Source organism: Bradyrhizobium sp. SZCCHNGR1005 (genome assembly GCF_032489995.1).
Classification (GTDB): domain Bacteria; phylum Pseudomonadota; class Alphaproteobacteria; order Rhizobiales; family Xanthobacteraceae; genus Bradyrhizobium.
Window position 1 is genome coordinate 507,289 of the sequence record NZ_JAUEZC010000003.1, and the last position, 55,895, is coordinate 563,183.

Genomic DNA, 55,895 nt, shown 5'->3' on the forward strand with positions numbered 1-55,895 from the left:
ACGAACGGGACGTCGGCCTGCGGCCCGAGGAAATCGTCGCTCGCCCCCTGGTACATCACCGGGATCGTCTCGAAGTCGGGGATCGGCGGCTTGTTGAAGGCTACGTCCATCAGCCGTCCATGATTCAGGAAGGCCGAGCCGTCGCACCATTGCGGCGCGCGCGGCAGCGGTGCCAGACATCGCGCAGGATCGAACGGGAAGACATTTCCAGCCGATCCATCCTCGAGCCGATCGGCGAGACGGCGGAGCGGTGCCTCTGCTTCCTGCCAATGGCGGAGCGCAGTCAAGAGGTCCGGCGCGATCCCACTCGCGTCGATCGCACGCGCTTGATCGTTGGAGATAATGACCAGGCCACCATCGATGCTGCCGTTCTGATATGTCGCGAGCTTCATCAGCCGGCCTTGGTCGGGTTGGCTTCGGGACCGAACTTGCCGTCGACCAGAATGAACAGCATGCGGCAGGGCTTGTCGCTGCGATTGGCCCAGGCGTGGTTGGTGCCGCGCTGAATCACGACGTCGCCCGCCTTCAGATCAGCGGTACCCTTGTCGAGCACCAGCGTGATCTCGCCGGAGATGACGATGCCGTAGTCGATGGTCTCGGTCCGATGCATCAGCGGGTGCGGCGACTCCGTCGTCACCGTCGAGGCATGCGGATCACCGATCTGACTGAAGGCGGCTTTCATCCGGGTCGCACCGTTGTGGAGAAAATCCTCAGTATCCGGCGGAATGTCGACAAAACGGATACGGCTGCCATGGGCCGGCGGCGGCAGCCGGAGCTGCCCGACGGTCGGATCCGGACCATTGTCGATGAGTGCCGGCGTCGCCTGTGTGCTCCAGACCTCGTGGAAGAACGTGCCGGGGATCGCGGCCAGCTCGGTGACGGTCGGCAATCCGCCGTCCGATGAGATCACGGCGGCGCCCTGCTCATCATGGCCGGTGACAACGCGGCGAATCTGCGGAAGGGTCATGCGGGGAGTCTCCTGATCAGGCGATTTCGAGGGAAGCGGCAGCAGCCGGGCCGCGCGCGGCAAACACACGTGAGAACATCACGACCGCGACTGATGAGATGATGACGGTGCCGAGGCCGAGCGCCGGATAGCCGAACAGTTGCACCAGTGTCCCGCCGAGAATGGGACCGATAGCGGCACCGGTCATCAGCATGGCGGGCGTACCGGCGAGTGCCCGCGCAGTGGGATCGAGGCGCGACAGCAGCCCGAACGCAAAGGTGTGGGTGAAGATCATCACCGCGGCGAAGATCGCCGTCGGAATGGCATACGCCAGGAAGCCGGAGCCGAAGGTGATCGTCACCGCGATCAGCGCCTGGAACACCGGCCCTGCCGGCAGAACGTATCGGGCCGGCAATCGCTTCTCCAGAACCGCGGCCAGCGGCGCCGGCAGCAGATTGACGAAACCGAGCGCAATGAGAACGCCGGTGACCGCCTCCGGGCCGAAGCCACGATCGCTGCCTATGCGCTCGATGAAGCTGAACAGCATCGCCTGCGTCAGGGCCATGCAGCTGATGCCGGCAATCCCGAACCACACCGCGCGAGGGAGATGGCTGACATCGGCCATGAGATCCTCGTCACTGCGCACCATGCCCTTTGGAAAGGACAGCGCTGCCGCCAGCGCGGCAACCGCCATGACGCCGGCGAACACAAGGAACAGCGCGGATCCCCCGAACGTCGCCACGAGATTGGGTGTCACGCCGAGGAAGAGAATTGCGAAGACCCCGAGCGCCATGCCGACGATGGCGAACACACGGTGAGGGTTGGCGCTGCGTGCGATCGTGCCGTGGGTGAAGCTCAGGCCGCAAGCCGCCGTCGCACCGGCGAGGGCATGCAGGATCGCGAGCAGCGAAAATTCCGACGTACGGCTCGCTGCGAGGAACACGAGCGCGGCAACGGCAAAGCCCCCGACCGTGGCCAGACGAGCGTTCAACCGGTTGAAACGAGGTGCAAAGAACAGGCTGCTGAGGACGGCGCCCAGCAGGAACAACGTTGCCAGCATGCCGGCCTGCTGCGGGCTGAACCTGTAGCGCTCGATCAGCGCGCCGACCCAGACCGGCAGCGCTACGAGGTCGACCATCCCGGCGCAATGCGCGATCATCAGGGCTGTTCGCCCCCGCCATGTTTCCGTCGTCACCGTCACTTGTTCCTCCCCTTTTCTGCTGTTCTTGTCGTTCAGATCGGCTGCACCAGAGCCATCACCGACTCCCGCATGATCCGCGTGTGTTCGGTCTTGTCGCCATTCTCCATCTCGATCCGGCAAAGCTGTGCGGAGTTCTCGATCACCATGCGGCAGCGATCCCAGCGGCGCAGATGGAAGCGGTCGAACGCCTCCTGCAAGGCCGCCGCACGCGCGAGCTCTTCGGCCAGGACGATTCCGCTCTCGATGCCGATGCCCGCCCCGGAGGCGAGATGCGGCGTAGTCGCAGCGACGGTGTCGCCGATCAGAATGACCCGTCCGCGATTCCACGGCGCGGGCACGAGCAGATTCGCCAGCGGCCGGTAGTCGATCGCAGCCTCCGCGGCGAGCAGATTGGCGCGTTGTGCTGCGAGCACGGGATCGCTAAAGGGGGCCAGCAGATCCGCGAGCATCTGTGGCCATACCGCACGATCGACCTGAAGCTTTTCGGGCCGCGCTTCGGTCACGAACAAATACATATGGCTTGGTGAGACCGGATTGACGCCGGCCTTGACTGCGCCACCCAGCCACATGCGCGGCCGCACGATATCGAACGGCCGCGGCAGCACCGCGCGCCAAACGCCCTGCCCGATATATTGCGGCGGCCTAACCTCCGGAAACAGTAGCGCCCTGGTCTTCGAGTGAACGCCGTCGGCGGCCACGACGAGATCGTAGCGTCCGGTCGTGCCATCGCTGAAGGTGACCTCGACATTACTCTCGTGCTGGGCGATGTGGGTATAGGTGCATCCGACCCTGACGTTGACGCCGCTGAGTAGCGTCGCATCGGCGAGGATGCGCCCGAGCTCCGGCCGCATGATCCCGCCGCCGCCGGGCACGTCGGATCCTGCCACCTTGGGCGTAGGAATCTCGCCGATCCGATGACCTGACGGCGTAAACAGATCGACGCCATCAGACGTGTAGCCGCGCTTGGTGAACTCCGCGAACACGCCGATCGCCTCCAACGCGCGCAAGGTCGGCCCGCTGACGGTGATGCCCGCCCCTTCCGGACGCCAGTTGCGATCGATCTCGACGAGATCGACATCGATGCCAGCCTTGCGCATCTGGATCGACGCGGCCATGCCGGAAAAGCCGCCGCCGATCGTCAGCACCCTGCTCACCACTGCCATGGCGCCTTCTTCCCCTCTGCAGTCCGCCCTTGCAGGCGTGTTATGACTTCGCCAACAGCTCGCCGTCGGCATCGACGATGAGCCCAACCCGGGTCAGCCGCTCACCGCGACAGGGCCCCTGCACGCACAGCCCGGTGTCGGGCATGAATTCGGCACCGTGCGCATGACAGACGATGCGCGTGCCGTCGGCATTGAGATACGCATCCCTGCGCCAAGCCATCGGTGCGCCGTCGACATGCGGACAGGCATTGCGCCAGCCGTGAAGCTGTCCGCGGCATCGCACGACGAACAGGCTGTCCTGTCCCTCATCGTCCGGATCGAAGCCGCGCGACTGAGCTTCGCCGATCTCGTCCGAACGGCACAACCGCACCCACTCTGCCGATCCGGCTTCACGCGTAATCGCCATTCTCGGAAATTCCAGGGCCGGGGTACCATTTCTTGCGCATCTTCATCAGGAAGGTCTGCGAATTGTCGGCAGACGCCGTCGCCTCGCGCGGCTGCCAGCTCGCATCATGCTGGTCCATGTCGGCATCCATCTCGACGTGGCAGCCGAACGGACTGTTGAAGTACCAGAACCAGTTCGACCCCAGGATATGCCGGCCAGGGCCCCAGAACGCCTGATAGCCCTTCTCGACGAAGCGATAACCGTTGGTGATCATTTCCGAGGGGCCGCCGAAATGGAAGGTGAAGTGCTCGACCCCGTGCATCTGCGGAGGCGCCCCGATGAGGAAATGGGTGTGGTGGTCGAGCGAGCCGCCGGGCTGCAGGAACGGCCCGGTGCCGGTGAATCGGTCGGTGCAGCGGAAGCCGAGCCGGTTGACGTAGAAGGCCTCGGCCTTCACCACATCTGGCACGAAGTAGACGACATGGGACAGCGTGCGCGGGCGGATCACGCTACCCGGCGGCGGGACGCCGAGGCTGTTGACTGGCCGGAAGACCACGCCGCCGGGAGCATTCGAGATCTCACCCGGGAGGATGAAGGGCCGGCGCACCGTCCGCTGAAAGCCGATCACGAATCCCGCATCGTCGATCGATTCGATCGATCCATCCGCAAAACGACGGACCTCGCGATCACGCCGCAACTCGGCGGCAATCGCACCGAGCGTCGCATCGTCGGCGACGCCCATCACGGTCTTGCGCAGACGGCAGCCGGGAACGGGGCCCGGCGGCAGAGCCGGATCATCATGCCGCGCGATCACCACCGCCGTCCCGTCGATCGCCTCGAAGCGCCCGCCGCGGTCAGACACATCGACGGGCGTCAGCCCGTAATCGACCAGGAAGCGTGCTGCGCCGGCCACGTCATCGACACCGAATATCAGGCTGTCCAGTCCGACAATTCTCATCACTCTCCTCCCGCCTGCAGCTCAGGCGACATGCCCGTTCAACGTCTCCGCGACCCAGTCCGCGATGTAGTGGCCGGCATTGATGCTGTTGTCGAAGCTCGCATGCTGGGAGCCACCTTCGCGGTCGGTGAAGATCTTCAGCTCACGCTTGGGCGAATTGATCAGCTGCTCATAGGTCCGTTCGGCCCAATGTAGCGGGATCTGCGAGTCCTTCTCGCCATGGGTCACCAGGAAAGGCACCCTGATGCGGTCGAGTATGCCATTGAGATGGACCTGTTCGGCGATCCGCAGGAAGTCGTCCTGATCCTTTGCGCCCCACACCCAGCGCACATGCGCCCAATAATGCGGGACCGGGAAATTACCTTCCTTCTGCAGGCGCCTTTTCTGCACCTCGCGCCAATCATGATTGGCGCCCCACGCCACCCCGCAGGCGAAGCGCGGCTCGAAGGCCACGGCGCGGGGGCAGTAGTAGCCGCCGAGCGAGACTCCCTCGAGGCCGATCCGCTTCGGGTCGACATCGCTGCGGGTTTCCAGCCAGTCGACCACACGCGATGCCCAATGCTCGGTGTCGTAGCGTGCGGGAAGCCCCTGCAGCCGCAGCGCCTCACCCGATCCCGGCTGATCGATCACGAGAGACGACACGCCTCGGCGGGCAAGCCAGGCGGGGAGGCCGACGCGGTATTTCATCTCCTTGGTCGAATCCAGGCCGTTGACCTGCACCAGCAGCGGCACCGGTCCGTCGCGGCCTTCCGCGCGGACGAGAAGACCTGCAATGTGAGTACCCTCGTAGGGGATTTCGACGCGCTCGCAGTTCTCCCGCGCCAGCGCGATTCCCTTGGCAAAGACATCGAGGCACTTCTGGTAGAGCGCCAGCCGTCCCGGCGCATCGTGCGCCTGCAGACGCTCGCAGGTAATCAGATAGCTCGCCGCCCGCCCGTACTTCTCGCCAGCCGACAGTAGCCGGCCCCTCCCTTCGTCCTCGGCCGCCAGCTCGCAGAGCTTGTCCGCCATCCGCGCCCAGGTTTCGCGAAAAGCCTGCGTGCCGCTCGCGTCGGGCTGTCGTGCCGCCTCCTGCAGCGGCGCGCACATCTCCTCGATCTCGCCGATCCGGGCGCCCATCTCGATCGCGAGATCGACCGAGAGATTCCAGACATAATTGGTCGGAAAATATTTGAACATGGCTCCACTCGCGGCGCTGAGGCGTCACGCGCCTTTGGACGTTCTTCCCAAAATCTGGATTAGCCTCGTTTGACCATTTCGAAAAATTGATTATCAAGATCGTTCGCATTGATTGTCTGAATACATCCAGCGAGGCCGGCGATGCGCTTCAACAACAAGTTCGACCTCAATCTTCTGGTGGCGCTCGATCATCTCTTGCACCTACGCAGCGTCAGTGGCGCTGCCGCGCGGATGAACATGACGCAATCGGCAATGAGCAACGCCCTGCTGCGCCTGCGCACCTATTTCGACGACGAACTCCTGGTAAAGATCGGCCGCAAGATGGAGCTCACCCCCCGAGCCGAGGTGCTTAAGGACTCGATCAGAGACCTTCTGGTGCGGGTCGACTGGGCTATCGCCTCGTCCGCACAGTTCGATCCGGCTCAATCGGATCGCTGCTTCAAGATCCTGGCGTCGGACTACACGCTGGTTACGATGATCCCGCGCTTGATGGCACGCACCGAAGCGCTTGCGCCCGGAATCCGCTTCGATTTCATCCAGCAGGTCCAGCGTCCCGAGCGTGCGCTCGAGCGCGGCGATGTCGACCTTCTCATCATCCCGGAGGAATTCAGCTCGAAGCTGCATCCGTCGGAACTGATTTTCGAAGACGACTTCTGCGTCATCGCGTGGAGCAAGGGAAGGTATGGCAAGGGAAAGCTGTCACGCCAGGAGTTCGCCAGGGCGTCACACGTCGTGATGCGGCCGGCGGCTACGGCCCAATCGCTGGAGAGCTACTATCTGGAGCAGCGCAACATGAGCCGCAGCGAAGATGTTTCAGTCTATGCTTTCACCGCGATCCCGCATCTCATCGCCGGCACAAACCGGATTGCGACCGTGCACCGGCGGCTTGCGGTCGCCGCGCAGCGGAGCCTCCCCATCCGCATCATCGAGCTGCCGGTCTCATTGCCTGCCCTGCGGCAGCGCGTGCAATGGCACCGCTACCGCTCCAACGACGCAGGTCTCTTATGGCTGCGCGATCTGATGCGCGAAGTCGTCGCCGAGTTACCCTGATGGCAGTCGATCAGCAGCGGTCAAGAAGGAACGGCCGTGCGTTGCGCGACCGTTTCCGCCCAGAGGCGATGGATCAAGGCTGGCGACTCAGTGTTTGACCGGCCCGGCTCCGGGCGGCGGCGCCGGCACCCAGATGGGGAAAGCCAGATTGGCCCAGACCGTATCGCCGCGGCTGCCGTTCTCGACGTAGAACGTATGCTGGTAGTTGATGTTGATCTGATAGGGCCCCGCATTGTAGGTCAGCGACGGGCCTGCATTGATGGACCGGAGGCGATTTCCGTCCTGCACACCGGCGAAGTTGAACGCCTTCATGCCGTTGACCTTGTCGTCCTGGTACTGATGCGTATAGCCGCCGACCACTCCGAATTTCCAGGCGCCGATATTGTAGCCCGCTGCGAAGTCGACGACGAGCGCATCGCCGCTCCGGTACTGCTGGGTCAGTTGCGTAAAGGCGTTGACTGAGTCTGTGTTGGTGTTATTCAGCAGCAAACGCGGCGAAACGGCGACCTCTAATCCTTTCGGATCGGCATAGCGATAAGCCAGCACCGGCGAGATCGTGGTATAATTGGTGCCGACATTCAGCGGCTGCCGCGCCGAATAGGTGCCGATATTCGGCATGATGTCGAGGCCGAGGGTGAAGCTCTGCATAGGCGACACCCAGTTCAGGATGATCGGCGAAAAGGTCGGGTTGGCAAAGCCGTTGGCCTGGAACGATCCTCCCGGATTGGAGCTTTCGAGGTGAACATAGGGCACGACCAGCTGAGAATAGACGTGCGCGCCGAAGAAATCGCCGGGATAGCTGGCGAGAAACCGCATTGTCTCCGATACGGCAGAGAGCTTGAAGTTGATCGGCAGCTTGTTGCCCTGTCCGTCATACAAGCCGTTCGAACTGGTGTAGTTGGTCTGACTGATCGCAAACAGACCCGGAATCGGCGGAAATGCGGAGATGAACACCCCGGGCGAGCCCGCCGGGTAGTTCGTAGTCCCGTTCTCGGCGGCCCACGCGCCCCGGATCAGTCCGACCATTATCAATGCTACGGACACGGGCCGCATCAGTCCTGTTCTCATGGATCCCCCCTTTTTAGCGGCGCGTTCTTCTTCGAAACGAGCTTGCGCCCGTCGACCTTCGTCCTGGCGACGCGCCCGCGCCGTCCGATAGCGTCATTGATGAGCGATCGCGGAACATTCGTAAAATTGATCGTTTTGATCTTAGATATTGACCGCCTCGATGCCTCACTGAAGCGTACCGATCGGCGGAGGCACTGGAGCTAAGGCGAGACGTCAGCGATGAACGGCGAGGAGATCCGGCGCATCAGCACGATTGTGCTGTGGCCGCATGGGCCCATGAAGCCGGATGCTCTGCCGGACGCGTCGATCTTCAAAGCAAAGACACTCCCGCAGCATCGGCTTGGGGCAGTATCTATGTCTTGGTTGCGGGGACCTGCAACCAGCTCAAATCGCTGCTCGAAGCAGCGGGTCGAACGGCTTTGTTGAGTGCCGTTCCGAGCGGAGCAGTCTCAGCGACGTCCCCTATTGATTGGAAGCCGGCTAGAAGGTTGGACCTCCCAACATAACGGAGATAACTCTTCCACATCAGTGAGGCCGCCAGCCTACTCCCCGGCAAACGCACCATCGATGCCAAATGGACAATCCTGCATTTGGCAATCTCTCATCGGCGGATGGCAGCAAGGGTCCTCTACGCGCTAAACTCAGCACTTTGAAAACGCTGTTTTCCTATTGAAGGGCAGCCTAGCCCAGGAGCGGGCGTCTGGATCCCATTGCGGTTTGTGGGGCATCGGGGATCGTCTGGAAATGGCTGAATGCGAGGGCCGATGGCGTTAGTCTCTCCCGAAGACCGCAGGCTGAACTTACAGGGTCCTCCCAAGGATTTGTACCAGCTTGCAGGGTCCGTAAGGAGGTAGGGCCCTGTGCCACAACAGATCAGGAGTCGGATTGGCGGACCCAACCCCGATCACAGACTATTTCGTGCCGAGATTACCAGTTGTCGATGCTTGGACAGCACGACAGGCCGGCGTGCGTACACGAATCCGTCTCTGGACGGCAACTTCCGCCTTCATCTCACCACTGCCTGGCCGGGGTACTGCCGCAGCAGTGAGCATGCGACCGCTATAGCTCGAATAACTTCTTCTCGGTGCGATGGAGGCACGCACCCGGCCCTCCCGGGCCAATGAGATAATTGTCGCAGATCACGGCGAAAATCGCGTCGGTCTCATATCCTGGATGCACGGCCAAATTCATGCCGGCGGCGATCGCCATGGTCTCGTCGCGACGGATCAGCGGCCGTTCCACCATATCGTAGCCCTGGCTGTGGGCATAGAGCCTCACCTCGGGCGGAAGGCCGCGGGTGGTCATGTAGTCGTCGTGGGCCGCGGCAATAGACCGGGCCGATGTTCCCGGCTTGAGCAGCGACAACGTATGGTCTTGAGCCGCCTTGACCGCCGCGAAGCCATCGCGCAGCTCCGCGCTGGCCTTGCCCAGCACCAAGGTGCGCGCAATCTCGCAAAAGAAGCCGCCGGGCCCGTTGACCTCGATCAGCAGCGACAGATGATCGCCCTCGGCCAAGGTGCGGCCCTGGAAGTGCCGGCCCATGAAGGGCGAGCGAATGCCGATCTTGGCGGAGGCGCCCAGAAAGATGCCCTGCTCGCTGCCGAGCTGCTGGGCCTTCATCTGCGCGGCCGAGGTGATGTCGATATCACGCAGTCCGGGACGAATGACGCGGCAGACATGCGCGAACACCTCATCCTGCTGCGCCGCGGTGCGTCGGATCAAGCCCTGCTCCTCCTCGCTCTTGATCGCCTTGATCGCATCGATCTCCTCCGTGACGTCGACGATCTCGATATTGGCAAGCCCAGCGCGCAGCGCCTCGCTGAACCCGGCGAGAACCCCCCCGGCATTGGCGAGCCCGACCCGCCGCACATTCCGCGCCTGCAGATCCGCCACGGCCAAATCGGCGTCATAGCGCACCGTATAATCGATCGACGGAAATGACGGTGTCGTCAGGATGGTACCGACTCCGCGGTGGATCGGGTCTTCACCCTTGAGCGAACGCCGACCGTTGAAGACGCCCATTTCGATCACGGTCATGAGGTCGTCGGCATAGAACAAGACCGTCCGCGGATAGCCGTTGTTGGCCGGAATGTCGGTCAGCCACTTGACGTTTCCGCCGAGCCAATCATTGGTGGCCTGCACGATGACGACGTCGATGCCGTGCTGCTTCAACGCGGCCCGCATCGCGGCCCAGCGCCGAGAGAGTTCCGCATCGCTGATGCGGACCGGAATTCGTTCGTGCACGCTCATGCGGCAGCTCCAGCTCGACCTGATATGATCCGATTGCGCATCCGCGCATGATCGCCCGCCGCAAACGCCCTCACGTTCTCCATCACAAGCGGTAGCAGCTGCTCTTCATAGCAGTCGCTCATGCCGCCGAGATGCGGCGTGATCAGCACATTGTCCAGCTGCCAGAGGGCGCTGGTGGCAGGCAACGGCTCGCCATCGAAGACGTCAAGACCTGCCCCGGCGAATGTCCGCCGCTGCAGCCGGTCGATCAGCGCGGCCTCATCCACGACCGGCCCGCGCGCCAGATTGATCAGGAAGCCGTGGGATGGCAGCGCGTCCAGCACCGTCCCGTCGATCAGGTGCCGCGTCTCGGGCGTATAAGCTGCAAGCACGATCAGGAAATCGGCCTCCCGCGCGGTGCGCACCAGTTCGCCGCGGGGACGAACAGCGTCAAATCCACGTCCCTCGCCGCGCGCGTCGCTGATGCCGATCACGCGCACGCCGAATGCCTGGCAGCGCACCGCCAGATCCTCGCTGATCGCCCCGACCCCGACCAGCACGGCGGTCTTTCCGAGCAGGAGACGCTGCGGCCAACGCTCCCATGCTGCGCGATGCTGGTTGTCGACCATCCGCGGCAGTCCCCGCCCCAACGCGAGCATGTGCATGAACGCCATCTCCGACATCTGAGGCCCGTGGATGCCGCGCGCCGAGGTGACGAGGATGTGGTTCGGCAGGCCAAGCGCCAGCAATGGATCGACCCCGGTGGTGAAGGCTTGGATCCATTGCAGCCGCGGGGTGGCCGCAACGAGCCCAGGCGTGATCGACTGCGCGAGTCCCATCAGCACCCGGGCCGAGGCTGCGTGCGCGAGCACCGCCGATGCCGACCCTCCGGCATGGATGATGACCTCCGGACAAGTTTCGGCGAGGCGCGCCGCAAGCCGTGGCACGTCCTGCGTGATTACGACGATCTCGAGAGGACGATCAGCCATACAGGACCCTCGGCAGCCAGAGTGCGAGTTCGGGAAAGATCAGGAGCAGAGCAAGCAGCAGGAAAGGCGCAATCAGGAACGGCAGAATGCCGCGATAGATTGCGCCGAGGCTGATATCCGGCACCTGCGCCTGGATCACGAACAGGTTCATCCCAACCGGCGGATGGATCAGGCCGAGCTCGACCACGATCACCACGATGATCGAGAACCACACCGGGTCGTAGCCATATTGCGTGACCAGCGGCAGAAACACCGGCACCGTGATCAGAACCATGCCGATGCCTTCGAGGAAGCAGCCGATCACGACATAAGCGACTATGATGATGCCCATCACCGCAAGGCCGGGCAGATGCAGCGATTGGGCGATCGTGGCGAGCAGCTGTGGCAATTGCGTCTGAACGACGAAGCTCGCGAAATAGGTCGCGCCGATGATGATGGCGAACAGCAAGGCCGAGGTCGATACCGCGCCCTCGACCGCCTGAAACAGCTGGGCTGCCGACAGCCTGCGGCCGATCACGCCGAGCACGATCGCGCCGAACGCACCGAGCGCAGCGGCTTCGGTCGGACTGAAAATGCCGCCATAAATGCCGCCAATGGTCAGCGTGAACAGCAGCAGGAATTGCCAGGGCTGGCGTAGCGCGCCGAGACGCTCGCGCCAGCCGACGGGCTTGCCGAGCGGGGCGAGCTTTGGGTTCAGCTTCGCCGCAAGCAGCGCCAGCGCGACATAGGACACGGTGAGGATAATCGCCGGAAACAGCGCAGCCGCGAACAGCTTTGGCACCGACTGCTCGGCGATGGCGCCGTAGATCACCAGGATGATCGATGGCGGCACCAGAATGCCGATCGATCCCCCCGCCGCGATCGCACCGGCGGCAAGACCGTCATCGTAGCTCGCCTCGCGCATTTCCGGCAACGCAATGCGCGACATGGTGGCCGCGGTCGCAATCGATGAGCCGCAGACCGCACCGAAGCAGGCGGAGGCCCCGATCGCCGCGACCGCGAGACCGCCGCGCACGCCCGACAGCAGCAGGCGCGCGGCATTGAATAGATCCGCCGATAGCCGCGTGCTCGAAGCGACATCGCCCATCAGGATGAACAGCGGAATCACCGACAGTGCATAGGAATTGGCGACGTCGAACGGCGTCGTGCCGAGCGTCGTGAAAGCTGCGGCCCAGCCATTGATGACGGTGTTGCCGGTGAGGCCGACGATGAGCAGTGCCGCCCAGACCGGAACGCGCAGGAACAAAAGCGCAAACAGCGCGAGAACGCCGATCGCACCGATCCACTGGACACTCATGCCCCCTCCCCGCCTTCGGCATGAGAGATCCTGCGCGAGGCCGGTACTGGCCGCACCAAGGGTCCGAGCGCGCACAGCAGCGTGCCGATCAGGCCGACGATCGCAAAGATCCAGAGCACCCAGAGCTGCAGACCCAGCTCCAGCTTGCGATCACCGTAATCATAGGCCTGCAGGGCGGGCGCGATCATCGCCGCGGTGACAACGATGAGAAGCGCGAGCGAGATCACGTCGGAGAGGCGGACCAGCACGCGCTCGACGCGTGAGCTGACCAGGGAATCGACGATATCGATCACGATGTTCTTGCGCGCAAAGAAACTCGCCGACATCCCATGAAAGACGAAAACGACGAGGCACGCCTCGACGATGTCGTAGGCCCCGCGGATCGGGCGGTTGAAGAGAAAGCGCAAAGTCACGTCGACGCATGTGCTGAGCATCATGATGACGAGCGCGATCATTGCGAGCCGGACTTGAGCTGTTTTCAGACGGGCGGTGAAGGTTTCAAGTGGCGCGGCGGCCATGTTGATATCCTATCGCAGCACACCGCCGGGTTTTCGGCAGGCGTCAGGTGGCTTCCGCTTTAGGCGGTGTAGGCGTCGAGAAACGCTTTGCCCGGCTTGCCTGCCTTCTCGAGCTCGCCGAGGGCCTTGTTGCGCAGCGGCGCAAGAATCTCCTTCACGCGGGAGAGCTCAGCATCGGCGAATTGCGAGATCTGCACGCCCTTGCCGGCCATGTACGCACGACCGGCCTTTTCGCTGGCGTCGAAGGCAGCTCCGAAGCGCTCGGCCATCGCGGGCCCCGTGGTCTTGTCGATCAGCTGTTGCAGTTCGGCCGGCAGTGATTTGAACTTGTTTGGATTCATGGCCACCGCGAAGGTCGCGGTGCTGACACCCGGCTCCAGTGAATATTTGATCACGGTACCCAGATCAAAGCTTTGGCACGCTTCGTAGGGAAATGTCGCGGCATCAATGATGCCCTTGGAGAGGCTGTCTGCGGTTTCGGCCGGAGGCACGGCGAGCGGCGTTGCACCGAGCAGCGGAATGATCTGCGCGAACTGCTCGCCGGCATAGCGGACCCGCAAGCCCTTGAAATCTTCGAGCTTGGCAACGGGACGCTTGCTGGTGTGGACCATGAGCGGATTGGTCACCGCCATCCACAACACCTTCATGCCCTGATGTTCCGGATAGAGGTAGGTCGGCGCCAATTCTGTGAGCCTACGCGAGGTGACGGCGCTGTTGTTGCCTGCCTTCGGCGCCGAGTAAGGCAACGCCACCAGATCTGCCATTGGGAAACGGCCGGGCGTTGCGCCATGGAGACCGACCGCGATGTCCACGACGCCGTTGCGCACGAGATCGAATTGGCGGTTCACCGGACCGAGCTGGGAGGCCGGGAAGATGTTGAGCGTCAGCTGCCCTTGCGACTGCTCGGTGAGGCTCTCGCCCCATTTTGTCAGCTCGCGGTGAAACGTGTGATTGGGCGGCAGATAATGCGAGACTTTCAGACCGATCGGCTCGGCCCTGGCGGACCGTGAGCCGACCATCCCGACCGCAGCTCCCGAGATGGCCCCAAGCAGAGCCGACCGACGTGTGATCATGGCGTTTCCTCCTGCCCTCATGCGCCCGGAGCTTGTTCGCCCCCGGTCCTACAGCGTGGATGTCTCGAACGGACATCTTCTATCGCTGTATTGTTATTCGGTTCAGATGTACCGCATCATGGTTGCGCTCGCAAGAGCCCATTCGCCCCTCAGCGCGACAGAATGCCTTCAACCCTCCGCCGGAAGCCGAGCAGCTTTTCGGCAAAGGCGTCGCGGTTTTCCAGAAAGCGCTGCGTCGGCACTGGAATCGACACCGCGACCGGACGGCCGAAATGATCGATCACGGCCGTGCCGATCGCGCTGATGCCCGCACCATGCTCTTCGAGATCGTAGGCGAGATGAGTGCGGCGAATATCATTGAGCTCGTCGATCAGGCGCTTGCGGTTGGCGAGCGGGAAGTCGGGGTGCTCGGCCAGGCTCTTCTCGATTAGTTCCTCGCTTTCTTCCGGCGAGAAACAGGACAGCACGGCCTTGCCGTTCGCGGTGCAATGGAGCGGGAAACGCTCGCCGACTGCGGACAGCGCTGTTAGCCGGCGACGGCCAGGCACCTGATCGACGAACACCACCGACCCGCCCGACAGGACGGACAGATCGACGGTTTCGCCAACCTCTTCGCCCAAGGCGAGAAGGTGCGGACGAATAATTTCGCTGGAATTTGCACCGATTGAAGCCGCGATCCGCAACAGGCCCATGCCGATCCGAACCTGTCCGGGCCCGCTCGACGTGACGAAGTCCTCGGCCATCAGCGCCGCCACGATCCGCTGCACCGTCGAGCGGGCGAGCCCGACCGACTTCGCAATCTGGCCGAGGCTCAAGCCGTTCGGATGGCTCTCCAGCGTGCGCAGAATGCTGCCGGCGCGCGCCAGCACCTGGATGCCATTGCCGCCACGTTCATCAGACGGTGGCGGCGCGGAGGCTCTGGTTTTTAATGCCCGCGCTGCGGCTTTCGACATCAGTCTCTTATCCTCCGATTGGACCGATCATGCGATCGGAATCTGCTCGCTGACACTTTAGCGCAACGGCCAAAAACACGACGACGCCGCGCGCTCGGATCACACCGATGTCCCTGACTGGCCGACGCGCCGGTTGGCATGAGCCGTTGCGCGTCCGAATTTCGGTTGACCTTTTCCGTTATATGGTACATGTGTATCGCAATGTGGGGCAAGCAGGATTACTTGCTTCGAGGAAAAAGCAGTTCAAAGGGGAAGGATGCGCATGTCCATCAAGATTCGGGGCATCGATTTTCAGAGCAACACCGACAACGCCATGGGTCTGAGGTTCACCAACCTCTCCCATCGCTGGGGATTCCAGTGCCCGAACTGGCCCTATTTCGAAGACGTGAAGATCGAGCGCATCCACTACATGGCGAAGTCTGGCGTGCTGTCTCAGCGCATCACGACCTCGATGCATTCGACCACGCATATCGATGCACCGGCCCATGTGGTGCAGGGCACGCCCTTCATCGACGAAGTGCCGCTGCCGCATTTCTTCGGCTCGGGCCTCGTGGTGTCGCTGCCGAAGAAGAAGTGGGAATCCATCACCGCCGATGATCTGGAAAAGGCCTGCGGCCATGCGATCCGTCCGCACGACGTGCTGATCATCAACACCGGTTGGCATAAGGCTTACGAAGATGGCGATTACTTCGCCTACTGCCCGGGCTTGGTCCCGTCAGCGGCAGACTGGATGGTCGACAAGCAAGTGAAGGTGGTGGGCCACGACACCCAGGCCAACGACCATCCGCTCGCCACGGCCATCGGCCAGCATCGCAACGGCCCGCTGCTGCCGCATCTGCGGGAAGAATATCGCGCCTGGTCCGGCGGTCGCGACTGGACCGAGGACTTCCCGGAATGGGAGCCGGTCCATAACAAGCTCTTCAAGCACGGCATTCTCGGCATCGAGAATGTCGGCGGTGATCTCGACGAGGTCACCGGCAAGCGCTGCACCTTCGCGTTCTTCCCTTGGAATTGGGATCGCGGTGACGGCTGCATCATCCGCTTGGTTGCCATCACCGATCCAAACCAAGCTTACCGCATCGAGAAGGGCGAGGCGTTCTGATGCATGTGAAGCGCTTCCATGATGCCAAGCCCTATGACGCGCCCAACCACCGCGGCGTGGTTGGCCTGCGGCTGCAGGGGTTTGAGCCGGGCGGCCCGACCAACCAATGGGTCGGCCTCTCGCAATTCCTGCCAGGTGGCGGCGCCGGTCCGGATTCGACGCCGTTCGAGAAGGTCTATGTCGTCCTCGCCGGCGAGATGACGGTGATCGTAGACGGGAAGGAGACCGTGCTCAGTCCCTATGACAGCTGCACCATCGCGCCGAACGAGGTCCGCGAGATCGTCAATCGCCGCAATGATGTCTGCACCATGCTGGTCATCATCCCCTATCCGCCGGGTGTCACGCCATGAGCAAGAGCGCGAACTTCCTGAAAAATCCCCTGTCTCTGTTCGATATCGGCGGCAAGGTCGCGGTCGTGACCGGCGCCTCGGGTGCGTTTGGCGCGCTGGCTGTCCAGGTGCTGGCCGGAGCCGGTGCCAAGGTCGCTGCGGTCGCCGGCAATGCTGAAGCGCTGGACAAGACGGTCGCCGATGCGAGAGCGCTCGGCGCCGAGGCGCTGAGCATCCAAGCGCGCCCGCGCGATGAGAAGACCTGCGACGACATTGTTGCCAAGACGGTCGCTGCCTTCGGCGGCGTCGATATCCTCGTCGTCGCCTCCGGCAAGAACGACGTATCCAAAATCGTCGACATGGCGCCAGCGCGCTTCCTCGACGTGATGGATGCCAATGTGACGCAGTCCTGGCTGATGGCCAAGGCAGCCGGCAAGCAGATGCTGGCGCAGGGCCGCGGCGGCAAGATCGTGCTGATGTCCTCGGCGCGCGGCAAGCTCGGCCATCCCGCCGGCTATTCGGCCTATTGCGCCTCGAAATCCGCGATCGACGGCATCACTCGCGCACTCGGCTGCGAATGGGGCGATAGCGGCATCACCGTCAATGCGATCGCGCCAACGGTGTTCCGCTCGCCGCTGACGGCCTGGATGTTCGAGGACACCGAGCGGGCGCGCGACGTACGCAAAGGCTTTCTGGCCCGCGTTCCCAAGGGACGGCTCGGCGAGCCGCAGGATCTCGCAGGTCCCCTGCTGTTCCTGGTCTCGCGAGCCTCGGATTTCTACACCGGCCATACCCTCGACGCCGACGGCGGCTACACGGCGGGATAATCCCCGCCGCCGAACTCCTGACAGCTGGAGACAGGCATGTTGCAGCGGATTGCAGTGATCGGTGGCGGCACGATGGGGCGCGGCATCGCGGCCGCGTTCGCGCTGCGCGGCTTTCCGGTGAACTTGGTCGAACCCTCGGCCGCGCAGCGCGCCACCATCAGGTCTGAGGTCGAGGCCGGCTATGACCTCCTGGTGGACGAGGCATCTGTCGCAGCGGACGCGGCCACAGCCGCCATCGAGCGCATCACTCTATTCGAATCCTTGGCGCCAGCAGTCCAAGACCGCGACTTCATCGTCGAGGCCGCGCCCGAGAAGCTGGAGCTGAAGCAGGCGCTGTTGGCAGAGCTCGACAGTCTGGCGCCGGCTCACGCGATCTTCGCCACCAACACCTCGAGCCTGCCGCTCGCGCCAATGATTGCAGCTCTGCCGGGGGCGCGTCAGGCCCGCACGCTGGTGACGCATTGGTACAACCCGCCGCTGCTGATGCCGCTGGTCGAAATCTCCGCCTTCGGCAACATGCCGCCTGACCTGCTCGAAGAGGTCATAGCCCTGCATCGGCAGATCGACAAGCGCATCGCCAAGGTGGCGAAGGATGTGCCAGGCCTGATTGCCAATCGGATTCAGCAGGCGATCGCGCGCGAGGTGTTCTCCCTGATCGAGCAGGGCGTCGCCGACGCCGCCGACGTCGACACCGCGCTGAAATTCGGCCCGGCCTTCCGCTATGCCACCACCGGCCAGCTCGAGGTCGCCGATTTTGGCGGCCTCGATATCTGGCTCACCGTCGGCGACAATCTGCTCGCGGCGATGGACGCCTCGCGCCAGGCCAGCCCGTTGCTGCGGCAGAAGGTCGCCGAGGGCAAGCTCGGGATCAAGACGGGTGAAGGATTCTACGTCTACGACAAGGAGAACATCCCTGCGATCCGCCGCGCCTTTCTCGGGCGCCTGGTGAAACAGCTCAAGGCGTCAAGCGATTATTCGTGAGATTCTAGTCAACGATCAAGCCGTAACGCCGCTGGTGCACAAAGGAGAGGAAAAAGATTTATGGCCGACACCATCATCACCGTCGCTCCCACCGGCGCGTTTCCAACCAAGGAGCACAATCCAGCAATTCCACTCACGCCACGCGAAATTGCCGAGGACGTCTACGAATGCTGGCAGGCCGGCGCAGCAATCGCGCATTTGCATATGCGCGACGATGCCGGCAAGGGTACCATGGACAAAGGTCGATTTATCGAGACCGTCGGACGCATCCGCCAACGCTGCGACGTCGTGCTGAACCTCACCACGTCAGGCGACCTGAACGCGACAGATGAGACCCGCATGGCGCATCTGATCGAGCTGAAACCCGAGCTCGCTTCCTTCGACGCTGGCTCGATGAATTGGATGCATTCGACGCTGTTCATCAATCATCCGGCCTTCCTTGAGAGGCTTGCCGGAGTCATGAACGAGAACGACGTTATGCCGGAGATCGAGGTATTCGATCCGGGCATGCTCTACAACGCCATCCACTACATGAAGAAAAGCGTGTTGCGAGGACCCGGCTATTTCCAGTTCGTACTGGGCGCAGCCGGAGGTATCGCCGCTACGGTCGAAAACCTCGTGTTCCTCAAGAGCCTCTTGCCACGTCATGCGGAGTGGTCGGCTTTCGGCATCGGCGCTGGCCATCTGCCAATCTTGTTCGCCACCCTTTCGCTAGGGGGGCATATCAGGGTCGGTATGGAGGACAACGTACTCTATGCCAAGGGCCGCCTTGCCAAGAACAATGCTGAGTTTGTTGCCCGCGCTGCACGTCTCGTTCGCGAAGCAAACGGGAGCGTTGCAACCGCACCCAGCGCGCGGGAGATACTCAACCTTTCGGGACGACCATCTCACGCCGCGTAGCATGGTGTCTCGCGCTTGAGACGAAGACAATAAGCAAGATCAACGATAACTACATCGGGAGGAAACGGTGGAATTCGAGGACTGCAATCATCTGCTTGATCCCGGCTATCTTCCGTTCGAGTCGGGCTACAAGGATCTCGCCGCCGGCAAGAAGCTGGTCGCCGCCTTGACGCGGATGCCGGGCTGCCGCGCCAAGATGGTGCACTGGTGGTTCGGCTGGCTCGGCGGCATCGAGCAATACAAGCTCTGGCATCCGCGGGATCATGTCGCCAGTGCCTGGCTCAACCGAGTCGACGGCAACTATATCGGCGCCTCTCACGTCGTCAGCGAATATATGGTAGGTCCTACAGGGCCGCTTTATGATCTCGTCATCGACTTCCACCATCCGCACGAGATCTTCGACGCCGCACGCTATGACGCCTCCGGCGCAGTCGCAGTCTGCGCGCGCATCGGCGATCAGGACGCGCCGGTCCATGTCGGCCGGATGTGTCATTTCGTGCGGGATACCGATTATGGCTGCGAGATGCGCTCCCGCTTCTGGCTCGGCATTCTCGCCGACAAGAAGACGCGCGAGCCGGTGCCCGAACATATCGCCGTCGAAGGGCGCAAGCGCCAGCTCAACGACGATTTCACCCGACGCCTGCACCAGCACGCCACCGAGGAAATGGGTTACCTCGCCGAGATCTTGCCCGTCCTGTACCGGCGCTATACCGGCGACAACACGTTCTAAGGCGGCGCGGGGCGCTCCGGCTCAAGGAGCGCCCCCAAATAAGAGATGGGCCAAAACGGCCTCGCGCAGCAATTGGAGGAAACATGGCCACCCGCACGTCGCAGGCGCCGTTATCAAGACGGCTTCCCGTCCTCAAACGAATTCTGCCCATCACGCTGCTTTCGCTGGCCGCAGCTTGGTCCGCAACGCCAGCCAACGCAGCCGACGACATCGTCATCGGCGCGTCGATTCCGCTGAGCGGACCGCTGGCCGGGTTCGGCAGCTTCCAGAAATGGGGCTACAGCCGTGCGGTCGACGAGGTCAACAAGGCTGGCGGCATCACCATCGATGGCAAGAAGATGCCGGTCCGGCTCGTGCTGCGTGACGACAAGACCGATCCCAACGTCACCGCCGCCAATACCGAGAGCCTGCTGTCGCGCGATCAGGCGCGCGCCCTGCTCGGCTCCTGCACCCCGGCGCTGGTCAATGCCGGCGCGCTGGTCGCCGAACGCAAGAAGATCCCGCTGGTCACCGGCTGCAATCCGATCGAGGCATTCAAGTCGGTCCGTAAGTGGAATTACGTCTGGGACCTGTTCTTCCACGAGCCCGAACTCGCCGCGATCCCGTTCAAGGTGCTGGACGATCTCAAGCTCGAGACCAACAAGAAGGTCGCGATCTTCCATGACAACGGCCCGGACGGCCAGGTCGTTGGCGGCACGCTGTGGCCGCAGATGGCCAAGGACGCCGGCTATGACGTCGTGCAGAACGCGTCGTTCCCAGTCGATAACACCCAGTTCACTTCGGTTGTCGCCGAGGCGAAGGCGAAAGGCGCCGAGATCGTGCTGGTCGATGCCATCACCCCGCAAGCGGTCTCGATCCGCAAGCAGATTGCGTCCGCAGGCTTTGCACCCAAGCTGCTCGTCATCGAGAAGGGGGCCGAGCCGGTGCAGTTCGCCGAAGCGCTCGGCAAGCTTGCTGACGGTGTGCTGGTCGGCGGCTACTGGGATCCGAGCTTTCCCTATCCGGGCGCCAAGGATCTCGCGGCCGCGTTCGAAAGCGAGACCAAGCTGACCTTCAGCCAGCACATCGCCGACAGCTATGCTGCGGCGCAGATCCTGCTCGACGCGATCGCGGCGGCCGGCTCGCTCGATCCCGAGAAGATCAACGCTGCGGCCGCCAAGACCGACAAGACCTATGTGGTCGGGCCCATCAAGTTCGACGAGAACCACACCGCCAAGCTGCCGCTGGCGATGCTGCAATGGCAGGGCGGCAAGACGAGCATCGTCTGGCCGGCGGACCGCGCCACCGGCAAGATCCTGTTCCCGGTGCCTTGACCGCTGAGACAAGGCCGGCGCCGATCGCGCCGGCCGTCACCGATGTCATGCGGGCGAATGCGAATGCCTGGTCTCGATGTGATCGTCAATGCACTGATCTCGGGCCTGCTGCTCGGCGGCATGCTGGCGCTGACGGCGCTTGGCCTGTCGATCATCCTTGGCGTCATGCGTCTGGTGAACCTCGCGCATGGCGAATTTCTCGTGGCGGGCGCCTATGCCGGCCTCTTCCTGCTGCAGCGAACCGGCATCGATCCGCTGGCCGGATTAGCGCTGATCGGCCTCATTCTCGCGCTGATCGGCTATCCGATCTATCGCTTCCTGCTGGAGCCGCTGGCCGGCAAGGGATCGGAAGCGGCCATGATGACCATGTTCGGCCTCTCCATCATCCTGCAGAACCTGTTCGTGCTGCTGTTCAGCGCCGACACCCGCGCCATCGAGCGCGATTACGCCACGGTTCCGCTGACGCTCGGCCCGATCAGCGCGCCGCAGATCTACGTGATCGGCTTCGCCATCTCGGCCGCGCTGATCCTGGCGGTGCATCTGTTGATCGCACGCAGCCGGTTCGGCAGCGAGCTGCGCGCCAGCGCCGACCAGCCGCTTGCGGCTGCCATCATCGGCATCAATGTCAGCCGGGTCTATGCCTTGACCTTCTGCCTCGGCACCGCCTGCGCCGGAATCGGCGGCACGCTGATCGGGGTGGCGCTGTCTTTCACGCCGACCAGCGGCGCCACCTATCTGTTGACGGATTTCGCGGTGATCGTGCTCGGCGGACTCGGCAATGTGCTGGGAACGCTGGTCGGAGGCATCGTGCTCGGCGTGCTGCAGAGCGTCGGCGGGCTCACGCTCGGGGACGGCTATCGCGACCTGGTCGGCCTGGTGCTGTTCCTGGCGATGCTGCAGCTCAGGCCGCAGGGCTTCCTCGGGAGCCGCGCATGACCGTGCTGACCACACGCGCTCCCGAGCACAGCCTGCTGCTGCATCATCCGCTTGTCCGCCTCGCCCTCGCCGGCATCTTCTTCGCGGCGCTGATGGTCGCGCCTTCGATTCTGCCAACCTATTTTGTCGAGATCGGCTTCAAGCTGCTGCTCTATATCGTGCTGGCGGAAGCGTGGAATCTGCTTGCCGGCTATGGCGGGCTGGTGTCCTTGGGAAGCTCCTCCTTCTTCGGCCTTGGCGCCTATGTCACGGTCGGGCTGCTCAATTACGCCGATAGCGGCATCGCCTTGGCGCTGGCTGCCTCGGCGGTTGCGGCCATGGCACTCGCGCTTGTGATGTCGCGCGGTCTGTTTCGGCTGCGTGGACTCTATTTCACCGTCGGCACCTTGGCGCTTGCCGAAGCGCTGCGGCTGCTCGTCGTCAATGTGCCCTGGTTCGGCGGCGCTACCGGCCTGTTCGTCAGCGCCGATTTGCCCGATATCACAGCGTTGTTTCGCGACACCGCGCTGCTGCTTGTCCTCGCCTCGCTGGTTATGACCTTGGCAACCGGCTCTCGCTTCTCGGTACTGCTGCGGGCGGTGCGCGACGACGAGGACGCCGCAAGCCAGGTCGGCGTGCGTGCGTTCCGCGTCAAGCTCGCGGCGTTCACTGCGGCCAGCGCGCTCGTCGCAATTGCCGGGGGTCTTCAGGCGATCAAGCTCGGCGCCATCGAACCCTACGGCAGCTTCGGCCTGCAATGGTCGGTCGATCCGCTCGCGATCGTGATCATCGGCGGACTCGGCATGCGCTTCGGCGCCATCATCGGCGCAGTCTTCTTCGTCGCCATCGGCGAGCTGCTCGCCGACTACCCAGAGCTCCATGTCGCGATCACCGGAGTCATTCTCATCATTCTGATCCGCTTCGCGTCGCGCGGACTCTGCGGCCTCGTCGAAGCCGCGCTGCGGCGCGCCGGCCCCACCAGGGCTGCGAGCTCATGACCGTCGCCACCAATACGACTCCGCTGCTCGACGCCGTCGGTCTCGGCAAGCGCTATGGCGGCCTCGTCGCGATCGAAAGCCTGGATATCAGGCTCGAAAAGGGTCGCGTGCTCGGTGTGATCGGCCCGAATGGCGCCGGCAAGTCGACCCTGATCGGGCTGCTCGGCGGCGCCATTTCCGCGAGTGCAGGACGCATCGATTTCGAGGGCCGCGACATCACCGGTCTGCCCGCCTCCGAGCGAGCGCGGAGCGGCATCGGCCGCACCTACCAGATCCCCCGCCCCTTCCTCGACATGACCGTGGAGGAGAATCTCGCCGTCGGCCAATTCTCGCTGACCCCGTTCATCGCCACCTCGACGGCCGCGGCCGAACGGCGCGACATCCTCGACCGCTGTGGGCTCGGCGGTGCCGCCCACGTCAAGGCCCGCGATCTGCCGCTGCTCCGGCGCAAGCGCCTCGAAGTCGCCCGCGCGCTAGCGCTCAAACCAAAGCTGTTGCTGCTCGATGAGGTCGGTGCCGGCCTGATCGACAGCGAAGTCAGCGAGCTGATCGCCCTGATCCAGTCGCTGAACGACGGCGAGCGCTCGATCATCGTCATCGAACACGTGATCCGGATCGTGAAGGAGTGCTGCGACGATCTTATGGTCATCAACTTCGGCAAGCTCCTGGCGAGGGGGCCGACCACCGATGTGCTGGCGAGCGACGATGTCGCCGCGATCTATCTCGGCACCAGCCATGGCGCCGCCCCCAAGACCTCCTCTTCAGAGACGCCGCGCGCCAACGTCATTGCGTCGACGGCAGGCGCTGAGCCGCTGCTTGCACTCGATGGCGTGTACGCGGGCTATGGCCAGGCTCGGGTGATTCATGACCTCAGCCTGTCGGTGATGCCGGGTCAGGTCGTGGGCATTCTCGGCAGCAACGGCGCCGGCAAGACCACCCTCGCTCATGTGATCAGCCGCGCCTTGCCAATCACTGCCGGCCGGATCCGATTCGATGGCGAGGACATCACACGCTTGCCGCCGCATGCGGTGGCGGCGCGCGGCATCGCCCATTGCATGGAGGGGCGGCGCATCTTCGGCTCGTTGTCGGTCGAGGAAAATCTGCTGGTGGCTGCACGCCGCGCCGACACAGCAGAACGCAAGGCGCGTCTGGCGCGCGTCTACGCCCTGTTTCCGGTGCTCGCGGAGCGGCGTAACGCGCCGGGCACCTCGATGTCGGGCGGCCAGCAGCAGGCCTTGGCGATCGGTCGCGCGTTGATGGCCAAGCCGCGGCTCGTTATTCTCGACGAGATCAGCCTTGGTCTCGCGCCGGTCATGATGGACCGCCTGTATGCGGCGCTTGCCGAGCTCAAGCGCGAGGGGCTGTCCATGCTGGTCGTGGAGCAGGATATCGAGCGCGCGCTCGACCTTGCCGATGTCGCCCACATCATCAACAAGGGACGGATTACTCTGTCCGGCCCGCCGGCCGTCCTGCGTGCGGACGAGCGGCTGCGTCATCTTTATTTCGGGACCGAAGAATGAGCGGCCGGACAGCGTCGCAAGGAGCGTGACATGAAAAAGATTGCCGTCGAAGAAGCCTTCGTCACCGCCGAGATCGCCGCAGAATGGACGAAGGTGCTGGCGCGCTCAGACGTCGAACCAGGCTTTGCCAAGATGGGCGAAAGCATCCTGGCCGACACGCCCGGCAACGCGCTGCTGCATGGACGCCTGGTTGACATCGGCAAGGGCCGGATCGCGCATATGGACGAGGTCGGCGTCGACATGCAGGTGCTCTCCTTGACGTCCCCCGGCGTCCAGGTGTTCGCGCCCGATCTCGCCGTACGGCTCGCAGCCGACGCCAACGACGCGCTCGCCGAAGCAGTGCGCGCTGCACCGACGCGGCTGGCCGGACTGGGCGCCATCGCGCCGCAGGATCCCCCCGCGGCCGCGCGCGAGATCGAACGGATCAAGTCGCTCGGCCTGCGCGGCCTGATCGTCAACTCCCACACGTTCGGCGAATATCTTGACGCGCCCCGCTATGTCCCGATCTTCGAGGCGATGGAGGCGACCGGCCTGCCGATGTACTTGCATCCGCGCGAACCTGCACCCGGAATGGTTCAGCCGTTCCTCGATTACGGCCTTTATTTCGCCGGCTGGGGCTTTGCGGCGGAGACCGGCCTGCACGCCATGCGGCTGATCATGTCCGGCACCTTCGCTCGCCATCCGAAGCTCAAGATCATTCTCGGCCATATGGGCGAAGGCATCCCGTTCTGGCTGCAGCGCATCGACAATCGCTATCTCCTGCAGGTGAAGATCGGCGCCGTCGAAAAGCTGCCCCGGCTGCCGAGCGAGTACTTCCTGGACAACTTCGTGATCACAACGGCCGGGGTCACCTCCATGCCCGCGCTTCGGCTGTCGATCGACGTGCTCGGAGCTGAACGCATCCTGTTCGCTGCCGACTTTCCTTACGAGGATGATGCTGAGGCGCTCCGCTTCCTCGAAGGAGCTGCGCTCACGCAGCGCGAGCGCGAGCTGATCGCATACCAGAACGCCGAGCGCCTGTTCGCGCTCTCCTGAGCGGACCGGCCGCACATCTCGGCGGGCGGCCGACCTACGAATCCTCGTCAGCGGAGGGCCCATGCGGTGCCATAGACTGGACCTGAACCTGCTGCTGGTCCTCGACCTGCTGCTCAAGCTGAGGAACGTCAGCCGGGTCGCCGAGACACTCAACCTGACTCAGTCCACGATCAGCAGCGCGCTGGCGCGGTTACGCAGTCACTTCGATGACGACCTCCTGATTCAATCCGGCCGCGAGATGCTGGCGACCCCGTTCGCCGCGCAGATCGCGGACTCGGTCGATCAGTTCGTGGCGCGCGCCCGTACGATAGCGCTGGCGCGCGCCGAGTTTACGCCGGAAACCGCAGAGCACGACTTCGCGGTCGTCGCGTTGGATTACGTAGCCGGTATTCTCTTGTCCAATCTCATCAAGCGGGTCGCCCAGGCTGCGCCGGGTATTTCGATTTCCCAACTGCCGCTTCCGGACACGCGTGAGCGTGCGTCCGCCGCTGAATTCGATGTTTTCATCGGCTCCAACGTTCCCTTCCATGCCGCCGTCAACACCAGCGTGCTATGGGAGGAGCGGTTCGTTCCTGTTGTCTGGGCCGGCAATACGGCGGTGGTGGACCCCGTCTCGCTGAACGCGATTGCGGCCTTCACCCACGTTTCTGTTGCACTCGACGAGCGCTTGAGCGTCCGCATCGTCGATCAGTTCTTCCAGTCCGTGGGGATCCGGCGGACGAAAACGATCCGCCTGCAGAGTCTCCTGCTGGTGCCCGAGTTCATCGTCGGCACGCCGTATATGGCGATCCTGCCGTTGCGCCTGGTCCTGTCTCGCGCGCAAGGGCTGCCGCTTCGTATTCTGCAGACCGACTTCGAGCTCCCAACCATCACCGAAAGGCTGCAGTGGCCCGTGCATCTCGACAAGGATCCTGCCAATATGTGGCTGCGCGAGATGATCCAAACCTCGGCGGCCGACGTGGAGGCACGATGGCCCGTTTGCGCACCAGTCTGCCCACCCTTGTCCGGAGCGGCGCTGCGTGAATATCGCAGCGCCGCTTCGAAGCCAGCCACGTGAGCAATGAACTAGAACTTCACGGTGATACCGCTATAGACCGTCTTTTCCGTGCAGGAGTTCGTGCTTTGGCCGGTCGCGGCGACAGTGCACACGCCGGGCATGGCGTTGTGGTCGAGACCGAACTTGTTCTGCCAATACCGGTAGGCAACCCAGACATCCACCAGATGCGAATATTTGGGACCCATCATTGCCTTGCTGGCATCGAACGTCAGCCTGACAGGCTCGCTGTTGAACTCGACGGCGCTGGCCGTGCTGAACCGACCAGCGCCTGAGAGTGCCGGCAGGCCATTCGAATCCCCTTTGGTCCCATACCAGCCGGCGCGTCCGCTGATCGAGAAGAATTGCAGGGACGGCGGCAGGAAACCCAGGTCCATGTAGTAATTGGCTTCCACAGCCCATGTCGGGTGGTAGCTGACATTGCCGGTTGCGTTACAGCTGACGCCGGCAACCTGCCCGCCTGCAAAGGCGGTTCCGCACTGAGTAAACGCGTTGTGGTTGGAGAATTCCCAGGACACCAAGGGCGCGACGTTGAAATAGCCCTTATACGGCAAGTCAAACGCAAATTGGAGCCCGGCAACGGCCTCGCGCTTGGCCGGCGCGAGGAAGATGTTGTCAGTCTCGACGTCCGCGCCGATCTCGAAGGACACGTTGTGCAACGGTCCGACACTGAAGGCATTGGTGTTGAATATCTGATTCCAACCGAAGGTGCTTCGGAACAAGCCGTAGAACTCGGTCCCCCCCGCGCAATCTCCCGGCGTGAAATTGACCGTGACGCCAGCATTGATGCAGGGTGACGCCGGGTCATTGTGACCCGACTTGAGCATCATGATGTTCACGAAGTTGGTGCCGTAGGCCCATGCGTCGAAGTGCGTGAACGCGTAGACCTGCTTCGCGGTCGTGCCGTTGACCGTTCCGTTCGGGTTGACGCTGAACTGGCCGGGGGTTGTTCCGCTCGGCATCCATGAAAAGGTCGCTCGATTGTCTACGACGAAGAAGAACGGTTGATCCGGCGGCGGGTTTGCCTTGACAGCCAAGTCCGCAGCATTGGCAACCACACCCAGCTGAACGATGATGACAGACGCAAGCAAGTGGCAACGAAATGCCATATATCCTCCCCCATTTTTTGTTTTCGGCGGCTGTGATCCTCTTCGGGATCCTGGCCAACCGCGCTCTCTGAAGAGCTTGCATGAACATCGCGATCCTGGAGAGTTGGCGCTCTCCGAACAAACGAAATCGATCGATACGAGCTATTGTCGTTCTTGATAGCATCCCATCGATTGGCTCCCGCATGCGTTCCTTCAGCAGGTGACGCCGCGCAGAGACCACCGCTGCAACATCTCGCACGACCGATGGTCGCGACTGATAATTAGTCGGCGGAACGACGAACTATCGAGGACTTTTTGATGATATATGGACCAGCCTAAGTCAGGCTTGCCACGGCACTGAGCGCAACGATCTCGTCCTGCTCACCGGTCCCGCCGCTGGTGCCGATCGCCCCGATGATCTTGCCGTCTTCGACGATCGGGACGCCGCCCGGCACTGCGACGAGTCCCGGCGTGAGCGTCGTGATATAGACACGCCCTGCTTCCACCAGATCGAAGAACGCCTTTGTCGGGCGTCGAAATCGAGCCGCCGTACGCGCTTTCTCGATCGCGATCATCCATGACGCAAGGTGCGTGTCGTCCATTCGCTCGAGATAGACGAGGTCGCCATTTGGGTCGGTGATTGCGATCGAGAATGTCCAGCCGCGTCTCGTCGCCTCGTTGACGGCTGTTCCTGCCAGCTCCTTGGCGCGCGAAAGTGTGATCGGGACGCCGTAAGCCAGCGGGCGCGTCTGTTCGGACATGAAAATCGACCTGCTTTGTTTTGAACTCTCGAGTGCGCGTCACATCTTCCTTGTGCGGACTTCAGGCGGAAAGACGTGCAGACAGATCCGCTGACCGCGTCTCGACGCCGCTGGTCCGCAAGTGCACGCCGACGAAGCATGCAGCCGCTCCCCATGCCAGCATCGCCGCGGTGATACCGAGCGCCGGATAGCCGAAGCCGGTCACAACGCTGCCTCCGAGAAACGGCCCGATCGCGGTGCCGATCATCATCATCGCCGGCGTCAGCGCCGCCATGTGACCGCTGCGATCGAGCTTGGCGATCAGGCCGAACATGAAGACATGGGAAAATACGACAAGGAAGACCGGTGTCGAGGCTGCTATCGCATAGACGGCGAACAACGTGGCGTGGGTGATGATCAGTGATGCGCAGCCGTGCAGGAACATGCCACAAGCGGCCACGTGGGTTGGCGACAGACGTCCTTGAAGGAGCCCGGCGAGAGCGGGAGCGGAAAGATTGATAAAGGCTGCTATTGCAAGCATCGTCGCGACCGACGCGGCAGGAAACCCATCATAGGAGCCGACACGCTCGATAAAGCTGAAGATGGCCGACTGCGCGGAGGTCAGCAGCACAACGCCCAGGAAGGCCATCACGCGAGTATCGAGCGGGCTCCGCTCGGCTTCCCCAACCACAGCCAATGTCACACTCTCCAGCTTGTGCGGAAAGGCGATCGCGCTGAGAACCGAAGCCGCCAGCATCAAGGAGCCCAAGACGATAAAGACAGCGGCAACGCCGCTCTGGGTCATCAAATGAGGAACGACAGCGAAGAACGGGATGCCGAATGCACCCACGCCGACGTTGACCAGCGCAAAGAGCCGATGCGGATTGCGGCTGCGGCCGATCGTGCCGTGCACGCAAGAGAGCCCTGCCCCAGCGCCAAGCCCGGCAAGGAGGTGCAGAGGCGTAAACACCAGGAGCCCATCGAGTTGCGCCATTGCCAGGAAGCACCCGGCCGCGACAGCAAAGCCGAGACCCGCCACCAGCCTGCCGTCGACCCGATCGAAGCGCGGTCCCAAGATCAGATTACTGGCGAGAATGCCCGCGATATAGAGGGTGACAAGTAACCCCGCTTGTTGTGACGTAAAGCCATGCGACTGGACTAGACCGCCGACCCATAGCGGCAAAGCGACAAGATCCGCGAGCCCCGCCACATGTGATACCAGGAGGACGGCGCGACCTGGCCATGTCTCGCTTGTGGTTTTAATCATTTTCCTTCCCCGATCGTTTTTGTTCGCTTGTATCGAGCTTTTTGTTTTTACCGGACAGATCTCCGAAGAGGCAGATCGTCCATCGTACCCAGTTGCACAGCCCCCCTGCGCAAAACCACCGCGACCCGTGACGACCGGAATTCCCTATCCGCGTCGCACGACCAAGTCTTGCTGGCTGCTCCGCGTCAAACAAACATCCGCAGCATCTCAAGCGCCGTTTCGGGACGTGGGATCTTGAAGCTGACGTCCTTCCAGTCCGCGACCGCGGGACGATCGAGACATTCGCGCAGCCAACGCTGCATGGACGGCCAGGCTTCGATATCAATGCCGGCGAGCGGGAGAAGCGTCATGACCGATGCGACGTTCAGGTCGGCAACGGTGAAGTGCTCATTCACAAGATAAGCCTGCCTCTGCAGATGCGCGTTGAGAACGCCCCAGGGTCGTGCAAGCTTGCCGAGAGCGATTTCGACCTCGGCCTCACGTCGCGCACTCGCAGGCTCGAACAAAACTCGGTTGGCCGCAGCCAGCAGCAGCGGCTTCTCGATTTCGGTGATGACCCAGAAGCTCCATTGCGTCGCGAGTGCCTCCTCCTCCATCGTGCGAGGTGCGAGCGGTCCGCCATACTTGCGTGCGAGATAGAGATTGATCGCAAGCGACTCGCACAGTCGAAGGCCGTCGTCGTCCAGCGCGGGGACACGGCCATTGGGATTGATGGCGAGAAACTCCGGGGTGCGCGTGCTGCCATCCTGAAAATTGGTCGGCACATTCTCCCATTCCAACCCGAGTTCCCTGAGCATCCACGCGTTCCGGAGAGCCCGCGAATGCAACGATCCATAGAGCTTTATCACTGCTTGATTCCTCGATCGTGCTAGCATTCGCGCGATCGCATCACAGCGATCTCTCAAGTACCTTTTGGGCGACCCAGGTACCGTGAAAGCCCTCGTGCACACGGCACGGAAACTTCACGACGGCGACAGGCCCACGGCTCAGATGCAGAGCATCGAGGATCACCAGATCGGTCCGGTTCTCGGCTCTTCGACCGACCATCGACAGCAGCCATCCATCGCCCTCCTTGGCGTCGGCGCTCTTGGGGACGAAGTACGGCTCCTCCGGGGAGGAATCGGGACCAGCATAGTAGAAGTCCAGCTTTCCGGTCCCCTCGTCGAAGTGACCCAAACACGTGAAGGGCGGCCCCTTCGGGCCAAACGGCAGCATGGGTCCGAGCTTCGGATTGTTGGTTCCGAACCAGTAATGCCGGGCGCGGCTCATCGCGAAGCGGGGATCGATCACCGGCATCTCGCCAATGTGCTCGATGAACCGTGTAATCTCGACGCGGTCGGCTTCGCTCGCGAGATCGACGATCCAGCGCTCGCCGAATGGCGGCAACTCGTGAGCATTAGGGTTGTGCAGGTCCGGAAACTGGCTCAGCCAGCCGGACTCGGTCACGAAATGATCGAGAACCAGCCTGCTGCCATCTTCCCAGGCGTTGAAGCTGTGCGTCTGCATCGCCGGCTTCGGCGCGGTGAACCAGCGGATGGCGCTGACGCCCCGCTCACGCGGGATCACGCCGATATAGGTCTTTCGATGACTGTCCCAATGCCAATACGACTCGCCGCGCTGGACGCGCTCCCAATCGCACACCATCGGACAGATGACGAAAGCGATGTAGTTTCGCGAGACCAGGAAGTCATGCACCATCGAGCAGTATGGCGCCTTGAAGCGCTCGGTGCGAGTGAAGCAGCCTTCGCGATCAACCCTGTAGAGCTCGATTTCGTCGCTCGCCACACCTTCGCAATTGTAGGCGAACGCAATACATTCGCCAGTCAAGGGATCGAACTTCGGATGAGCCGTGAAAGTGCGGCTCTTCAGCTGGCCGGCGAAATTGCTCTCCCCGCGGGTTTCCAGGGTGAGCGGATCCAGCTCATACGGCCTGCCCGATTCCTTCAGGGCGTACAGCTTGCCGTGGTGCCACATCACGGATGTGTTCGCGGTGTTGGCGTCCTCGCCCGCAACTTCGGAGGAATCCGTGAACGGATTGCGGTAAGCCCCGAACAGCGCTCGCCTGGCCGCCCGCTCCAGCTCGAACTTGCGCGTGCGCACGTAGCGTGTGGTGAGATCGGCGTGCCCGCGCTCGAACCGCACCATGTGCACCATGCCATCGCCGTTGAGGAAAATGTCGCGGCCGTGCAGCGGCGGATAGGCATGATCCGCGCTATTGCGGTAATAGACGCCTTCGAGTTCGGGAGGAATGGCGCCGACGACTTCCAGATCGTGAACGCTGCCTTCGATCCGAACGGGCGCAGCATAGCCCTGAAAGACAATATCATCCGGAAACTGCAGGCCCTCCGCCAGCCGCACATGTTCGTTCATTTCGAGTTCCTTTCACAACGAGATCGGGACAACGCGGGAGGGATCATCGAAGCCGGCGTCCGATCATTCCATGATCGGGCCGGTCATCGACGTCGCGCACAGCTGGGCCGCCGCCCTGCAAACACGCCAGGAACGCTCTGCTTGATTTCCTGAAGTTTCATCCGCCTCACATGCGGGAGATAACCGCTGAAGACGGCAGCCGAGAGCCCATCCGAATTGTCAGTCGCGCGGGCCACGACGGCATCGACACCACCCAGGCGAAGCATCCCTCCATCGACCACTCTTATGTTTCTATTTTTCGAATACGTACTCTATGGATGGTCCCTCAAACCACAAAACGGATTGTATCGATGAGATGTATCGACATTCTCGATACTAACCCGTTCCGCAGAGTGGCGCCGGATCACAGATCCAGACCGTGTTCTTCGCTTTTCACGATCTTCAGTTTGACAGCCCGTCGTTTTCGAGAGTACTCTCAAAAACAACAAGCGTCGGACTTGGTTGACGGGACCAGATCCGACGCGGCGGTTTTGGGAGGAAAGCATGCTCAAGGCATCATTGATTATCGACGGCGCAGAGCGGCCCGGCGCGGCCGGGCAGTTCGAGAGGCGCAGCGCGATCAGCGGCGATCTGGTCACGGAAGCAGCCGCAGCGACGCCCGAGCAGGCCATTGAGGCCGTCGCGTCCTGCGCGGCGGCCTTCCCCGCCTGGGCTGCCACGGCACCAGCAGCAAAACGCGATATTCTCCTGAAGGCTGCAGCCCTGCTCGAAGCGCGCACTGACGAATTCAGGGACGTCATGATCGGCGAGACCGGAGCATCGAAGTCCTGGTACGTGTTCAACGCGAAACTTGCCGCCGGCATGTTGCGGGAAGCCGCCGGTCTCACCACCCAGGTGAAGGGAGAGATCATTCCGAGCAACAAGCCAGGAATGTTCTCGATGGCAGTACGACGTCCGGCCGGTGTGGTGTTGGCGATTGCGCCGTGGAATGCGCCGGTGATCCTGGCGGTCCGTGCGGTTTGCACGGCCATTGCTTGCGGCAACACGGTCGTTCTCAAGGCCTCCGAGCTCAGTCCCGGGACCCAGTTCAAGCTCGCACAGGTGATGCACGATGCGGGACTGCCTCCAGGCGTGCTCAATTTCATCACGCACAAGCCGCAGGATGCGGGAGCCGTCGCGGAGGCGATGATCGCGCATCCGGCCGTGCGCCGCGTCAACTTCACCGGTTCGACGCGAACCGGCAGGATTGTCGCCGAAACCTGCGCCCGCTATCTGAAACCGGCACTGCTCGAACTCGGCGGCAAAGCTCCGATTCTTGTGCTGAAAGATGCGGATATCGACGCCGCGGTCGCAGCGACTGCGTTCGGCGCCTACATGCACCAGGGCCAGATCTGCATGTCGACGGAGCGCGTGGTTGTCGATCACACCGTCGCCGACGAATTCGGCGACAGACTGGCGGCCAAGGCCAAAACTCTGGTCGCGGGCAATCCGTTAACCAGCGATGTCCCGCTCGGCGGATTGATTTCCGTCCAGTCCGTCCATCGCGTGCAGGCGCTGATCGCGGACGCAGTCGGAAAGGGGGCGAAGCTGCTCGCCGGTGGCGACGCGGACGGCGCGCTGATGAATGCGGCGCTGCTCGATCACGTCAGGCCCGGCATGGACATTTACTACGAGGAGTCCTTCGGACCGGTAACGACGATCGTGCGCGTCAATGACGTCGAGGACGCCATCCGCGTCGCCAACGACACCGAATATGGCCTTTCCTCTGCGATCTTCACCCGAGATGTCGGCCTCGCAATGGCGATCGCGCAGCGGCTCGATTTCGGCTGCTGCCATATCAACGGACCGACCGTCAATGACGAAGCGCAGATGCCGCTCGGCGGCATGAAGGCCAGCGGCTATGGCCGGTTCGGCGGCGCGCCGGGCATCCACGAGTTCACCGACGTGCAGTGGATCTCGGTCGAGGATCCCAACCAGCACTATCCGATCTGACCCTTGGCCGCGATCGCGAGGAACATCAAATGTCGAAGAGCTATGATATCGTGGTAGTCGGATCCGGCCACAACGGCCTGACGACCGCAGCCTATCTGGCCAAGGCAGACCTCAGCGTGCTCGTGCTGGAAAAGAACGACTGGCTCGGTGGCGGCGTGGTGACCAAGGAAATCCTGGCTCCCGGCTTCAAGTTCGATCTGCATTCGTCGTTGCACGTCAACATCCAGGCCAATCCTCTGATCAGGAATGACGAGCTGAAGCTGCAGTCCAAATATGGCTTGAAATATCTCTACCCTGATGCCGTCTATTCGACGATGTTCGAAGACGGCTCTTCGCTGATCACCTACAAGGATGTCGAGCGGACCTGCGAGAGCATTGCCAGGATCTCGCCCAGGGACGCCGATGCCTACCGCCGCTTCGCGGCGATGAGCATGAAGATCGTGCCGATGGTGACGCAGAGCCTGTTCACGCCCGCGCCGCAGCAAGGGCCCTTCTACGCCCTGCTCGACCAGAGTCTCGAAGGACAGGAGATCTTCCGCGCCCTGCAGATGAGCAAGCTCGACATCTGCCGCGAATGGTTCGAGAGCGACAAGCTGATCATTCATCTGCTCAAATTCGCCGCGGAGACGCTGACGGCGCCGGAGGAGATGGGCACCGGGTTCATCCTCTACACCATGCCCGGCATGGTCCATACCTATCCGATCGGCGTGCCGGTAGGCGGCAGCGGCGCGCTGGTCGATGCATTGGTCGCCTGCCTCGCGGATCACGGCGCAGAGTTTCGCACGGAAGCGCCAGTTGAAAAGGTGCTGGTGCAAAACGGCCGCGCCACCTGCGTCCGTTTGGCATCCGGCGAGGAGATCACAGCGCGCGTCGCCGTGATCGGTCAGATTCATCCCTGGCTGATCGGCGATATTATCGAGAAGGTGGCGCCGGACGTCGCCGCCCGCGCCAGGCGGGTCAAGACCGGCGCCTTCTCCATCATGCCCCAGCATCTCGCGCTCAACGAGCCGCCGAAATACAAGGCCGGCGCGGACGCAGGGCGCGTGATCTTGGCCAATTATGCGCCGCCCACGCTCGAGCGATTCCTGCGCGTCTTCGACAATTATCGTTACGGCGACATGTGGAACGAAGGATCGACCGACACCATCCTCGCCTCGCATATGCAGTGCCAGTTCGACGAAACCCAATGTCCCCCGGGCAAGGCCGCGATCACCGTCTATGGCTTCGGTCCGTTCGAGCTGCGGACCGGCGCGGCATCCTGGGATGAGCGCCAATGGGAAATCGGCGACTGGCTGCTTGAGCGTTACCGCGAATATGCGCCCAACGTCACCCGTGAGAACATCATCGGCCGCCGTTTCGATACACCATTGGAGGTGTCACGGCATTCGTCGATGTTCCAGAAAGGCGACGTGAGCGGGGCCGGCGAATATCTGCACCAGATCGGCGGCCACCGCCCCAATCCCGAGCTCGCGAAACTGAAGATACCGGGGATCGAGAACCTCTATCTCACGGGGACCGCGATCAATGTCTCGAGTGTCAGCGGTGCAGGCCGCGCGACCGCGATCAGGGCATGCCAGGATCTGAAGATCAACTTCGAGCGTCTGATCGGGTGAACTGATGCGGATCTTCACACCCGAAGGGACCGAGCTGATGACGATCACCAGCGTCGAAGCGACGAAGGATGGGATTGTCGTCGGCGGCACCATCATGGGTGCCATGCCGATGAAGGGCGTGCTTCGCGGCGACGAGCTGCGGGCCGGCTACAGGTTTCTGAGCTGGGCTCTTGTCATGAGAGGATTGCGTATGGTCTTCAGCGGAAAATGATCACCAGCCCGCACATGATCGCATCATTGCAGCTTCCGCGCACCGTGTTCGGTGCCGGCGCTCTATCCTGCCTTGACGAGGAGCTCGGTCGTTTCGGCATGCAGCGGCCGATGCTGGTGACCGACCAAGGGATCGTGACAGTCGGCGTGGTCGAACGCGTCAACGCCGTGCTCAAGCAGCGCACCGTCGCGGCAATCCTGAACGACGTCACCGAAAATCCGCTGTTCTCGGACGCCGACCGGGGTGCGGCGCTCTACCGGACAAGCAACTGCGACGGTGTGATTGCGCTCGGCGGCGGCTCGGTGATCGACACTGCAAAATATATCGCGCTGCTCGCCACCAACCCTGGCACCGTCAGCGCCTATGCCGGCAATCCCGCGGCGAAGCCTCGACGATGCGCCCCGCTTGCGGTCATTCCAACCACAGCCGGCACCGGAAGCGAGGCGTCGCCGGATGCTGGCATCCACCCGGATGCCGCGACCGCCTCGACGGGAATGAGCTCACCCGCCATCGTGCCGCATCTTGCAGTGCTCGATCCGGAGCTGACATTGACGTTGCCATCCCGGCTCACCGCGGCCACCGGTATCGACGCGATCTCGCACTGTGTGGAAGGCTATCTTTCCAGCCGAATGTCGCCCTTTGCCGACGCGCTCGCATTGGACGGCATCCAACGAGCAATGGCGGCCATCCGAGATGCGACCCAGCGCGGAGACGATGTTCGCGCGCGATCGGAGATGATGGCTGCTGCCTATGCGGGCGGCGTGGCCATCGGCATGGGCCTGGGGCCGGCCCATGCCATCGCGATCACCTGCGGCGACCAGGGCTTCCATCATGGCCTGTTGAGCGGCATCGGCCTGGTCTGCTCGTTGGATTTGGTCAGCCGTCACGCCCCCAATCGGGCCGCGGCCATTGCGCAGGCGCTGGGACTGTCCCCCGGCGCGTCGCTTTCCGCGGCAATCGCGGACCTGATGCGGGCGCTGAACCTGCCGGCGACCTTGGTCGAGCTTGGCTACAGGGCGGTCGACGTCTCAGCTCTGGGCTCGCGCGCACATGCGAGCCCGTTCAACCTGACCGCACGCTACCACCCGTCTGCGGCGGAATATACGGAGATGATTCAGCGCTCATTCGATGGGGTGATCGGTGTGTGACGTCCGCCTGATTATGCTATCGTACGCCGAATGAGCACGCATCCGACCCGCACGAAAAAAACCCGTCACTTCCAGGACGCAAGTCAGGACGACACCAAGCGCCTGCGGACGCGGGCGTTGATATTGGATACGGCGATTGCTGTCCTGGCCAAGAAGGGACTCGAGCGAACTTCGATTCTGGAAGTGGCAGAACAGGCTGGGCTTTCCAACGGAAGCTTCTATTACCATTTTCGCAACAAGGCGGAGCTGATCGAGGCAGTCGCCGGTGCTGTCGCCGCCGCACTGGTGCGCGAGGTCGACGAGGCCATTGCCGGGGTCGAACAGGGCACGGAACGTGTGGCGCTCGCAACGATGCTGTTCATCGAACGTGGCCTTCAGGATCCCACATGGGGGCGCCTGATCGTCAACGCGCTTGCGGAGCTCGGAGAGTTTCGCGAGCAGATCTTTTCCGGCATTCGCAAGGATGTCCGGATTGGAATCAAGCAGGGCTATTTCAAGACCGCCGACTCCCCTGCCCTCTACGCGATGTTGTTGGCGATCGTGGGCGCAGCCATGCGCGAAGGCCTGGGCCGGCCGGATAAATCGATTCCCGCTATGGCAGCCGAGGCAATCCTGCGTGTTCTGGGCGTCGAGGCAGCCAAGGCGGGGTTGATCGTCGCGCGCCTCCGGACCGGAAATGCAGGACGAGCGTAGTTTTGTAAGTGCAGATTGCTAGGCCGCCTCCAGCGACCTGCGCGCAGAGATCTGTCCCTCATCATTCATTCGCGCGAACCCGCGGGTCGCGCAGCGACTGCAGCAGCAGACTCATCCCTCACGACGCCCAATGGAGAGCGCGGTGTCTTCCCACCGCTGCGTACTGGGGGTGCCGGCAATACGCCTTAACAGTGAAACCGGACGCTTCGACTGCGCCGGAGAAATCGTCTGCTTATCCTCCGTTCTAGACTGAAGTGAGGGTCGGCCTCCCCGCAATTCAGTCCGTGGCCGAGTGTGTGATTTCGGGATTTCTGTCGCGAGGTCGATGAGGGCACCTACTCTACGCGCCATGTGTTTGCTTGATGGAAACAAGCACCGATCCCCAGTAATGTGGACGACTATCTAAGCGAGCACGTTGGCGCCCCTTTCCGGACCGCTTTCTGGCCTGCTCCACTATCTCGGCTGGCCAGCGCCCATTCTTCACGTCCTGAAGCACAGCCCTCCTCACTATTTGTCTCACTTCAATAAGGGCCCTGGTCTGGGGCTGCTCGGACAGCGAAATCAGGCTGAGTTCCCGTATCAAGCTTGGCTCGACGATGCGCCGCGCATGAATGCCGCTTTTCAAGAGATCGCTGCCCACGGTTGACCTTGCTAGAATGGCGCATCCCAGGCCGGCCTCCAGTGCTGTGCATGATGTTCAGCGAATCGATCTCTAGCTTTGGGCTCGCCTTGATCTGGTTACGAAGGATCTGTGTTTGAATGATTGCACGCGATGTCGGCGGCGTCAGCCCGAGCACCGCGCCTTGAGGTATGTCCGCGAAGGCGACAGGCGAACCGGATGACGCCGCTTCGTGTTCACGTGGGCGCTCATCTACACCGCAGCAACGATAGTGATGGCCTTTCAGACGAGCTCTGAGGGCCTGCTCTTTTGGCGTCTCATTGCGGGGATCGGATTGGGCGTCGAGGCGGTGCCCCTAAGCGCAAGCCGTCAGATGTCTAGGCGACGGCGTCGAAAGGATCTCTGCGGGGCCGGCGGGGTGCCGAAGCCGAAAGTGTGAAATGGTTCACGGCGGTGGGAAATCGCTCACGGCGAGCGCGTCGGATGTAAGATCGTTCATGGTGCGAAACAGATTGCGCCGTCTCCGACTACACAGCGCTACCCGAAACTTCCTCGATCAGAGGAGTTGTTTGCGACTACCAGGAATCGTGGATGTTTTGTACGGGTCGATTTTCTTGGGTCGATTTTCCTGGGCTTGAAATCGTGAAAATCTCAACGAATTCAAATGGTAGCGGGAGGCGCTACCTGCATCCCCCCGACCGCCCCACTGATTTCCTACCCGAATTTATGGTTTCGGTGGCGTGACAGGCACCTTCATCCCGGCCGCAAACCCCAGCAAAAACAGACACGCGCCGGCGGCCGCCAAGGCCGCAAACGGGCCTGCGGAAAGTCCCGTGCCGAGGATAAACGCGCCCGCCCCCATTATGAGACAAAGCGCAAGGCCGGTCGCCGGCCTTTCAGCTTTCGTTTCCATGGTGCGACCTTACCATGCTCGCAGCCCCTATGAACTTTCCTGCGCACCTCGGCGCATATATCGCTATTAGCAATTGACAAAAATATTGCTATAAGCAATATTCACACCATAAGAACGATCGCTTACACCCTCACGGCAATGACCGCCCTTAAGCGCCATGCCAACAGAGCTAAGCTGATCCGGTCTAAGATCGAGCAGTATGCCGCAAACCCGGCAGCCCAAGCCCGCAACGTCAAGGCGCTGGTCGGAAGCGATCGTTTGCGGTTGCGCGTTCAAGACTTTCGCATCTTGTTTACTGAGACTGCCGACACCATCACCATTCACGATATCGGCCCGCGTGGCGGGATTTATGACTAAGGACAACCGACATGCCCGTGATGACCAAAACCCCGCAAGGCGATGACATCGTGATCTTGTCCCGCAAGGAATACGATCAACTGGTTGCCGCAGCCAATGAAGACGCCGCCGACGCGGAAACCCTGCGCCGCTCGATCGCCCGCGTTGAGAGCGGCGAGGAAGAAACCTTTAGCAGCGACGAGGTTGACGCGTTCCTTGCGGCGAAAACGCCGCTCGCATTCTTCCGCAAAAAGCGCGGCTTGAGCCAAGATGAACTGGCTAAATGCGCGGGCATCACGCAAGGCTATCTGTCCGAGATCGAGGTCGGGCGCAAGAGCGGCGACGTTCAAACGCTGCGCAAGCTGGCGAACGCGCTGAAAGTGACGCTCGATAGTTTGGTGCCCGACGAGCCGAGCGAGGAAGACGCACCGCGCCCGCGCGCGAAAAAGCGCAAGGCCTCCTGAGGCAATGAACTTTGACAGACTGGCAGGCCTCGCAAGCGCGGTCGGGATATTGTTAATCCTGACGATAGTCATTGCTGGGGCAGAGCCGGGTTTTAAGCTCAAGGACTGGCAACCGCCGATGGCGGCGATCATCGCGCTTGGCGCGGGAACGCTCGCCTACCGTGGTGCGATGGCAAAGGTCAATTTCGACAGGGAAAAGGAACAGCGTGACACGGAACGAAAGAAGCTCGGCCTCTATTTGAGGCTTCGCCATGCCGCCGAAAAGCTCCGGGAGGAAGCCGATAATGTCGTCCAACGGCTCGGCTTCAATATGTGGTCCGCCCATCGCAAAGTGAGCACACCACAGATCCAAATGACCGATCGAGCCGACTTCGACGAGGCCTGGAACCATCTTGAGATGTTTCCAGCCACGTTGAGTTTTGACCTTGATTTGATTCGCTCTGAACTTCCGCGCGCTTTGAAATTGCTGAAGTCGATTCCAGAAACCGACACCGCGGAAGTCCCTATCACTGGTTTCGGGGATTTTCACCCCCTCGGCGAGTATCGCACAATTGCGGAAAAGATCGTTAAAGCCGCCGACCGAATCGTCCAAAAACTGGACAGTGAAATTGTGACGTTCAGGATTTAGAGCGGTTTGCGATCGGGTTGAATCGCGAGGGATTCCCAAATCGGTTCGGCTCTGATTCAATTTGCTAGCAGCAACGGAGGCAGGCAAAGAATGGCAGGATCGTGCTCGGTCGATCTTCGGAAGCGGGTTGTCGCGGCAGTTAAAGGTGGCATGTCGCGGCGGCAAGCTGCGGCCCATTACCAAGTGGGCGCATCAAGCGCGATCCGGTGGGTCGCGCTTGAGGAAGAAACTGGCGATATAGCGCCGAAGAAGCTTGGCGGCGATCAGCGTTCGAAGGCGATTGAGGCGCAAGCCGATATCATTCTGGCGCTGGTTGCTGATAAGCCCGACATGACACTGGAGGAGTTGAAGGCGGCCCTCTCCGCCAAAGGACATAGCTTCAGCGTGTCAGCCTTGCACCGCTTCTTCGCTCGTCGAAACATCACGTTTAAAAAAAGACAGCGCATGCCGCAGAGCAGGAGCGGCCGGATGTCCTGAGCAAGCGGAAGGACTGGGCAAGCAAGCAGGCCGAGTTGAGCGCTACCAAGCTTATCTTCATCGACGAGACCTGGGCTTCGACCAATATGGCTCGAACCCGCGGCCGCGCCCTTCGCGGCGAACGCCTGCGGGCTTCAATTCCACATGGTCATTGGAAGACGACGACCTTCGTCGCTGGCCTGCGCCAGTCGGGACTGATGGCGCCAATGGTGATCGATGGCCCGATCAACGGTGACGCCTTCCAAGCCTATGTCGATCATGTTCTCGTTCCCGAATTGAAGCAGGACGACATCGTCGTGATGGACAATCTCAGCAGCCACAAAGGTGCAGGCGTGCGAGCGGCGATCGAGGCCGCTGGAGCGAAACTGCTCTATCTTCCGCCGTATAGTCCCGACTTCAACCCGATCGAAAACGCCTTCTCCAAGCTGAAAGCGCTACTTCGAGCCGCCGCGGAACGAACTGTTGATGGTTTATGGAACGCCATCGGACGCTGCCTAGACTGCTTCGAACCGGCCGAATGCGCCAACTACTTCAAAACCGCAGGATATGACCTAACTTGATCGAAAAACGCTCTAGGTTTTGATCGACCTCTGAATCTCATGGTCCAACCACTTGCAGTTAATGTCTAAGCAAGCGGGGGACGGCCGATTTCGCAAAAGCACTGCTGCGAAAACGCCGCTCGCATTCTTCCGTAAAAAACGCGGCTTGAGTCAAGATGATCTCGCCAAACGCGCGGGCATCACGCAAGGCAATCTGTCCGAGATCGAGGTCGGGCGCAAGAGCGGCGACGTTCAAACGCTGCGCAAGATGGCGAACGCTCTGAAAGTGACGCTTGATAGTTTGGTGCCGGATGGGCCAGGCGAGGAAGATGCGCCGCGCCCGAGCGCAAAGAAACGCAAGGCGTCGTGAACATGCGTCGCCGCCAAAATCGCGGGTCGGCGGACACGGCATCATAGCGTAACGCCTTGCCGGCGATCATCGCTGGGGAACTCTGATCCCTTGCGACGCAACCGAGGAGCGTTGAGACGGCCCACTGCACGCATCTTTCCACCTCATATTTGTCGTGCATGCGCGCATTCGGCAACAGAAGGGAGCTTGGGCGATGAAACTGACCGACGTCGAAGTGAACGACAGACCAGAAATTGACGGGAGCATACGGGTCGGCGGCTATTTCGGTGCACAGCGGGTTGTGTACCAAATCCCGCGTGAGACGCTTGACGATTATTTTCCGAAGTGGCCGCACCTAAGCGACGCACAGCGCCACACGCTCGTGACGAGCAACCTTAATGCGATCAAAGGCATCATGCAGCGCAAATGCGAGTTGCAGGCGTGGCGCGAGATTCGTGCGCCGGGGGGATCGTTCTGGTTGCTTGAATTCGAGCCGCGCGACCTGCACCAGCAACTGAGCGATCATCAGCTTTTCGTCCCCTATGTGCAGATGATTAAGGACGGCACCTTTCAAGTGAACGTTCCGATTGCGGGCAGTCCGTTCCCTCATGTGCTCGCCGACGTATTTCGCACGGAGGAGGAAGCTGAAACGTGGTTGGATAGCCCCACAGGTCGTGAGCTTGTTCAGAAGGTGCGAATGACCAAAACTGAACGGGGACATTAATCGCCACAGCGCCAAAGAGACCGCGTAAGGAGGCAGGCAATGCACGTTGAGTTCAGCGGATGGGACACAAGTCGCCCGGGTCTCGTTTGGGGCCGTTACGTTTACTCGAAAATGGGCAATGCTAGGGACTTCGCGCTTGAGGTACATTTCGACATTCAAAAGGGGCCGCTTCTCACCCACACTTTCGTGAGTTTTCTCGTGAGCGACTTAGCTAGCCGGCTCGTCGACTCGATCGCAAAGGGCGTGCCGCCAGAGGCCATCGCACCGCGCCTGCGCGACCTTGAGGCCGAGCGCGGGAAGGCCCGCCAAGCATTGGAAATGGCCCAGGAAGCCGACAACGTGATCGCGCTGCACCCAAGAGCGCTCACCCGCTACAAAGCCGCAATCGCCACCTTGGCCGAGGAGTTGGCCCAGGGCGACGCCGAGCTCACCGCCGGCGCATTCGCTGTGATCCGCGAGCTCGTGACTGCGATCGTTGTGCATGCTGCGCCGAGCGACGCCGGCGGGGACGGCAAGGAAAAGGCCGAGGGACGGCGGGTCAGACTCGACATCAAGGGGCGCTTGGCCGCGATCTGCGGCAATCCAGAGATGTTCCCTAATATATCGGTGTCGGGGGGATTGTTGGTAGCGGGGGAGGGACTCGAACCCCCGACCCCAGGATTATGATTCCCGTGCTCTAACCAGCTGAGCTACCCCGCCACGGCGTTCGGCAGAGGTCCGTAAAGGGGTCAGAAGACCGCGGACCGCATTGCGAACGCGCGGCATATAAGGAGCCGGTCCGGCCCCTGTCAAGCAAACGTCGCAGGTGCAGCAAGAAGCTTCCGCTCGGCGCGTCGCGTGCGCTCGCCGGCGCACGCGACAGCCATCCAGTTCACTTCGGCTGCACGTTGGGATTGCCGCCGGGGCTGCCGGGCGGCGGGATCACCGGCGTCGTGCCGCCTTCCGGGGTGGGCGCATGCATCTGCGGATCGACGCCCGATGGCGGACACAGCACGCCATTGGTCTTGGCAAGCTTCTCACCCAGAGGTTCCCCGGATTGACCGGTGGTGATGCCGTCTGGCGTCGGCATCGCCCGCGCGTTCGGCGCGCAAGCGGCGTTCTGATCCGGGGCCGGCGCAGGCGCTGTGGCCTGCGGCGGCGTAGCCGGGGTTGGCGGCGCTTGGGCGTGAGCCGCGGCGGCGGCCGTCGCAAGCACGAAGGAAACCACGAATGACTGCCTGATGCTCATGGCTCGGCAACGCCGGCCCTGCCATGTCGTTCCGCCGATGGCGTCATCTTGGCAGACGGAACCGCCCGTCCCTGCGCTACGTGGGGCCCGTCAACCCTTGCGGTAACGGATCAGCGAGAAATGTCCGAGCGGCGGCATCGGCCGGCGCTCGGATAACGCTACGCCGCCATGCTTCGCGGCCCAATTGGCGAGCCGCGCCCAGGGGAATTCTGGCCGCCAGCCGAGCCGCCGCGCGATCGGCGCAAACGCCAGTTCGAACAGACGCCGCGGCCCCTTCTCGGCCCCGATGTGATTGACCAGGATCAGTTCGCCACCGGGCTTGAGCACACGGATGAAATCGTCGAGCGTGGCTTCGGGATCCGGCACCGCGGTGATGACATACTGCGCCACCACCGCATCGAAGAAATTGTCGGGGAAGGCGAGGTGCTTCGCATCCATCACCGCAAGCACTTCGACATTGCCGAGCTTCAGCTCGCGCACGCGCTGCTGCGCCCGCCGCAGCATCGGCTCGGAAATATCGACGCCGCAGATCCTGGTCGTGCGCGCGTAATCCGACAGCGACAGCCCGGTGCCAACGCCGACGTCGAGAATGCGGCCACCGATCCGATCGGCCTCCGCAATGGTCGACTGCCGTCCCTGCGCAAACACCTTGCCGAACACCAGATCATAGATCGGCGCCCAGCGCTCATAGGCCTTTTCGACCCCGGCGCGGTCGATGTCCCCCATGCCCCTCTTACCCTGACTTGATGATCAGCCGCGAACCGCCTCGGCGATGCGCTGCGGCCCCGTATGGCGGCCTGCCGCCTGTGACGATACCTTTGACTTGGCGTCGGCACTCTGGATGAAGCCGCCGCCGAGCACGCGCGCACGGCCGGACGGCGCATCGTAGAACACGCACGCCTGGCCCGGCGAGACGCCTTCTTCACCCGCGACCAGTTCGACCTCGTAGTGGCCGTCGGCGCCGCGCAGCCAGGCCGGCTGCGGCGGACGGGTCGAGCGCACCCGCACGAACAGTTCGAGCCCGTCGCGCACGGCGGCATCGAGCGCACCGTCGCCGATCCAGTTGACCTCGCGCAGCACGATGCGGTGGGTACGCAGCGCCTCTCGCGGACCGACCACCACGCGCCGGGTCTGCGCATCGAGGCGCACGACGTAAAGCGGCGCGCCCTTGGCGATGCCGAGTCCCTTGCGCTGGCCGACGGTGAAATTGGCAATCCCAAGATGAGTGCCGAGCACGCGCCCTTCGAGATCGACGATCTCGCCCGGCTCCATCGCGTTCGGCCGCAGCCGCCCGATGATGTCGGTGTAGCGGCCGGTCGGGACGAAGCAGATGTCCTGGCTGTCGTGCTTGTCGGCGACCTCGAGCCCGAACCGCCGCGCCAATTCGCGCACCTCCGGCTTCGTCATGTCGCCGAGCGGAAAGCGCAGGTAATCGAGCTGCTCCTGGGTGGTCGCGAACAGGAAGTAGCTCTGGTCGCGATCGGCATCGGCGGCGCAAATCAGCGCACGCGATCCATCGGCCAATCGACGCGAGGCGACGTAATGGCCGGTTGCCAGCACGGAGGCGCCGAGTTCGCGAGCAGTGGTCAGGAGATCGCCGAACTTGATGGCGCGGTTGCATTCGATGCACGGCACCGGCGTTTCGCCCGAGGCGTAGCTGGCGGCAAAATTGTCGATCACCTGCTCGCGGAAGCGATCCTCATAATCCAGCACGTAATGCGGAATGCCGAGCCTTGCCGCGACATTGCGCGCGTCGTGAATGTCCTGGCCGGCGCAGCAGGCGCCCTTGCGGTGGGTCGCCGCGCCATGGTCATAAAGCTGCAGGGTGATGCCGACCACGTCGTAGCCTTCGGACTTCAACAGCGCGGCCGTCACCGACGAGTCGACGCCGCCGGACATGGCGACGACCACCCTGGTGTCCTGCGGACGGCCTTCGAGATCGAGACTGTTGAGCATGGTCAGGTCACTGCGATGGACCACGTCGGAATTCCCGACGATCGGGAACTCTCTGCTGGCCCGTTGTGCGGTCAAGCTCTTTGCGCGATGTCCGGGCGGAACGAGACCGCATCGGAACCCGCTGAAAAAGCACCCCTTTAATATAGGTGCCTATCCTGTGAAGCAATCATCCTGGGGGCAGGACCGCGCGGCAAATCTTGCCGGCCGGGCAGAAAAAGCGCGGGCGCTGCCGCATAGGGGACAGGTCCCCCCTCTGGCAATCCATTGATATCACGATAAAATTCTCCCTGCCCCGCTCTGGCCCGCTCCTTGCTGAAACGCCCTTTGATCGAGTCGCTCGTGAGAGGTTCTAAGGTGGTCAGCGTCACGTCAGAGATTCCGGCCAGCACGGCCTTCCAGGCAACGGCAGCGCGATCGACGCGGCCCGACCCTGCGCAGCTCAGAGACGGCTTTGCGGCGCTGGTCGATGCGGCGACCCCACCCACCGATTCGTCATCCTCCGCGCCGGCCTTGCCTACGCCCCCGAGCCCGCCACAGCGCAGCAGCGCCAATTCATCCAGCGCGAGCCGCGACTCCTCGCGCAGCAGCACCGACCCCTCCGGACCGCAATCCGCCAGCGATACGAACACGAATTCGGCGCGTACCGACCGGGCCGACGACAGCGGCCAGAGCGACAAGGCCACCAAGACCGGCAGCAAATCCGGCGCGACCGGGAAGAGCGGGACGGATAGCAGCAAGTCGGCCGACACCTCCGACACCAACAAGAGCGCCAAGGACGATGGCGCAGCCGCCGCCCCCGTGGACCCGACGGCGGCATCAGCCGCTCCAGTTGCCGTCGCGGTGCAGCCGAATGTCTCCGCGGCCGATGCGCCGGCAGCCCCTGCGGCCACTGACGGCACCGGTGCCACGGCCGGAGTGGCGGCTGCGGCCGCCGCCCAGGCGGCCGGCTCCGCAGCCGGCGCAGCGGATGCGAAGACGGGCCTGATCGCCGCGGCAGCGAAGGCTGGCACTGGCGCAGCCGCCAATTCCGCTGGCGAAACCGCAGCCGGCGGCACATCCGGGACACCGTCGACCACCGATCCGACTACGCCGAGCGAAACGGGTACATTCACGGCCGCGCTGGACGCTGCCGTGCCGTCGACCGGGAAGGCGCCGGGCAAGGCTGCGCCCGCGCAGGGCAAGGTCGCCACCGGACTCACCGGTGACGGCGCGAAGACATCCGATCCGACCGCTCCGACAACTCAGGCCGTTCAGCCCAATCACGCCGAGCCCGGGCAACAGCAGACCGTCGTCGACAAGGCCGCCGTGCCGGTCGCCGATGCAGCCAAAGCCGAAGGCAATGCGGCTTCGCCGGCGGCGCATGATCGGGCTGGCGCGCAGGCCAATGCCCAAACCGCAGTGACCTCCGACCCCGGCGCCCAAGTTGCCAACACGCTGCAGCAGCAGCTCTCTCCGCCCACCGCGACAGCCGCGCCGATCACATCGGCAAATCTGACCGCGATCGCAGCGACGTCGGCCACCGTCCCCCTGCACGGGCTCGCGGTGGAGATCGCAGCCTCCGCACTGAACGGCAAGAGCCGCTTCGAGATTCGACTGGATCCAGCCGAACTTGGCCGTATCGACGTCCGCATCGATGTCGACAAGAACGGCCAGGTCACGTCGCATCTGCGGGTCGAGAAGCCGGAAACCCTGTCGATGCTGCAGCAGACCGCGCCGCAGTTGCAGCAGGCGCTCGCCGATGCCGGCCTCAAGACCAGCAATAGCGGGCTGCAATTTTCGCTCCGCGACCAGAATTCGTCCGGCCAGAACGGCAATGACAACCAATCCAACGGCAATGCGCAGCGCCTGATCGTGACCGAGGACGAAACCATTCCGGCCCAGGTGGCCGGACGCTCCTATGGTCGCATGTTCGGGCCGCAGGGCGGCGTCGATATCAGAGTCTAAGGGAGAGCATCATGGCCATTGGCGACGCAATCACGGGAAGCCCGGTGGTTTCAGGAACCACGCCCACCTCCTCCAATTCGGGCTCCAATTCGGGCGTCTCCTCGACGGCGAACAGCTCGATCGCGGGCAACTTCCAGACCTTCCTGACGCTGTTGACGACGCAGCTGAAGAACCAGAACCCGCTCGACCCGCTGGACACCAACCAGTTCACGCAGCAGCTGGTGCAATTTGCCGGCGTCGAGCAGCAGCTCAAGACCAACGATCAGCTCTCCTCATTGGTCTCGCTGCAGCAGACGACCCAGGCCACCCAGGCGCTCAACTTTGTCGGCAAGACCGCCGTGGTCAACGGCTCGACGACCAGCTTGGCCAATTCGAAGGCGGCTTGGAATCTCAACATCCCGTCGAACTGCAATCTGACCGTGAACATCACCAACAGCGTCGGCCAGACCGTCTTTACCGGGAAATATTCCGCCCCTGCCGGCAACAACCAGCCATTCCAATGGAATGGCCAGGGCAATGACGGCACGCAATGGCCGGACGGACAATACAAGCTGACGACAACGGCGACCGACAGCTCCGGCAAGCCGGTGGCGGTCAACACCCAGATCGCGGGCCTGGTGTCCTCCGTCGACCTGACCCAGCAGCCACCGATGCTGTCGATCGGCGGACAGACCTATGCGGTCAACCAGATCCAGCAAATCATCAACTGACTTCGGATCGAATCGCGGCTTCGTTGCCCATGTCGGAACCGAGGCTTCTCGTGCGGCTTTGAATTTGTAGTTCCGACGAGGGAGTGCGCGGGGGATCTGACCGGAGCTTCAAATTCGCCGCACGAACCGATTCAGACTCGTGCAGGGCAGCAAGACGCCCAACACACCCGAGACACCGGACCGACATCCGGGCCAGCTTAACCAAATATTTACCATGACTCGCGGTCTGGCGCTTTTCGGCGCCGGACCCTCCGTCATTTCCAATGAGCCCTTTATTGCAGCTCTCTGCTTAGGCAATTTTTAAGCCGGGCGGCGTAGGTTGGTACCGTGAGTTCAGTGGTTAAGAGTTTGTGAGTAAGCCATGACAGAACCCCATCGCCCGAGGGTGAAATACGTCATCGGGCCCGACGGCAGTCCGCTCACTATCGCCGATCTGCCTGCCCCCGGCACCAAACGGTGGGTGATCCGCCGCAAGGCCGAAGTTGTCGCTGCCGTCCGCGGTGGATTGCTGTCCCTCGAAGAGGCCTGCAGCCGCTACACCCTGACTGTCGACGAATTCCTGTCTTGGCAGTTTTCGATCGACCAGCACGGCCTCGCCGGTCTGCGTACGACCCGAATTCAGCAATATCGGCAATAAATCCCTCACCGATAGCGTTTCGCCCTACAAAAAATCGGCTTGACCCCGTCAAGCCGATTTTTGTCATGTCCGCAGTTTGTTAGCAGCCCTTAACTATCGTTAACCATATCGAAACCTTCCCATAGGCAATAATTGCCCAGTGGTCCGATTCAGATTTTCGTCCACCGCCCGCGAGGCGCGGCGCACGGAGTCGGGATCGAGAGACCACCTGGAATGCAGGTGTCGGGTGAAGGTTGGGATCAAATCTCGCGTTCGTTGCAATCGGCCGTAAAGGCCCGCGAAGTTCAAATCCCGCCCCAGCAGCCATCTGTTGAATACCGAACTGTGGGGCAGTTGCTTGCAAGGCCTGGTGGATTTCCTGAAGGGTTTGGGTGCGGCGCGGTTGATGGCGATGATCGCGGTCACCGCAGCGCTGATCGGCTTCTTCGCCTTCGTCATCATGCGCGTCACCACGCCGCAGATGACCACACTCTTTACCGATCTCAGCATGGAGGACTCCTCCAGCATCATCAAGGACCTGGAACGCCAGGGCATCCAGTTCGAGCTGCGCAACGAGGGCAGCGTGATCCTGGTGCCGAAGGACAAGGTCACCCGCCTGCGCATGAAGCTCGCCGAGGGCGGCCTGCCCAAGGGCGGCGGCGTCGGCTATGAGATCTTCGACAAGTCCGATGCGCTCGGCACCACGAGCTTCGTCCAGAACATCAACCATCTGCGCGCGCTGGAAGGCGAACTCGCCCGCACCATCCGCTCCATCGACCGCGTGCAGGCGGCGCGGGTTCACCTGGTGCTGCCGGAGCGGCCCTTGTTCTCGCGCGAGACGCCGGAACCGTCGGCCTCGATCGTCGTACGCGTGCGCGGCGCACTCGAACCGGCGCAGATCCGCGCCATCCGCCATCTGGTGGCCTCCGCGGTCAACGGATTGAAGCCGCAACGGGTTTCGATCGTCGATGAAGCCGGCCAACTGCTCGCCGACGGCTCAGTCTCCGATGTCGAGCAGGCGGTCGGCGACGAGCGGCGCACCGCCTTCGAAAAGCGGCTGCGCAAGCAGGTCGAGGACATCGTCTCCTCCGTGGTCGGCCAGGGCCGCGCCCGGGTCCAGCTCTCGGCCGATTTCGACTTCAACCGCGTCACCCAGACTTCCGACAAGTTCGATCCCGAAGGCCGGGTGCTGCGCTCGAGCCAGACCCGGGAAGAATCCTCGGCGACCACCGAGAGCAATGGCCAGGTCACGGTCGCCAACGAGCTGCCGGCCGCGCCGGGCAACAACAACGGCAGTCCGCCTCCTCCCCGCGACCAGAGCAAGAAGACCGAGGAGACCAACAATTACGAGATCTCGCGGACGACCACGACCGAGGTGACCGAGGCCGGCCGCGTCAACCGCATCTCGGTCGCGGTGCTCGTCGACGGCGCGTACGCCAAAAACGAGAAGGGCGAGTTGGTCTACCAGGAGCGCAACAAGGAAGAACTCGACCGCATCGCAGCCTTGGTGCGCTCGGCGATCGGCTTCGACCAGAAGCGCGGTGACCAGGTGGAAGTGGTCAATCTGAAATTCGCCGACGCCCCCGCAGTGCCGCAGATCAACGAGCCGAGCGGCATCCTCGGAATGCTGCAGTTCACCAAGGACGACGTCATGTACGTCATCGAGCTCGCCGTGATGATGCTGCTCGGTCTGGTCGTGATGTTCATGGTGATCCGACCGCTGGTGAAGAAGATTCTTGCATCCGACGAGGCCGCCGCGCTGACCGGGCTACCGGCGCTGACCGACGAGACGGTGCAAGCCGTCGCCCAGGCCGCGAACTCCCAGCAGACCGCGCATCTGATCGACGTCGCCCAGGTTCAGGGCCAGGTTCACGCCCAATCCGTTCATCGCGTCGGCGAGCTCGCCGAACGCAACCCGGGCGAAGCCGCCTCCATCATCCGGCAGTGGCTCGCCGAGCCGCAGCAGGGCTGATCCGCCAACGCCAAGCGCAGAACTGAAACGCAGACCATAGATTGCCATGTCGCTCCCGCAGACGCAGAACGCAAACACGAACGACATCTCAACCGTCATCGCGACGCTCGCGAGCCGCCAGGCCCAGCGTCCGAAGAGCCAGCCTCTGAGCGGACCGAAGCGTGCGGCCGTCATGATGCTGGCGCTCGGCGAACAATATGGCGGCAAGATCTGGCAGCAGCTCGATGACGACGAGGTGCGCGAGCTGTCGCTCGCCATGTCGACGCTCGGCACGGTCGAGGCCGACGTGGTCGAAGACCTGATGCTGGAATTCGTCTCCCGGATGTCGGCTTCCGGCGCGCTGATGGGCAATTTCGACGCCACCGAGCGGCTGCTGCAGCAATATCTGCCGGCGGAGCGCGTCAACGGCATCATGGACGAAATCCGCGGTCCCGCCGGCCGCAACATGTGGGAGAAGCTCTCCAACGTCCAGGAAGAGGTGCTCGCCAACTACCTGAAGAACGAATATCCGCAGACGATTGCGGTGGTGCTGTCGAAGCTGAAGCCGGAGCATGCCGCGCGCGTGCTCGCCATTCTGCCCGAGGACATGGCGCTGGACGTGATCGGCCGCATGCTGCGGATGGAAGCGGTGCAGAAGGAAGTGATCGAGCGCGTCGAACAGACCCTGCGCACCGAATTCATGTCGAACCTGTCGCAGACCCGCCGGCGCGATGCCCACGAGGTGATGGCGGAGATCTTCAACAATTTCGACCGCCAGACCGAGACCCGCTTCATCACCTCGCTGGAAGAAGAAAACCGGGAATCCGCCGAGCGCATCAAGGCGCTGATGTTCACCTTCGACGACCTGATCAAGCTCGATTCCGCCTCGGCGCAGACCTTGATGCGCAACGTCGACAAGGAGAAGCTCGGGATTGCGCTGAAGAGCGCCAACGAGGAGGTTCGCAACTTCTTCTTCAGCAACATGTCCTCGCGCGCCGCCAAGATGCTGCAGGACGACATGGCCGCGATGGGACCGGTGCGCCTGCGCGACGTCGACGAGGCGCAAGCGCTGCTGGTCAATCTCGCCAAGGACCTCGCCGCCAAGGGTGAGATCATGCTCACCAAGAATCGCGCCGACGACGAACTGGTGTACTGATGGCCCAGCCCGCGAAATTCCTGTTCGATACGGATTTCTCCGCCCCCGACAAGAGCCGGGAACGGGCGGCGACCGCGGCGGAGATCGCCCAGAAGGTCGCGGCGGCCGAGGCCATCGCCTATCGCAACGGCTACGAGGCCGCGCAGCGCGAAGCGAAGGTGGAGGCCGACCGGCGCATGGCCGCGGCTTTGGAACAGATCAATATCCATCTGCAGGGCATCGCCGCGCGTTTCTCCAGCGTCGAGGGACGGATGGAGACCGAGGCAGTCGATGTTGCCATCGCGGTCGCCCGCAAACTGTGCAGCGCGCTGGTTGCCGCCGAACCGCTCGGCGAGATCACCGCACTGATCACCGACTGCTTCGCGCATCTGGTCGCGACGCCGCATCTCGTCGTTCGCATCAATGAGCAGCTCTACGAAGCCGCGCGCGAACGGATCGAGAAGCTCGCCAAACAGAGCGGCTTCGAGGGCCGCCTCGTGATCCTGGCCGAGCCGGAGATCGTGACCGGCGACTGCCGCATCGAATGGGCCGATGGCGGCGTGGTGCTGGAGCGCGCGGCGATCGACGCCAAGATCAACGAACTCGTCGGACGTTATATCGCGTCCAGGAATCAGGATATCGCGTCCAGGAATCAGGCCACCGCTGCGGCCAAGGGAGTTTAAGTCATGAGCGACACCGATTCTCAGGTCCCGCTTCCCGATCTGAATGGCGCCGACGCGCCGCCGCTCGGCGACGTCACCTATACCGAGGATGAACAGGCGGCCCGCGTTGCCGCAGACCTCGAAGCCGTGTTCGACGTGCCGGTGCAGGTCTCGGCCGTGCTCGGCCGCTCCAAGATGGACGTCGGCGAGCTATTGAAGCTCGGGCCGGGCACCGTGCTCGAACTCGACCGCAAGGTCGGCGAGGCTATCGACATCTACGTCAACAACCGTCTCGTGGCACGCGGCGAGGTGGTGCTGGTGGAAGACAAGCTCGGCGTGACGATGACAGAAATCATCAAATCCGATCGCAACTGAGATGGATGATCCCTGCGCGCCTGCTGCAGTGCTGCGCGGAATGACAAATAGGAGATCGACATGCGGCTTCTCATCGTCGGAACGCTGAAGGGCCAGCTGACCGCCGCCACCAAGATCGCCATGGACAATGGCGCGACCGTCACCCACGCCGAGGACAACGAGCAGGCGATGCGCGTCCTGCGCGGCGGCAAGGGCGCGGACCTGTTGCTGGTCGACGTCGGCCTCGATATCCGCGACCTCGTGATGCGGCTCGATGCCGAGCACATCCATGTGCCGATCGTCGCCTGCGGCATCACCAGCGACGCCCGCGCCGCGGTCGCCGCGATCCATGCCGGCGCCAAGGAATATATCCCGCTGCCGCCGGACCCGGAGCTGATCGCAGCGGTGCTGGCTGCGGTCGCCAACGATTCCCGCGACCTCGTCTATCGCGACGACGCGATGGCCAGGGTGATCAGGCTGGCCCAGCAGATCGCGGGCTCGGATGCCTCGGTGATGATCACCGGCGAGTCGGGGACCGGCAAGGAAGTGCTGGCACGCTATGTCCACAGCCGCTCCGCCCGCGCCAAACGTCCCTTCATCTCCATCAACTGCGCGGCGATCCCCGAGCATCTCCTGGAGTCCGAACTGTTCGGCCATGAGAAGGGCGCCTTCACCGGCGCGATCGCGCGCCGGATCGGCAAGTTCGAGGAAGCCTCCGGCGGCACGCTGCTGCTCGACGAAATCTCCGAGATGGACGTGCGGCTGCAGTCGAAGCTGCTCCGCGCCATCCAGGAACGCGTGATCGACCGCGTCGGCGGCACGCGGCCGGTCCCGGTCGACATCCGGATCATCGCGACCTCGAACCGCAACCTTGCCGACGCCGTGCGCGAGGGCACCTTCCGCGAGGACCTGCTGTTCCGACTCAATGTCGTGAACCTGAAAATCCCGCCGCTGCGCGAGCGGCCGGCCGACATCCTCGAACTCGCCCATCACTTCGCCCGCAAATATTCCGACGCCAATGGCGTGCCGCTTCGCCCCATTTCGGCCGAGGCCAAGCGCGTGCTGAGCAGCAATCGTTGGCCGGGCAACGTGCGCGAGCTCGAAAACACCATGCATCGCGCGGTGCTGATGGCGGTTGGCGACGAGATCGGGCCCGAGGCGATCCTGACCCCCGATGGCAGCCGTCTCGATATCGTCAAGACCCAGCCCGCGGTGGCGCACGCCACCATGGCCGCCGAACAGGTGACGCGGGCGCTGGTCGGCCGCACCGTAGCCGATGTCGAGCGCGACCTGATCCTGGAGACCTTGAAGCACTGCCTCGGCAACCGCACCCACGCCGCGAACATCCTCGGCATCTCGATCCGGACGCTGCGCAACAAGCTCAACGAATATGCCGATGGCGGCATCCCGATCCCGCCGCCGGGCGCGGGCGAGGCGCGGATGCCGACCACGATCGGCTAAATTCGACGACGCCATTCCAGACATCGCGAAACGATGCCCCCAATCGGGGCATCTTTCCGCGATCAGACTGCTTCAGCCCTGCCGTTCATTGCGAGCCTCCCGGTCCGCGCAAAGCGCGGCCGGATGACAGGCGCCGCGACGCGATCCGCAAGCACGGAAAAGTCTGGATTGCTTCGGAACTGACGCTCCGCGCCATGACGATAATCATGACGGCGCAGCCATTCACGAATAGCTCGGCGCGTCCGGACTGCGGAAGATGTGGATGGGGTCGCCGGGCGTGAACTCGCGTCTGGTGAAGACGGCATAGGCGTACAGCGCGAGATAAAGGATCGCGGCCGTGCCGACGACATACAGGACCCAAGTGCCGATACGCTTGCCGATACGCTTCATTGGCTCCGCCGATAGGAGAATGAAGCGGTTCTAAGTCGTCTTCGCAGCGAATGCCACCCCGATGCGATGGGGGAGTGCCCGCGCAGCTTAGCCCTTCAGCCGCGACGGCGGATTGGGCACGCTGAGCGCGGCAAGGCGCGCCATGTCCTCGTCGCGATCGATCGCGACATAGCCGCCCTGCCAATAGGCCAGCGCGGCGGCCGGCGGGGCGACATCGAGATGCACGACCCGGCCGATCACGATCGCATGCGAGTGCCGCTCGATCAGGTCCTCGACTTCGCAGTCGATCGCCGCCAGAGCGCCAACCAGCAGCGGCACGCCCGTCACCCGCCGGCGCCAGTCGGCACCGGCGAAACGCTCGGCTCCCTTGAAGCCGCCCTTGCCGGCGAAGCGCTCGGCGATCTCGAGCTGATCGGCCGCCAGGATGTTGACTCCGAAGGCGCGCTCGCTCTGCAACAGCGGCCAGGACGAAGCGCCACGGTTGACGCTGACGATCAGGGACGGCGGATCGACCGCAAGCGAGGACACCGACGTCACCGTCATGCCGGTGATTTCGCTGCCGCGCCCGACCGTGATGACGCTGACGCCGCCGACGAGGTGGCGC

General features: G+C 62.9%; 57 protein-coding genes and 1 tRNA gene (2 of these 58 only partly in view). 32 read left to right on the top strand and 26 right to left on the bottom strand.

Translation table 11 applies throughout. From position 1 onward, the window contains the following. The 7 genes in view from QXZ85_RS14780 to QXZ85_RS14810 are tightly spaced (at most 40 nt apart) and all read right to left on the bottom strand, a layout consistent with a single transcriptional unit that may run on beyond the window. A protein-coding gene (locus QXZ85_RS14780; RefSeq protein WP_315704776.1) for a fumarylacetoacetate hydrolase family protein crosses the window boundary here: on the bottom strand, positions 1 to 392 show its start. It extends 607 nt beyond the left edge of the window; only the first 392 of its 999 coding nucleotides appear in the window; its start codon is at positions 390 to 392; its stop codon lies beyond the left edge, outside the window. Further along, positions 392 to 967 carry a cupin domain-containing protein gene (locus tag QXZ85_RS14785; RefSeq protein ID WP_315704777.1) on the bottom strand — a complete coding sequence of 192 codons (576 nt, stop codon included), beginning with the start codon at positions 965 to 967 and terminating at the stop codon, positions 392 to 394. Before QXZ85_RS14785 ends, QXZ85_RS14780 begins: the two co-directional genes overlap by 1 nt. A 16-nt stretch (positions 968 to 983) precedes the next feature. Next, the gene (locus QXZ85_RS14790; RefSeq protein ID WP_315704970.1) at positions 984 to 2,141 is read right to left on the bottom strand and encodes an MFS transporter; all 1,158 of its coding nucleotides are present in this window, start codon (positions 2,139 to 2,141) and stop codon (positions 984 to 986) included. A 38-nt stretch (positions 2,142 to 2,179) separates the two neighbouring features. Next, positions 2,180 to 3,310 carry an FAD-dependent oxidoreductase gene (locus QXZ85_RS14795; RefSeq protein ID WP_315704778.1) on the bottom strand — a complete coding sequence of 377 codons (1,131 nt, stop codon included), beginning with the start codon at positions 3,308 to 3,310 and terminating at the stop codon, positions 2,180 to 2,182. Between the two features lie 40 nt (positions 3,311 to 3,350). Continuing rightward, positions 3,351 to 3,716 carry a Rieske (2Fe-2S) protein gene (locus tag QXZ85_RS14800; protein ID WP_315704779.1) on the bottom strand — a complete coding sequence of 122 codons (366 nt, stop codon included), beginning with the start codon at positions 3,714 to 3,716 and terminating at the stop codon, positions 3,351 to 3,353. Further along, on the bottom strand, positions 3,700 to 4,653 hold the full coding sequence (locus QXZ85_RS14805; protein ID WP_315727660.1) for a VOC family protein: 954 nt from the start codon (positions 4,651 to 4,653) through the stop codon (positions 3,700 to 3,702). The genes QXZ85_RS14800 and QXZ85_RS14805 overlap by 17 nt, the downstream gene beginning before the upstream one ends. A 21-nt stretch (positions 4,654 to 4,674) precedes the next feature. Continuing rightward, positions 4,675 to 5,832 (bottom strand): alpha/beta hydrolase family protein, encoded by a 1,158-nt coding sequence (locus QXZ85_RS14810; protein WP_315741988.1) that lies wholly within the window; start codon positions 5,830 to 5,832, stop codon positions 4,675 to 4,677. A 141-nt stretch (positions 5,833 to 5,973) separates the two neighbouring features. Here QXZ85_RS14810 and QXZ85_RS14815 point away from each other — a divergent pair, with 141 nt between their 5' ends. After that, positions 5,974 to 6,882, top strand: a complete 909-nt coding sequence (locus tag QXZ85_RS14815; RefSeq protein WP_316174367.1) for a LysR family transcriptional regulator — start codon at positions 5,974 to 5,976, stop codon at positions 6,880 to 6,882. An 87-nt stretch (positions 6,883 to 6,969) separates the two neighbouring features. Here the strand turns inward: QXZ85_RS14815 and QXZ85_RS14820 are convergent, their stop codons facing one another. The 7 genes from QXZ85_RS14820 to QXZ85_RS14850 all read right to left on the bottom strand — a co-directional run bounded on the left by QXZ85_RS14820 (position 6,970) and on the right by QXZ85_RS14850 (position 15,009). Continuing rightward, entirely contained in the window at positions 6,970 to 7,950 is a 981-nt protein-coding gene (locus tag QXZ85_RS14820) for a transporter (RefSeq protein WP_409998393.1), read from the bottom strand. Between the two features lie 1,059 nt (positions 7,951 to 9,009). Beyond that, positions 9,010 to 10,200 carry a M24 family metallopeptidase gene (locus QXZ85_RS14825; RefSeq protein ID WP_315704783.1) on the bottom strand — a complete coding sequence of 397 codons (1,191 nt, stop codon included), beginning with the start codon at positions 10,198 to 10,200 and terminating at the stop codon, positions 9,010 to 9,012. Further along, positions 10,197 to 11,168, bottom strand: coding sequence for a D-2-hydroxyacid dehydrogenase (locus QXZ85_RS14830; RefSeq protein ID WP_316174369.1), 972 nt, complete (start codon positions 11,166 to 11,168; stop codon positions 10,197 to 10,199). Before QXZ85_RS14830 ends, QXZ85_RS14825 begins: the two co-directional genes overlap by 4 nt. After that, positions 11,161 to 12,465 carry a TRAP transporter large permease gene (locus QXZ85_RS14835; RefSeq protein ID WP_315806390.1) on the bottom strand — a complete coding sequence of 435 codons (1,305 nt, stop codon included), beginning with the start codon at positions 12,463 to 12,465 and terminating at the stop codon, positions 11,161 to 11,163. The genes QXZ85_RS14830 and QXZ85_RS14835 overlap by 8 nt, the downstream gene beginning before the upstream one ends. Then, positions 12,462 to 12,983: a TRAP transporter small permease gene (locus tag QXZ85_RS14840; protein ID WP_315727650.1), complete on the bottom strand. Its 522-nt coding sequence runs from the start codon at positions 12,981 to 12,983 to the stop codon at positions 12,462 to 12,464. Before QXZ85_RS14840 ends, QXZ85_RS14835 begins: the two co-directional genes overlap by 4 nt. 59 nt (positions 12,984 to 13,042) lie before the next feature. Further along, on the bottom strand, positions 13,043 to 14,056 hold the full coding sequence (locus QXZ85_RS14845) for a TRAP transporter substrate-binding protein (protein WP_315727648.1): 1,014 nt from the start codon (positions 14,054 to 14,056) through the stop codon (positions 13,043 to 13,045). 149 nt (positions 14,057 to 14,205) lie between these two features. Further along, a complete protein-coding gene (locus QXZ85_RS14850) occupies positions 14,206 to 15,009 on the bottom strand; it encodes an IclR family transcriptional regulator (protein ID WP_315704788.1) in 804 nt (267 codons plus the stop codon). 262 nt (positions 15,010 to 15,271) lie between these two features. Here QXZ85_RS14850 and QXZ85_RS14855 point away from each other — a divergent pair, with 262 nt between their 5' ends. The 12 genes from QXZ85_RS14855 (at position 15,272) to QXZ85_RS14910 (ending at position 26,716) form a co-directional block, all read left to right on the top strand. After that, positions 15,272 to 16,111: a cyclase family protein gene (locus QXZ85_RS14855; protein ID WP_315704789.1), complete on the top strand. Its 840-nt coding sequence runs from the start codon at positions 15,272 to 15,274 to the stop codon at positions 16,109 to 16,111. Next, entirely contained in the window at positions 16,111 to 16,461 is a 351-nt protein-coding gene (locus QXZ85_RS14860) for a cupin domain-containing protein (RefSeq protein ID WP_315704790.1), read from the top strand. The genes QXZ85_RS14855 and QXZ85_RS14860 overlap by 1 nt, the downstream gene beginning before the upstream one ends. Continuing rightward, positions 16,458 to 17,267 carry an SDR family NAD(P)-dependent oxidoreductase gene (locus tag QXZ85_RS14865; protein ID WP_315704791.1) on the top strand — a complete coding sequence of 270 codons (810 nt, stop codon included), beginning with the start codon at positions 16,458 to 16,460 and terminating at the stop codon, positions 17,265 to 17,267. The genes QXZ85_RS14860 and QXZ85_RS14865 overlap by 4 nt, the downstream gene beginning before the upstream one ends. Positions 17,268 to 17,303: 36 nt before the next feature. Then, a complete protein-coding gene (locus QXZ85_RS14870) occupies positions 17,304 to 18,248 on the top strand; it encodes a 3-hydroxyacyl-CoA dehydrogenase family protein (RefSeq protein WP_315729648.1) in 945 nt (314 codons plus the stop codon). Positions 18,249 to 18,308: 60 nt separating this feature from the next. Beyond that, positions 18,309 to 19,148 carry a 3-keto-5-aminohexanoate cleavage protein gene (locus QXZ85_RS14875; protein WP_315704793.1) on the top strand — a complete coding sequence of 280 codons (840 nt, stop codon included), beginning with the start codon at positions 18,309 to 18,311 and terminating at the stop codon, positions 19,146 to 19,148. Between the two features lie 67 nt (positions 19,149 to 19,215). Then, positions 19,216 to 19,878 (top strand): DAPG hydrolase family protein, encoded by a 663-nt coding sequence (locus tag QXZ85_RS14880; RefSeq protein ID WP_315704794.1) that lies wholly within the window; start codon positions 19,216 to 19,218, stop codon positions 19,876 to 19,878. An 83-nt stretch (positions 19,879 to 19,961) separates the two neighbouring features. Then, on the top strand, positions 19,962 to 21,191 hold the full coding sequence (locus QXZ85_RS14885; protein WP_315768424.1) for an amino acid ABC transporter substrate-binding protein: 1,230 nt from the start codon (positions 19,962 to 19,964) through the stop codon (positions 21,189 to 21,191). A gap of 63 nt (positions 21,192 to 21,254) precedes the next feature. After that, entirely contained in the window at positions 21,255 to 22,127 is an 873-nt protein-coding gene (locus tag QXZ85_RS14890; protein ID WP_315704796.1) for a branched-chain amino acid ABC transporter permease, read from the top strand. Beyond that, entirely contained in the window at positions 22,124 to 23,104 is a 981-nt protein-coding gene (locus QXZ85_RS14895; protein WP_315704797.1) for a branched-chain amino acid ABC transporter permease, read from the top strand. The genes QXZ85_RS14890 and QXZ85_RS14895 overlap by 4 nt, the downstream gene beginning before the upstream one ends. Beyond that, positions 23,101 to 24,624, top strand: coding sequence for an ATP-binding cassette domain-containing protein (locus QXZ85_RS14900; protein ID WP_315704798.1), 1,524 nt, complete (start codon positions 23,101 to 23,103; stop codon positions 24,622 to 24,624). Before QXZ85_RS14895 ends, QXZ85_RS14900 begins: the two co-directional genes overlap by 4 nt. A gap of 30 nt (positions 24,625 to 24,654) precedes the next feature. Next, complete coding sequence (locus QXZ85_RS14905) at positions 24,655 to 25,659, top strand: amidohydrolase family protein (RefSeq protein WP_315741992.1); 1,005 nt, start codon at positions 24,655 to 24,657, stop codon at positions 25,657 to 25,659. A gap of 61 nt (positions 25,660 to 25,720) precedes the next feature. Continuing rightward, entirely contained in the window at positions 25,721 to 26,716 is a 996-nt protein-coding gene (locus QXZ85_RS14910; RefSeq protein WP_315704800.1) for a LysR family transcriptional regulator, read from the top strand. Positions 26,717 to 26,724: 8 nt separating this feature from the next. Here the strand turns inward: QXZ85_RS14910 and QXZ85_RS14915 are convergent, their stop codons facing one another. From QXZ85_RS14915 to QXZ85_RS14935, 5 genes are all read right to left on the bottom strand, one after another. Then, complete coding sequence (locus QXZ85_RS14915) at positions 26,725 to 27,822, bottom strand: hypothetical protein (protein WP_315741993.1); 1,098 nt, start codon at positions 27,820 to 27,822, stop codon at positions 26,725 to 26,727. Between the two features lie 314 nt (positions 27,823 to 28,136). Beyond that, positions 28,137 to 28,562: a heme-binding protein gene (locus tag QXZ85_RS14920; RefSeq protein WP_315768426.1), complete on the bottom strand. Its 426-nt coding sequence runs from the start codon at positions 28,560 to 28,562 to the stop codon at positions 28,137 to 28,139. A gap of 61 nt (positions 28,563 to 28,623) precedes the next feature. After that, positions 28,624 to 29,808, bottom strand: a complete 1,185-nt coding sequence (locus QXZ85_RS14925; RefSeq protein ID WP_315704803.1) for an MFS transporter — start codon at positions 29,806 to 29,808, stop codon at positions 28,624 to 28,626. A 185-nt stretch (positions 29,809 to 29,993) separates the two neighbouring features. Next, positions 29,994 to 30,683, bottom strand: coding sequence for a glutathione S-transferase family protein (locus QXZ85_RS14930; RefSeq protein WP_315768428.1), 690 nt, complete (start codon positions 30,681 to 30,683; stop codon positions 29,994 to 29,996). A 13-nt stretch (positions 30,684 to 30,696) separates the two neighbouring features. Beyond that, positions 30,697 to 32,178, bottom strand: a complete 1,482-nt coding sequence (locus tag QXZ85_RS14935; protein WP_315768430.1) for a carotenoid oxygenase family protein — start codon at positions 32,176 to 32,178, stop codon at positions 30,697 to 30,699. A 543-nt stretch (positions 32,179 to 32,721) separates the two neighbouring features. Here QXZ85_RS14935 and QXZ85_RS14940 point away from each other — a divergent pair. The 5 genes from QXZ85_RS14940 to QXZ85_RS14960 are packed head-to-tail and all read left to right on the top strand — an operon-like array spanning position 32,722 to position 37,835. Next, positions 32,722 to 34,170, top strand: coding sequence for an aldehyde dehydrogenase (locus tag QXZ85_RS14940; protein WP_315765362.1), 1,449 nt, complete (start codon positions 32,722 to 32,724; stop codon positions 34,168 to 34,170). A 29-nt stretch (positions 34,171 to 34,199) separates the two neighbouring features. Then, positions 34,200 to 35,783 (top strand): NAD(P)/FAD-dependent oxidoreductase, encoded by a 1,584-nt coding sequence (locus QXZ85_RS14945; protein ID WP_315768432.1) that lies wholly within the window; start codon positions 34,200 to 34,202, stop codon positions 35,781 to 35,783. Positions 35,784 to 35,787: 4 nt separating this feature from the next. Continuing rightward, positions 35,788 to 35,994, top strand: a complete 207-nt coding sequence (locus QXZ85_RS14950; protein WP_315704807.1) for a hypothetical protein — start codon at positions 35,788 to 35,790, stop codon at positions 35,992 to 35,994. 14 nt (positions 35,995 to 36,008) lie between these two features. Then, a complete protein-coding gene (locus QXZ85_RS14955) occupies positions 36,009 to 37,142 on the top strand; it encodes an iron-containing alcohol dehydrogenase (RefSeq protein WP_315704808.1) in 1,134 nt (377 codons plus the stop codon). A gap of 30 nt (positions 37,143 to 37,172) precedes the next feature. Then, positions 37,173 to 37,835: a helix-turn-helix domain-containing protein gene (locus tag QXZ85_RS14960; RefSeq protein ID WP_315704809.1), complete on the top strand. Its 663-nt coding sequence runs from the start codon at positions 37,173 to 37,175 to the stop codon at positions 37,833 to 37,835. A gap of 340 nt (positions 37,836 to 38,175) precedes the next feature. Here QXZ85_RS14960 and QXZ85_RS33775 read toward each other — a convergent pair whose 3' ends face one another. After that, a complete protein-coding gene (locus tag QXZ85_RS33775; RefSeq protein WP_409998225.1) occupies positions 38,176 to 38,517 on the bottom strand; it encodes a hypothetical protein in 342 nt (113 codons plus the stop codon). A gap of 988 nt (positions 38,518 to 39,505) precedes the next feature. Here QXZ85_RS33775 and QXZ85_RS14965 point away from each other — a divergent pair. The 6 genes from QXZ85_RS14965 to QXZ85_RS14990 all read left to right on the top strand — a co-directional run bounded on the left by QXZ85_RS14965 (position 39,506) and on the right by QXZ85_RS14990 (position 42,884). Further along, positions 39,506 to 39,724, top strand: a complete 219-nt coding sequence (locus QXZ85_RS14965; protein WP_315704810.1) for a type II toxin-antitoxin system RelE/ParE family toxin — start codon at positions 39,506 to 39,508, stop codon at positions 39,722 to 39,724. Between the two features lie 11 nt (positions 39,725 to 39,735). Continuing rightward, the gene (locus tag QXZ85_RS14970; RefSeq protein WP_315704811.1) at positions 39,736 to 40,167 is read left to right on the top strand and encodes a helix-turn-helix transcriptional regulator; all 432 of its coding nucleotides are present in this window, start codon (positions 39,736 to 39,738) and stop codon (positions 40,165 to 40,167) included. 4 nt (positions 40,168 to 40,171) lie between these two features. Further along, on the top strand, positions 40,172 to 40,795 hold the full coding sequence (locus QXZ85_RS14975; RefSeq protein WP_316174374.1) for a hypothetical protein: 624 nt from the start codon (positions 40,172 to 40,174) through the stop codon (positions 40,793 to 40,795). 90 nt (positions 40,796 to 40,885) lie between these two features. Beyond that, positions 40,886 to 41,832, top strand: a protein-coding gene (locus QXZ85_RS14980; RefSeq protein ID WP_315769751.1) for an IS630 family transposase whose coding sequence is annotated in 2 segments (ribosomal slippage) — positions 40,886 to 41,225 and positions 41,225 to 41,832 — 948 coding nt in all. Because the reading frame shifts where the segments join, the coding sequence is not laid out codon by codon here. 61 nt (positions 41,833 to 41,893) lie between these two features. Further along, complete coding sequence (locus QXZ85_RS14985) at positions 41,894 to 42,181, top strand: helix-turn-helix transcriptional regulator (protein ID WP_315744104.1); 288 nt, start codon at positions 41,894 to 41,896, stop codon at positions 42,179 to 42,181. A gap of 193 nt (positions 42,182 to 42,374) precedes the next feature. Beyond that, a complete protein-coding gene (locus QXZ85_RS14990) occupies positions 42,375 to 42,884 on the top strand; it encodes a hypothetical protein (RefSeq protein ID WP_315744101.1) in 510 nt (169 codons plus the stop codon). Positions 42,885 to 43,506: 622 nt separating this feature from the next. Here the strand turns inward: QXZ85_RS14990 and QXZ85_RS14995 are convergent. The 4 genes from QXZ85_RS14995 to mnmA form a co-directional block, all read right to left on the bottom strand. Continuing rightward, a tRNA-Met gene (locus QXZ85_RS14995) sits at positions 43,507 to 43,583 on the bottom strand. A 172-nt stretch (positions 43,584 to 43,755) separates the two neighbouring features. Continuing rightward, on the bottom strand, positions 43,756 to 44,112 hold the full coding sequence (locus tag QXZ85_RS15000) for a hypothetical protein (RefSeq protein WP_315704814.1): 357 nt from the start codon (positions 44,110 to 44,112) through the stop codon (positions 43,756 to 43,758). A gap of 90 nt (positions 44,113 to 44,202) precedes the next feature. Continuing rightward, positions 44,203 to 44,838, bottom strand: a complete 636-nt coding sequence (locus tag QXZ85_RS15005) for a class I SAM-dependent methyltransferase (protein ID WP_315704815.1) — start codon at positions 44,836 to 44,838, stop codon at positions 44,203 to 44,205. Between the two features lie 24 nt (positions 44,839 to 44,862). Continuing rightward, positions 44,863 to 46,068: a tRNA 2-thiouridine(34) synthase MnmA gene (mnmA, locus tag QXZ85_RS15010; RefSeq protein WP_315704973.1), complete on the bottom strand. Its 1,206-nt coding sequence runs from the start codon at positions 46,066 to 46,068 to the stop codon at positions 44,863 to 44,865. 354 nt (positions 46,069 to 46,422) lie between these two features. On the opposite strand from mnmA, the gene QXZ85_RS15015 reads away from it, so the two are divergent. From QXZ85_RS15015 to QXZ85_RS15050, 8 genes are all read left to right on the top strand, one after another. Beyond that, complete coding sequence (locus QXZ85_RS15015; protein ID WP_410052718.1) at positions 46,423 to 48,012, top strand: flagellar hook-length control protein FliK; 1,590 nt, start codon at positions 46,423 to 46,425, stop codon at positions 48,010 to 48,012. A gap of 11 nt (positions 48,013 to 48,023) precedes the next feature. Continuing rightward, positions 48,024 to 48,722, top strand: a complete 699-nt coding sequence (locus QXZ85_RS15020; protein ID WP_315704817.1) for a flagellar hook capping FlgD N-terminal domain-containing protein — start codon at positions 48,024 to 48,026, stop codon at positions 48,720 to 48,722. A gap of 361 nt (positions 48,723 to 49,083) precedes the next feature. Beyond that, a complete protein-coding gene (locus QXZ85_RS15025; protein WP_002714638.1) occupies positions 49,084 to 49,359 on the top strand; it encodes a DUF1153 domain-containing protein in 276 nt (91 codons plus the stop codon). Positions 49,360 to 49,696: 337 nt separating this feature from the next. Then, a complete protein-coding gene (gene fliF / locus QXZ85_RS15030) occupies positions 49,697 to 51,310 on the top strand; it encodes a flagellar basal-body MS-ring/collar protein FliF (protein ID WP_315704974.1) in 1,614 nt (537 codons plus the stop codon). Positions 51,311 to 51,356: 46 nt separating this feature from the next. Next, positions 51,357 to 52,445, top strand: coding sequence for a flagellar motor switch protein FliG (fliG, locus tag QXZ85_RS15035; RefSeq protein WP_315704818.1), 1,089 nt, complete (start codon positions 51,357 to 51,359; stop codon positions 52,443 to 52,445). After that, positions 52,445 to 53,107 carry a FliH/SctL family protein gene (locus QXZ85_RS15040; protein WP_315704819.1) on the top strand — a complete coding sequence of 221 codons (663 nt, stop codon included), beginning with the start codon at positions 52,445 to 52,447 and terminating at the stop codon, positions 53,105 to 53,107. Before fliG ends, QXZ85_RS15040 begins: the two co-directional genes overlap by 1 nt. Positions 53,108 to 53,110: 3 nt before the next feature. Continuing rightward, complete coding sequence (gene fliN / locus QXZ85_RS15045; RefSeq protein ID WP_315704820.1) at positions 53,111 to 53,461, top strand: flagellar motor switch protein FliN; 351 nt, start codon at positions 53,111 to 53,113, stop codon at positions 53,459 to 53,461. A 60-nt stretch (positions 53,462 to 53,521) separates the two neighbouring features. Beyond that, positions 53,522 to 54,901, top strand: coding sequence for a sigma-54 dependent transcriptional regulator (locus QXZ85_RS15050; RefSeq protein WP_315704821.1), 1,380 nt, complete (start codon positions 53,522 to 53,524; stop codon positions 54,899 to 54,901). A gap of 222 nt (positions 54,902 to 55,123) precedes the next feature. On the opposite strand, the gene QXZ85_RS15055 is transcribed toward QXZ85_RS15050, so the two are convergent. Both QXZ85_RS15055 and QXZ85_RS15060 read right to left on the bottom strand, forming a co-directional pair. Then, positions 55,124 to 55,291, bottom strand: a complete 168-nt coding sequence (locus QXZ85_RS15055; RefSeq protein ID WP_315704822.1) for a hypothetical protein — start codon at positions 55,289 to 55,291, stop codon at positions 55,124 to 55,126. An 87-nt stretch (positions 55,292 to 55,378) separates the two neighbouring features. Further along, positions 55,379 to 55,895 carry the 3' portion of a flavin reductase family protein gene (locus tag QXZ85_RS15060; protein WP_315704823.1) on the bottom strand. The gene runs 56 nt beyond the window's last position, so the window shows 517 of its 573 coding nt (coding positions 57-573); its start codon lies beyond the right edge, outside the window; it ends in the stop codon at positions 55,379 to 55,381.

Coding starts and splice junctions, on each gene's coding strand:
- QXZ85_RS14785 (WP_315704777.1), bottom strand. CDS start 967: ATGACCCTTCCGCAGATTCGCCGCGTTGTCACCGGCCATGATGAGCAG.
- QXZ85_RS14795 (WP_315704778.1), bottom strand. CDS start 3,310: ATGGCAGTGGTGAGCAGGGTGCTGACGATCGGCGGCGGCTTTTCCGGC.
- QXZ85_RS14800 (WP_315704779.1), bottom strand. CDS start 3,716: ATGGCGATTACGCGTGAAGCCGGATCGGCAGAGTGGGTGCGGTTGTGC.
- QXZ85_RS14805 (WP_315727660.1), bottom strand. CDS start 4,653: ATGAGAATTGTCGGACTGGACAGCCTGATATTCGGTGTCGATGACGTG.
- QXZ85_RS14810 (WP_315741988.1), bottom strand. CDS start 5,832: ATGTTCAAATATTTTCCGACCAATTATGTCTGGAATCTCTCGGTCGAT.
- QXZ85_RS14815 (WP_316174367.1), top strand. CDS start 5,974: ATGCGCTTCAACAACAAGTTCGACCTCAATCTTCTGGTGGCGCTCGAT.
- QXZ85_RS14820 (WP_409998393.1), bottom strand. CDS start 7,950: ATGAGAACAGGACTGATGCGGCCCGTGTCCGTAGCATTGATAATGGTC.
- QXZ85_RS14825 (WP_315704783.1), bottom strand. CDS start 10,200: ATGAGCGTGCACGAACGAATTCCGGTCCGCATCAGCGATGCGGAACTC.
- QXZ85_RS14830 (WP_316174369.1), bottom strand. CDS start 11,168: ATGGCTGATCGTCCTCTCGAGATCGTCGTAATCACGCAGGACGTGCCA.
- QXZ85_RS14835 (WP_315806390.1), bottom strand. CDS start 12,465: ATGAGTGTCCAGTGGATCGGTGCGATCGGCGTTCTCGCGCTGTTTGCG.
- QXZ85_RS14840 (WP_315727650.1), bottom strand. CDS start 12,983: ATGGCCGCCGCGCCACTTGAAACCTTCACCGCCCGTCTGAAAACAGCT.
- QXZ85_RS14845 (WP_315727648.1), bottom strand. CDS start 14,056: ATGATCACACGTCGGTCGGCTCTGCTTGGGGCCATCTCGGGAGCTGCG.
- QXZ85_RS14850 (WP_315704788.1), bottom strand. CDS start 15,009: ATGTCGAAAGCCGCAGCGCGGGCATTAAAAACCAGAGCCTCCGCGCCG.
- QXZ85_RS14855 (WP_315704789.1), top strand. CDS start 15,272: ATGTCCATCAAGATTCGGGGCATCGATTTTCAGAGCAACACCGACAAC.
- QXZ85_RS14860 (WP_315704790.1), top strand. CDS start 16,111: ATGCATGTGAAGCGCTTCCATGATGCCAAGCCCTATGACGCGCCCAAC.
- QXZ85_RS14865 (WP_315704791.1), top strand. CDS start 16,458: ATGAGCAAGAGCGCGAACTTCCTGAAAAATCCCCTGTCTCTGTTCGAT.
- QXZ85_RS14870 (WP_315729648.1), top strand. CDS start 17,304: ATGTTGCAGCGGATTGCAGTGATCGGTGGCGGCACGATGGGGCGCGGC.
- QXZ85_RS14875 (WP_315704793.1), top strand. CDS start 18,309: ATGGCCGACACCATCATCACCGTCGCTCCCACCGGCGCGTTTCCAACC.
- QXZ85_RS14885 (WP_315768424.1), top strand. CDS start 19,962: ATGGCCACCCGCACGTCGCAGGCGCCGTTATCAAGACGGCTTCCCGTC.
- QXZ85_RS14890 (WP_315704796.1), top strand. CDS start 21,255: ATGCCTGGTCTCGATGTGATCGTCAATGCACTGATCTCGGGCCTGCTG.
- QXZ85_RS14895 (WP_315704797.1), top strand. CDS start 22,124: ATGACCGTGCTGACCACACGCGCTCCCGAGCACAGCCTGCTGCTGCAT.
- QXZ85_RS14900 (WP_315704798.1), top strand. CDS start 23,101: ATGACCGTCGCCACCAATACGACTCCGCTGCTCGACGCCGTCGGTCTC.
- QXZ85_RS14905 (WP_315741992.1), top strand. CDS start 24,655: ATGAAAAAGATTGCCGTCGAAGAAGCCTTCGTCACCGCCGAGATCGCC.
- QXZ85_RS14910 (WP_315704800.1), top strand. CDS start 25,721: ATGCGGTGCCATAGACTGGACCTGAACCTGCTGCTGGTCCTCGACCTG.
- QXZ85_RS14915 (WP_315741993.1), bottom strand. CDS start 27,822: ATGGCATTTCGTTGCCACTTGCTTGCGTCTGTCATCATCGTTCAGCTG.
- QXZ85_RS14920 (WP_315768426.1), bottom strand. CDS start 28,562: ATGTCCGAACAGACGCGCCCGCTGGCTTACGGCGTCCCGATCACACTT.
- QXZ85_RS14925 (WP_315704803.1), bottom strand. CDS start 29,808: ATGATTAAAACCACAAGCGAGACATGGCCAGGTCGCGCCGTCCTCCTG.
- QXZ85_RS14930 (WP_315768428.1), bottom strand. CDS start 30,683: ATGCTAGCACGATCGAGGAATCAAGCAGTGATAAAGCTCTATGGATCG.
- QXZ85_RS14935 (WP_315768430.1), bottom strand. CDS start 32,178: ATGAACGAACATGTGCGGCTGGCGGAGGGCCTGCAGTTTCCGGATGAT.
- QXZ85_RS14940 (WP_315765362.1), top strand. CDS start 32,722: ATGCTCAAGGCATCATTGATTATCGACGGCGCAGAGCGGCCCGGCGCG.
- QXZ85_RS14945 (WP_315768432.1), top strand. CDS start 34,200: ATGTCGAAGAGCTATGATATCGTGGTAGTCGGATCCGGCCACAACGGC.
- QXZ85_RS14950 (WP_315704807.1), top strand. CDS start 35,788: ATGCGGATCTTCACACCCGAAGGGACCGAGCTGATGACGATCACCAGC.
- QXZ85_RS14955 (WP_315704808.1), top strand. CDS start 36,009: ATGATCGCATCATTGCAGCTTCCGCGCACCGTGTTCGGTGCCGGCGCT.
- QXZ85_RS14960 (WP_315704809.1), top strand. CDS start 37,173: ATGAGCACGCATCCGACCCGCACGAAAAAAACCCGTCACTTCCAGGAC.
- QXZ85_RS14965 (WP_315704810.1), top strand. CDS start 39,506: ATGACCGCCCTTAAGCGCCATGCCAACAGAGCTAAGCTGATCCGGTCT.
- QXZ85_RS14970 (WP_315704811.1), top strand. CDS start 39,736: ATGCCCGTGATGACCAAAACCCCGCAAGGCGATGACATCGTGATCTTG.
- QXZ85_RS14975 (WP_316174374.1), top strand. CDS start 40,172: ATGAACTTTGACAGACTGGCAGGCCTCGCAAGCGCGGTCGGGATATTG.
- QXZ85_RS14985 (WP_315744104.1), top strand. CDS start 41,894: ATGTCTAAGCAAGCGGGGGACGGCCGATTTCGCAAAAGCACTGCTGCG.
- QXZ85_RS14990 (WP_315744101.1), top strand. CDS start 42,375: ATGAAACTGACCGACGTCGAAGTGAACGACAGACCAGAAATTGACGGG.
- QXZ85_RS15000 (WP_315704814.1), bottom strand. CDS start 44,112: ATGAGCATCAGGCAGTCATTCGTGGTTTCCTTCGTGCTTGCGACGGCC.
- QXZ85_RS15005 (WP_315704815.1), bottom strand. CDS start 44,838: ATGGGGGACATCGACCGCGCCGGGGTCGAAAAGGCCTATGAGCGCTGG.
- mnmA (WP_315704973.1), bottom strand. CDS start 46,068: ATGCTCAACAGTCTCGATCTCGAAGGCCGTCCGCAGGACACCAGGGTG.
- QXZ85_RS15020 (WP_315704817.1), top strand. CDS start 48,024: ATGGCCATTGGCGACGCAATCACGGGAAGCCCGGTGGTTTCAGGAACC.
- QXZ85_RS15025 (WP_002714638.1), top strand. CDS start 49,084: ATGACAGAACCCCATCGCCCGAGGGTGAAATACGTCATCGGGCCCGAC.
- fliG (WP_315704818.1), top strand. CDS start 51,357: ATGTCGCTCCCGCAGACGCAGAACGCAAACACGAACGACATCTCAACC.
- QXZ85_RS15040 (WP_315704819.1), top strand. CDS start 52,445: ATGGCCCAGCCCGCGAAATTCCTGTTCGATACGGATTTCTCCGCCCCC.
- fliN (WP_315704820.1), top strand. CDS start 53,111: ATGAGCGACACCGATTCTCAGGTCCCGCTTCCCGATCTGAATGGCGCC.
- QXZ85_RS15050 (WP_315704821.1), top strand. CDS start 53,522: ATGCGGCTTCTCATCGTCGGAACGCTGAAGGGCCAGCTGACCGCCGCC.
- QXZ85_RS15055 (WP_315704822.1), bottom strand. CDS start 55,291: ATGAAGCGTATCGGCAAGCGTATCGGCACTTGGGTCCTGTATGTCGTC.